54 protein-coding genes (2 of these 54 running past the window's edge) are annotated in these 57,671 nt (G+C 47.0%); 13 read left to right on the top strand and 41 right to left on the bottom strand.

The window, feature by feature from the left end; translation table 11 throughout:
* From C7R73_RS02710 to C7R73_RS02745, 8 genes are all read right to left on the bottom strand, one after another.
* Positions 1-203 carry the 5' portion of a rhodanese-like domain-containing protein gene (locus tag C7R73_RS02710; protein WP_106448995.1) on the bottom strand. Its footprint begins 94 nt before the window's first position, so the window shows 203 of its 297 coding nt (coding positions 1-203); the start codon lies at positions 201-203; its stop codon lies off the left edge, out of view.
* Between the two features lies 1 nt (position 204).
* On the bottom strand, positions 205-1,857 hold the full coding sequence (locus C7R73_RS02715; protein WP_106449093.1) for an FAD-dependent oxidoreductase: 1,653 nt from the start codon (positions 1,855-1,857) through the stop codon (positions 205-207).
* Entirely contained in the window at positions 1,857-2,171 is a 315-nt protein-coding gene (locus C7R73_RS02720; protein ID WP_106448996.1) for a rhodanese-like domain-containing protein, read from the bottom strand. Before C7R73_RS02720 ends, C7R73_RS02715 begins: the two co-directional genes overlap by 1 nt.
* 193 nt (positions 2,172-2,364) lie before the next feature.
* The gene (locus tag C7R73_RS02725) at positions 2,365-3,546 is read right to left on the bottom strand and encodes an aminotransferase class I/II-fold pyridoxal phosphate-dependent enzyme (protein ID WP_106448997.1); all 1,182 of its coding nucleotides are present in this window, start codon (positions 3,544-3,546) and stop codon (positions 2,365-2,367) included.
* Positions 3,543-4,037 (bottom strand): Lrp/AsnC family transcriptional regulator, encoded by a 495-nt coding sequence (locus C7R73_RS02730; RefSeq protein ID WP_086626843.1) that lies wholly within the window; start codon positions 4,035-4,037, stop codon positions 3,543-3,545. The genes C7R73_RS02725 and C7R73_RS02730 overlap by 4 nt, the downstream gene beginning before the upstream one ends.
* A gap of 221 nt (positions 4,038-4,258) precedes the next feature.
* The gene (locus C7R73_RS02735; RefSeq protein ID WP_106448998.1) at positions 4,259-6,022 is read right to left on the bottom strand and encodes a glycoside hydrolase family 3 protein; all 1,764 of its coding nucleotides are present in this window, start codon (positions 6,020-6,022) and stop codon (positions 4,259-4,261) included.
* Positions 6,023-6,393: 371 nt separating this feature from the next.
* Positions 6,394-6,630 carry a cytochrome b5 domain-containing protein gene (locus C7R73_RS02740; RefSeq protein WP_106449094.1) on the bottom strand — a complete coding sequence of 79 codons (237 nt, stop codon included), beginning with the start codon at positions 6,628-6,630 and terminating at the stop codon, positions 6,394-6,396.
* Positions 6,631-6,785: 155 nt separating this feature from the next.
* On the bottom strand, positions 6,786-8,120 hold the full coding sequence (locus C7R73_RS02745; RefSeq protein ID WP_161525848.1) for a ferredoxin reductase family protein: 1,335 nt from the start codon (positions 8,118-8,120) through the stop codon (positions 6,786-6,788).
* A gap of 217 nt (positions 8,121-8,337) precedes the next feature.
* Between C7R73_RS02745 and C7R73_RS02750 the strand changes: the two genes are divergently transcribed.
* Positions 8,338-8,865, top strand: coding sequence for an acyl-CoA thioesterase (locus tag C7R73_RS02750; RefSeq protein ID WP_161525849.1), 528 nt, complete (start codon positions 8,338-8,340; stop codon positions 8,863-8,865).
* Positions 8,866-8,915: 50 nt separating this feature from the next.
* Here C7R73_RS02750 and C7R73_RS02755 read toward each other — a convergent pair whose 3' ends face one another.
* From C7R73_RS02755 to C7R73_RS02800, 11 genes are all read right to left on the bottom strand, one after another.
* On the bottom strand, positions 8,916-9,740 hold the full coding sequence (locus C7R73_RS02755) for a histidinol-phosphatase HisJ family protein (RefSeq protein WP_106449001.1): 825 nt from the start codon (positions 9,738-9,740) through the stop codon (positions 8,916-8,918).
* A gap of 131 nt (positions 9,741-9,871) precedes the next feature.
* Positions 9,872-11,266, bottom strand: a complete 1,395-nt coding sequence (locus tag C7R73_RS02760) for an oxaloacetate decarboxylase subunit alpha (protein WP_086626839.1) — start codon at positions 11,264-11,266, stop codon at positions 9,872-9,874.
* Positions 11,259-11,816 (bottom strand): citrate lyase holo-[acyl-carrier protein] synthase, encoded by a 558-nt coding sequence (gene citX, locus C7R73_RS02765; protein ID WP_106449002.1) that lies wholly within the window; start codon positions 11,814-11,816, stop codon positions 11,259-11,261. The genes C7R73_RS02760 and citX overlap by 8 nt, the downstream gene beginning before the upstream one ends.
* The gene (gene citF, locus C7R73_RS02770) at positions 11,809-13,341 is read right to left on the bottom strand and encodes a citrate lyase subunit alpha (RefSeq protein WP_106449003.1); all 1,533 of its coding nucleotides are present in this window, start codon (positions 13,339-13,341) and stop codon (positions 11,809-11,811) included. Before citF ends, citX begins: the two co-directional genes overlap by 8 nt.
* Before the next feature lie 2 nt (positions 13,342-13,343).
* A complete protein-coding gene (gene citE / locus C7R73_RS02775) occupies positions 13,344-14,231 on the bottom strand; it encodes a citrate (pro-3S)-lyase subunit beta (RefSeq protein ID WP_106449004.1) in 888 nt (295 codons plus the stop codon).
* Positions 14,219-14,527 carry a citrate lyase acyl carrier protein gene (gene citD, locus C7R73_RS02780; protein ID WP_086987251.1) on the bottom strand — a complete coding sequence of 103 codons (309 nt, stop codon included), beginning with the start codon at positions 14,525-14,527 and terminating at the stop codon, positions 14,219-14,221. Before citD ends, citE begins: the two co-directional genes overlap by 13 nt.
* Positions 14,517-15,536, bottom strand: coding sequence for a [citrate (pro-3S)-lyase] ligase (gene citC, locus C7R73_RS02785; RefSeq protein WP_192875233.1), 1,020 nt, complete (start codon positions 15,534-15,536; stop codon positions 14,517-14,519). The genes citD and citC overlap by 11 nt, the downstream gene beginning before the upstream one ends.
* A 33-nt stretch (positions 15,537-15,569) precedes the next feature.
* The gene (locus tag C7R73_RS13870) at positions 15,570-15,698 is read right to left on the bottom strand and encodes an OadG-related small transporter subunit (RefSeq protein ID WP_086988847.1); all 129 of its coding nucleotides are present in this window, start codon (positions 15,696-15,698) and stop codon (positions 15,570-15,572) included.
* 26 nt (positions 15,699-15,724) lie between these two features.
* Positions 15,725-16,846 (bottom strand): sodium ion-translocating decarboxylase subunit beta, encoded by a 1,122-nt coding sequence (locus C7R73_RS02790; protein WP_106449006.1) that lies wholly within the window; start codon positions 16,844-16,846, stop codon positions 15,725-15,727.
* Between the two features lie 26 nt (positions 16,847-16,872).
* Positions 16,873-17,262 (bottom strand): acetyl-CoA carboxylase biotin carboxyl carrier protein subunit, encoded by a 390-nt coding sequence (locus tag C7R73_RS02795; protein WP_106449007.1) that lies wholly within the window; start codon positions 17,260-17,262, stop codon positions 16,873-16,875.
* A 16-nt stretch (positions 17,263-17,278) separates the two neighbouring features.
* Positions 17,279-17,605 carry a hypothetical protein gene (locus C7R73_RS02800; RefSeq protein WP_106449008.1) on the bottom strand — a complete coding sequence of 109 codons (327 nt, stop codon included), beginning with the start codon at positions 17,603-17,605 and terminating at the stop codon, positions 17,279-17,281.
* Positions 17,606-18,004: 399 nt separating this feature from the next.
* Here C7R73_RS02800 and C7R73_RS02805 point away from each other — a divergent pair, with 399 nt between their 5' ends.
* From C7R73_RS02805 to citG, 3 genes are all read left to right on the top strand, one after another.
* Positions 18,005-19,348, top strand: a complete 1,344-nt coding sequence (locus tag C7R73_RS02805; RefSeq protein ID WP_106449009.1) for a CitMHS family transporter — start codon at positions 18,005-18,007, stop codon at positions 19,346-19,348.
* A 130-nt stretch (positions 19,349-19,478) separates the two neighbouring features.
* Positions 19,479-20,189 carry a GntR family transcriptional regulator gene (locus C7R73_RS02810; RefSeq protein ID WP_086626828.1) on the top strand — a complete coding sequence of 237 codons (711 nt, stop codon included), beginning with the start codon at positions 19,479-19,481 and terminating at the stop codon, positions 20,187-20,189.
* Entirely contained in the window at positions 20,167-21,039 is an 873-nt protein-coding gene (citG, locus tag C7R73_RS02815) for a triphosphoribosyl-dephospho-CoA synthase CitG (RefSeq protein WP_338064711.1), read from the top strand. Before C7R73_RS02810 ends, citG begins: the two co-directional genes overlap by 23 nt.
* 2 nt (positions 21,040-21,041) lie before the next feature.
* Here the strand turns inward: citG and C7R73_RS02820 are convergent, their stop codons facing one another.
* Positions 21,042-21,752 (bottom strand): response regulator transcription factor, encoded by a 711-nt coding sequence (locus C7R73_RS02820; RefSeq protein WP_086626827.1) that lies wholly within the window; start codon positions 21,750-21,752, stop codon positions 21,042-21,044.
* A 95-nt stretch (positions 21,753-21,847) separates the two neighbouring features.
* Here C7R73_RS02820 and C7R73_RS02825 point away from each other — a divergent pair, with 95 nt between their 5' ends.
* Positions 21,848-23,662, top strand: coding sequence for a sensor histidine kinase (locus tag C7R73_RS02825; protein WP_106449010.1), 1,815 nt, complete (start codon positions 21,848-21,850; stop codon positions 23,660-23,662).
* 100 nt (positions 23,663-23,762) lie between these two features.
* On the opposite strand, the gene C7R73_RS02830 is transcribed toward C7R73_RS02825, so the two are convergent.
* Positions 23,763-25,406 carry a phosphoenolpyruvate carboxykinase (ATP) gene (locus C7R73_RS02830; RefSeq protein WP_106449011.1) on the bottom strand — a complete coding sequence of 548 codons (1,644 nt, stop codon included), beginning with the start codon at positions 25,404-25,406 and terminating at the stop codon, positions 23,763-23,765.
* 254 nt (positions 25,407-25,660) lie between these two features.
* Here C7R73_RS02830 and C7R73_RS02835 point away from each other — a divergent pair, with 254 nt between their 5' ends.
* Entirely contained in the window at positions 25,661-26,257 is a 597-nt protein-coding gene (locus C7R73_RS02835) for a helix-turn-helix domain-containing protein (protein WP_106449012.1), read from the top strand.
* A 244-nt stretch (positions 26,258-26,501) separates the two neighbouring features.
* On the opposite strand, the gene C7R73_RS02840 is transcribed toward C7R73_RS02835, so the two are convergent.
* The 3 genes from C7R73_RS02840 to C7R73_RS02850 form a co-directional block, all read right to left on the bottom strand.
* On the bottom strand, positions 26,502-26,999 hold the full coding sequence (locus C7R73_RS02840) for a hypothetical protein (RefSeq protein WP_106449013.1): 498 nt from the start codon (positions 26,997-26,999) through the stop codon (positions 26,502-26,504).
* Positions 27,000-27,277: 278 nt separating this feature from the next.
* On the bottom strand, positions 27,278-28,441 hold the full coding sequence (locus C7R73_RS02845) for a M20 family metallopeptidase (protein ID WP_161525850.1): 1,164 nt from the start codon (positions 28,439-28,441) through the stop codon (positions 27,278-27,280).
* 205 nt (positions 28,442-28,646) lie between these two features.
* Positions 28,647-31,508 carry a DEAD/DEAH box helicase gene (locus tag C7R73_RS02850; protein ID WP_106449015.1) on the bottom strand — a complete coding sequence of 954 codons (2,862 nt, stop codon included), beginning with the start codon at positions 31,506-31,508 and terminating at the stop codon, positions 28,647-28,649.
* Positions 31,509-31,707: 199 nt separating this feature from the next.
* Here C7R73_RS02850 and C7R73_RS02855 point away from each other — a divergent pair, with 199 nt between their 5' ends.
* A complete protein-coding gene (locus tag C7R73_RS02855; RefSeq protein WP_106449016.1) occupies positions 31,708-32,526 on the top strand; it encodes an aldo/keto reductase in 819 nt (272 codons plus the stop codon).
* 63 nt (positions 32,527-32,589) lie between these two features.
* Here the strand turns inward: C7R73_RS02855 and C7R73_RS02860 are convergent, their stop codons facing one another.
* On the bottom strand, positions 32,590-33,780 hold the full coding sequence (locus C7R73_RS02860; RefSeq protein ID WP_106449017.1) for an MFS transporter: 1,191 nt from the start codon (positions 33,778-33,780) through the stop codon (positions 32,590-32,592).
* A gap of 176 nt (positions 33,781-33,956) precedes the next feature.
* Between C7R73_RS02860 and C7R73_RS02865 the strand changes: the two genes are divergently transcribed.
* Positions 33,957-34,349, top strand: a complete 393-nt coding sequence (locus C7R73_RS02865) for a MerR family transcriptional regulator (RefSeq protein WP_106449018.1) — start codon at positions 33,957-33,959, stop codon at positions 34,347-34,349.
* A gap of 336 nt (positions 34,350-34,685) precedes the next feature.
* Here the strand turns inward: C7R73_RS02865 and C7R73_RS02870 are convergent, their stop codons facing one another.
* Positions 34,686-35,702, bottom strand: a complete 1,017-nt coding sequence (locus tag C7R73_RS02870) for a Gfo/Idh/MocA family oxidoreductase (RefSeq protein ID WP_106449019.1) — start codon at positions 35,700-35,702, stop codon at positions 34,686-34,688.
* Between the two features lie 358 nt (positions 35,703-36,060).
* Here C7R73_RS02870 and C7R73_RS02875 point away from each other — a divergent pair, with 358 nt between their 5' ends.
* On the top strand, positions 36,061-37,401 hold the full coding sequence (locus tag C7R73_RS02875) for a DUF1576 domain-containing protein (protein ID WP_106449020.1): 1,341 nt from the start codon (positions 36,061-36,063) through the stop codon (positions 37,399-37,401).
* 81 nt (positions 37,402-37,482) lie between these two features.
* On the opposite strand, the gene C7R73_RS02880 is transcribed toward C7R73_RS02875, so the two are convergent.
* The gene (locus C7R73_RS02880; protein ID WP_106449021.1) at positions 37,483-38,223 is read right to left on the bottom strand and encodes a sulfite exporter TauE/SafE family protein; all 741 of its coding nucleotides are present in this window, start codon (positions 38,221-38,223) and stop codon (positions 37,483-37,485) included.
* A gap of 439 nt (positions 38,224-38,662) precedes the next feature.
* Between C7R73_RS02880 and C7R73_RS02885 the strand changes: the two genes are divergently transcribed.
* Positions 38,663-39,820, top strand: a complete 1,158-nt coding sequence (locus tag C7R73_RS02885) for an ROK family transcriptional regulator (RefSeq protein WP_106449022.1) — start codon at positions 38,663-38,665, stop codon at positions 39,818-39,820.
* A gap of 247 nt (positions 39,821-40,067) precedes the next feature.
* Positions 40,068-41,306 carry an MFS transporter gene (locus tag C7R73_RS02890; protein WP_161525851.1) on the top strand — a complete coding sequence of 413 codons (1,239 nt, stop codon included), beginning with the start codon at positions 40,068-40,070 and terminating at the stop codon, positions 41,304-41,306.
* A gap of 52 nt (positions 41,307-41,358) precedes the next feature.
* Here C7R73_RS02890 and C7R73_RS02895 read toward each other — a convergent pair whose 3' ends face one another.
* The 12 genes from C7R73_RS02895 to C7R73_RS02950 form a co-directional block, all read right to left on the bottom strand.
* A complete protein-coding gene (locus tag C7R73_RS02895; protein WP_106449024.1) occupies positions 41,359-42,549 on the bottom strand; it encodes a YcjF family protein in 1,191 nt (396 codons plus the stop codon).
* Positions 42,550-42,597: 48 nt separating this feature from the next.
* Positions 42,598-43,203 carry a TetR/AcrR family transcriptional regulator gene (locus tag C7R73_RS02900; RefSeq protein WP_106449025.1) on the bottom strand — a complete coding sequence of 202 codons (606 nt, stop codon included), beginning with the start codon at positions 43,201-43,203 and terminating at the stop codon, positions 42,598-42,600.
* Positions 43,204-43,418: 215 nt separating this feature from the next.
* Positions 43,419-44,117 carry a zinc metallopeptidase gene (locus tag C7R73_RS02905; RefSeq protein WP_106449026.1) on the bottom strand — a complete coding sequence of 233 codons (699 nt, stop codon included), beginning with the start codon at positions 44,115-44,117 and terminating at the stop codon, positions 43,419-43,421.
* A 373-nt stretch (positions 44,118-44,490) separates the two neighbouring features.
* Positions 44,491-45,681: a MalY/PatB family protein gene (locus tag C7R73_RS02910; RefSeq protein ID WP_106449027.1), complete on the bottom strand. Its 1,191-nt coding sequence runs from the start codon at positions 45,679-45,681 to the stop codon at positions 44,491-44,493.
* Between the two features lie 148 nt (positions 45,682-45,829).
* Complete coding sequence (locus tag C7R73_RS02915; RefSeq protein ID WP_106449028.1) at positions 45,830-47,497, bottom strand: FAD-dependent oxidoreductase; 1,668 nt, start codon at positions 47,495-47,497, stop codon at positions 45,830-45,832.
* Between the two features lie 29 nt (positions 47,498-47,526).
* Positions 47,527-48,612: an ACR3 family arsenite efflux transporter gene (gene arsB, locus C7R73_RS02920; protein ID WP_106449029.1), complete on the bottom strand. Its 1,086-nt coding sequence runs from the start codon at positions 48,610-48,612 to the stop codon at positions 47,527-47,529.
* A gap of 53 nt (positions 48,613-48,665) precedes the next feature.
* Positions 48,666-49,010, bottom strand: a complete 345-nt coding sequence (locus tag C7R73_RS02925) for an ArsR/SmtB family transcription factor (protein WP_106449030.1) — start codon at positions 49,008-49,010, stop codon at positions 48,666-48,668.
* 99 nt (positions 49,011-49,109) lie between these two features.
* On the bottom strand, positions 49,110-49,697 hold the full coding sequence (locus C7R73_RS02930) for an arsenic metallochaperone ArsD family protein (protein WP_106449031.1): 588 nt from the start codon (positions 49,695-49,697) through the stop codon (positions 49,110-49,112).
* Between the two features lie 173 nt (positions 49,698-49,870).
* Entirely contained in the window at positions 49,871-50,104 is a 234-nt protein-coding gene (locus tag C7R73_RS02935) for a thioredoxin family protein (RefSeq protein ID WP_068559151.1), read from the bottom strand.
* A 30-nt stretch (positions 50,105-50,134) separates the two neighbouring features.
* Positions 50,135-51,139 (bottom strand): permease, encoded by a 1,005-nt coding sequence (locus C7R73_RS02940; RefSeq protein WP_106449032.1) that lies wholly within the window; start codon positions 51,137-51,139, stop codon positions 50,135-50,137.
* 198 nt (positions 51,140-51,337) lie between these two features.
* Positions 51,338-51,571: a thioredoxin family protein gene (locus C7R73_RS02945; RefSeq protein ID WP_106449033.1), complete on the bottom strand. Its 234-nt coding sequence runs from the start codon at positions 51,569-51,571 to the stop codon at positions 51,338-51,340.
* 24 nt (positions 51,572-51,595) lie between these two features.
* Entirely contained in the window at positions 51,596-51,886 is a 291-nt protein-coding gene (locus C7R73_RS02950; RefSeq protein ID WP_106449034.1) for an ArsR/SmtB family transcription factor, read from the bottom strand.
* A 564-nt stretch (positions 51,887-52,450) separates the two neighbouring features.
* On the opposite strand from C7R73_RS02950, the gene C7R73_RS02955 reads away from it, so the two are divergent.
* Complete coding sequence (locus C7R73_RS02955) at positions 52,451-53,569, top strand: 5-methyltetrahydropteroyltriglutamate--homocysteine S-methyltransferase (RefSeq protein WP_106449096.1); 1,119 nt, start codon at positions 52,451-52,453, stop codon at positions 53,567-53,569.
* A gap of 366 nt (positions 53,570-53,935) precedes the next feature.
* Here C7R73_RS02955 and C7R73_RS02960 read toward each other — a convergent pair whose 3' ends face one another.
* Positions 53,936-54,958, bottom strand: a complete 1,023-nt coding sequence (locus C7R73_RS02960; protein ID WP_106449035.1) for a serine hydrolase domain-containing protein — start codon at positions 54,956-54,958, stop codon at positions 53,936-53,938.
* A 214-nt stretch (positions 54,959-55,172) separates the two neighbouring features.
* On the opposite strand from C7R73_RS02960, the gene C7R73_RS02965 reads away from it, so the two are divergent.
* Positions 55,173-56,363 (top strand): MFS transporter, encoded by a 1,191-nt coding sequence (locus tag C7R73_RS02965; protein ID WP_106449036.1) that lies wholly within the window; start codon positions 55,173-55,175, stop codon positions 56,361-56,363.
* 70 nt (positions 56,364-56,433) lie between these two features.
* Here the strand turns inward: C7R73_RS02965 and C7R73_RS02970 are convergent, their stop codons facing one another.
* On the bottom strand, positions 56,434-57,671 hold the 3' portion of the coding sequence (locus C7R73_RS02970) for a cation-translocating P-type ATPase (protein ID WP_239992558.1). It continues 1,399 nt past the right edge of the window; 1,238 of the gene's 2,637 nt are visible here — the last part of the coding sequence; the start codon falls outside the window, past its right edge; the stop codon is at positions 56,434-56,436.

Consider the following 57,671-nt stretch of genomic DNA (forward strand, 5'->3'; position numbering starts at 1 on the left):
CGAGCACCGCTAAGGCACATAACATAGTAATTTTCATCCTTATCCAATTGATTAACAGTGTCTTCTAAACCGCTCAAAGGCATAGAGATGGCACCGTCTACGTGCGCATGTGCAAATTCGTCTGCTTCACGTACGTCCAAGAGTTTGACAGGAGTTTTTTTCCATAATTGTTCGAATTCCGGCATTGTAATTGATTGATACATTTTATTTTACCACCTTTTCTGGTCTGACGGTTGCATATAAGCTGAATGCACCATCTAAATTTTTGACTGTAAATCCATTTTGTTTCAATACACGTTCTGCTATATAGCTGCGTAAGCCGCTTTGGCAACTGACGATGATCGGTGTTTCTTTCGATAATTCTCCGATGCGTGCACGCAAGTCGTCAACTGGGATGTTGATGGCGCCATTCAAGGCTCCTAGTCTTGCGATTTCGCCCTCACCGCGGACGTCCAACAGTTGATAGCCAGCTTCCTGCATCTTTTCCAATTCATACCATTGGATGGATTCAGAAACGCCTTCGATGATGTTCATGGCTGCGTAGCCCGCCATGTTGACCGGATCTTTGGCTGATCCGAACGGCGGTGCGTAAGTGAATTCCAATTCCGGCAAATCATGGACCGTCAAATTCCCTTTGATTGCTGTAGCGATGATGTCGATGCGTTTATCTACGCCATCCGCCCCGATAGCTTGCGCTCCGTAAATTTCACCTGTTTTCGGATGGAAAACCAATTTCAGGACGATCGCTGATGCATTCGGATAGTAGCCGGCATGGTTCTTTCCTTGGATATGCACGACTGCATACTCTTTGCCTGACAGCTGCAATTGGCGTTCGTTCAGACCTGTGGAAGCGCCGGCCAAACCGAATACACGCACGATTGCGGTTCCGATGCTGCCTTTATTTTTTCTGTTCAAGCCGCTGATGACATCAGCTACTTGGCGCCCTTGACGGTTCGCTGGCGAAGCCAAAGCGATCATGGTGTCTTCACCAGTGATTTGCTGCTTCACGATGATTGCGTCACCGACTGCATAAATATCTTTTTTGCTTGTTTCATAGTTTTCATCCACCAGAATACCCCCGCGCATACCTGTTTCGATACCCGCAGCTATCGCTAGGCTGTTCTCAGGTTGGACGCCGACTGACATGATCGTCAAATCGCTTTCCAGTGTCACGCCGTTTTCAAGGACTATCGTTTTACCTTCATTTTGGAAAGCCGTAGCCGCAACTCCTGTATACAGCGTCACGCCGTTCGCTTTCAATTCATCCGCTAAGTAAGCAGCCATTTCTTCATCGAATGGAGGCAAGACATGCGGTGCTTTTTCGACGATTGTCACAGCCAAACCGCGGTGCGCTAAGCTTTCAGCCATTTCAAGACCGATGAAGCCTGCTCCGATGACGACCGCTTTTTTCGGTTTATGCTCAAGGATGAAACCTGTGACAGCATCCACATCCGGTACATTGCGCATTGTGAAGATATTTTTGGCTTCGGACAGACCTTCTGCTGGCGGTACGAATGGCTTCGCGCCTGGGGATAAAATGACTTTATCGTAAGCCAGTTGGTATTCGCCATCTTTAGAACGGACTGTCACTTCTTTTTTATCCGCATCGATTGCAATCGCTTCGCTGAAAGGACGGACATCCAAGTCAAAACGAGCGCGCAGTTGCTCGGGGGTTTGAACCAACAGATCGCTGCGTTCTTGGATATCACCTGAAACATAGTAAGGCAAGCCACAGTTCGCAAAGGAAACGAAGGGGCCTTTTTCCAGTACGATGATTTCTGCATCTTCATTCAATCTTCTCAAACGTGTTGCAGCGGACATACCGCCTGCCACTCCACCGATAATAACAATTTTCATCATAGCTTTCCTCCTCTTGTAGGTCCTGACCATGCGGACATGCCACCTTTGACATTGACTACATCGTAGCCTTTGGATTTTAAGATGGTCGCTGCACGTTTGCTGCGTCCGCCTGATTGGCAGACCACATACACTTTACCCTTAGGAGTATATGTTTCCGCTTTTCTCAACGGAACATTTTTTGCGCCCGGAATATGTCCGGCGATGAATTCATTCGGCTCACGGACATCGATTATTTGTGGTTTTTCAGTTAATTTTGCTTCCAGTTCCTTAGTGGAAACGGAAGGCATACTGTTGAATAAATTAAATAGCATACTTGGCTCCTTTTTCGTAAGTAGTATCAATCGCTTATGGACTTATAATACCCCATAGGGTATATTTTGTAAACCATTTTTATTCAAAAATTTTTAAAATGTTCAAAAACCCTGATACATAGCCATTTCCGCAGCAATCAATCAAAAAAGACCGCAAAAGTTGCGTAGGAACGCAACTCTGCAGTCTTGCTTCTTATTGATTGCTTTTATTCTCTGCACGTAGGCGTTCGATAAAGCTTTTTATGTGTTCGAAGGCTTCTTTCAGCTCTTCGATTGAATAAGCGTAGGAAATACGTATAAAGCCCTCTCCGCTCTCTCCGAAGGCTGTTCCCGGCACAACGGCCACTTTTTCCTCCATGACCAAACGGGTAGCGAACTCTTCCGAAGTCAAACCGAATTCGGTTATGTTCGGGAAGATATAAAAGGCGCCATAAGGTACAAAACAAGGCAATTCCAAATCTTTTAGGACTTTCATTAGATAACGGCGGCGTTGATTGTAGCTTTCACGCATCTCGGCAACATTGTCATCGCAGTTCCGCAACGCAACGATACCGGCGTACTGACTCGTTGTCGGTGCGGCCATGATGGCGAATTGATGGATTTTGATCATCTGCTCCATAATGATCGGGGGAGCAGTTGCATAGCCCAGACGCCAACCGGTCATCGCATACCCTTTCGAGAAGCCATTGATGTAAACGGTCCGTTCCTTCATTCCCGGCAAAGCGGCAATGCTGAAGTGATTTCCATTGTAGGAAAGTTCACTATAAATTTCATCAGTGATGACGAATAGATCGTTGGCGATGATGACTTCAGCGATCGCTTCCAGGTCCTCTTTGGACATGACGGCCCCAGTCGGATTGTTGGGATAAGAAAGAATCAGCACTTTTGTTTTCGGAGTGATCGCCGCTTCCAGCTCTTCTTTCGTCAAACGGAATTGGTTCTTCTCCTGCAACGGGATAGCGACGGGGACCCCGTCAGCCAATACGATGCACGGAAGATAGGAAACATAGCATGGCTCCGCGTAGACGACCTCATCACCCGGATCCAGCATGGCCCGCAACGCCAAATCGATGGCTTCACTTCCGCCTACCGTAACGACAGTTTCATCCTCGGGGGAATAGTGCAGATTGTAGCGACGTTCCAAGTATAAGCAGATTTCCTGACGCAGTTCCGCCAAACCGGCATTGGCTGTGTAGAAGGTGCGCCCTTTTTGGAGGGTATACATGCCTTCGTCACGCACAATCCAAGGGGTGTCAAAGTCGGGCTCGCCTACACCCAACGAAATCACTCCGGGTATCTCATTCGCAATATCAAAAAATCTCCGGATGCCGGAAGGTTTGATTTCGCGCACCTTAGCATTTATCGGATTTCTCATGGAGTCAGCACCATCCGTTTGTCGTCACCCTCATCCACGAACAACGTGCCGTGGTCTTTATAACGTTTCAATACGAAATGAGTGGTGGTTGATTGTACTTCGTCGATCACAGAAAGGCGTTTCGCAACAAACAGAGCAATCTCTTTCATCGGAGCTTTCTTCAGTTGCACCATAAAATCGAACCCGCCGGACATCAGGAATACGGTCTCCACTTCCGGGAATTGGTAGACTTTTTCCGCGATACGGTCAAATCCGGACCCTCTTTGCGGATTTACGCGCAACTCGATGATGGCAGAAACTTCGTCATCGCCGGTCTTGTCCCAATTGATCAAAGTATGGTAGCCGCAGATGATTTTGTCCGCTTCCAGTTCTTTCACGGCAACCGCCACTACTTCTGTGTCCACGCCCAACATCACCGCAACTTCTTCATCAGTCAGTTTGTTGTTCTTTTCGATAATCTTCAGAATCTTTTCCTTCAATTCGTTTTTCATCGTTTTGCCTCCTCTGGCTGTACGCATTCGGGCCATTTTCAGGCTCTATTATTCATTTTTTGATAAATGAAATTTCTTTCATTTTATCACCCCTGACAGGCACTTGCAAATATGTTTTCGGGAATGGAGACTGGCAGGACGGCCCATCAGCACTGAAAAAACCGCAAAAAAAACTCCACAGGCTCGCGGAGCGCGGACTTGTGAAGTTTTTTCCTTATCGATTAATAACGCGTATCCAAGAATCCGCAGAATGCATCTACTGGAGAAACGCCAGTGAATTCGGAACGGCCAACCATTTTGTTGACAAGAGCTTGCAGTGTGAAGTCTTTTGAATCGTATGTGTTGATGTACGTTTGTACTTGCGGCACGTCAGCCAAGTGGTTCGGTGCTTGCACAGATACAAAGATTGTAGGGATCTCATGGACATAGAATGGAATGTCCGGTGTCCCTTTTGAAGCTGGCCATTGGATGCGTTGATCCGTATTCGGTTGTACCGAAGCTACGTTGATGACCAAATCGTAAGCCGCAATCAAATCTTTGATCGGACGTTTCTGAGCGTAAACGTTAGCAACTGCAGCGGCTCTTTCTTCTTCCGGTAATTTGTTGATCCGCTCTTCCGTGGATTCCCAGATGGAGACTTCAAAGCCTTCAGCTTCCAGGATACCTTTCAATGTATCGACAGGACGGACCGCTTCGCCGCCGATCATTGCGCCGAAGCCGCCTTTGTGGCCCTCAACGTTGACCAACAGGACACGTTTCGTTTTATCCGGTGAGATCGGGAAGATGTTTTGGTTGTTTTTGACCAAAGTGATTGCTTTGTCGGCAACTTCAACTGCGATAGCTTTGTTTTCCGGCAAGCCGATTTTAGCCATCGCTTCTTCTTTGGATGGCAAGATTTCTGTTTTCGCTTTTTTGTGCAGACCTAAAGCAGCTTTTGTGCCCAAGATGCGCGTCAAAGCTTCTTCCAAACGCTCGTCCGTGATGACGCCGTTGTTGTATCCATCCAACATCCATTGGAAATCTTCGTCCGGATCATTGAAGAACAAGAACAAGTCGGAACCTGCAGCGATAGCTGTCGGCAGCATATCTTGACGTTTCATGGCGGAAGTCATCGCAACCATGTGGCTGGCATCGGTTACGACCAAGCCGTTGAAGCCCATCTTGTCGCGCAGTAAGTCCGTCAGGATGTATTTGTTCAAAGTAGCCGGCATAATCTGTTCTTGAACGGTAGCAGCCGGATTGAAGTATTTCACGTATTCAGGCAAGGAGATGTGCCCTGCCATGATGGAAGGCAAGCCGGCATCGAACAAAGTGCCGTACACTTTACCGAAAGTAGCATCCCATTCTTCAGTGGAATATGGGTTCACGCTGAACGACAAATGTTGGTCGCGCTCATCGATTCCGTCGCCAGGGAAGTGTTTTGCCGCAGGCGCAATGCCGCTTTCCTGGATACCCTTCATGTATGCCAATGACAACGCAATCGTTTTGTCCACATCGCCGCTCCATGTGCGCGTCGCAATGATCGGGTTACGCCAGTTGCGATTGATGTCCACGATAGGGGCGAAACTCCAGTTGCAGCCGATAGCAGCAGCTTCGACACCGGAAACGCGGCCCATTTCATATGCATACTTCGTGTCATTTGTAGCAGCGATTTTCACTTCAACACCGACATAGGTGCCGTCTTTACATGCGCCATTGCCGCCTGCTTCTGTGTTGGCAGCGATCAACAAAGGAATTTTGCTGTTTTCCTGCAAAATTTTATTTTGCTCATATACTTCTTCGGCCATACCCGGATTGTAGCGGACTCCGCCGATGTGATAGTTATTCAGTACGCCAGTCAAATATTCCTCCGTGCGCTCTGACCCCATGTTAATAAACAGTTGACCGATTTTTTCTTCGATCGTCATGTCTGCGATTGTATCTTTGACCCATTTGATTCCCTCGGTATCCAAGTTATAAGGTTTTGCTGTTAATTCGACTCTCATGATTTGACCCCTCTCAAAATAGTTCTGGAACAGACCTAAGCTACAGCGGGTTGGCGTTAGCACCGTCTTTCCTACAAGAACAAGTATAGGCATTTTATCTAAAAAAATGAAGGCACTTACACCCCCTTTTTGAAAGGTTCGGATTCTGTTCAAAATTGAAGCCTTGGACAAAAACGGTGAATACCAAGCCCTATACTGTATAGAAAACCGCTTTATGAAGCCATTTTAATCGATCAAAAGCGAATTTAAAAAATCCCAACCGACAAAAACAAATCCTGATTCGTTTGTCATTTTTTTGTCACAGTATCCCGCAAACAAAAAAATGGAGCGCTCCCAAGGAAGGCTCCATTTTCATTTTTTATGATTAAAACTCATTCGACAAGTTCGCCGACGATTGGCAGACCTTCAAGGACCTTTAGTCCGTGAGGCGACTGATTAGTGATTTCTTCCGTCAGTTCATTGCCAGCCGTCAAACCTAATTTGTGTTCTCCATCTTTCCATGCTTCCACGTTTGTGACGTCATAGACTACCCCATCGACAGCAACATAAGCCGGCTGGCCGTCCTTGCCGTTGTATTGGCTGAGTTCTTCGAGCGTGAAGGTTCGCATTTCTTCAGCTGAACTGCTGACCGAGACGACTTCGGAACTCGTCGTTGCGCTATCTTCGACAGAGGCAGGCGCACACGCGACCAATAACAGGCCTGCTACCCCTGCTTGCAGCATCAGGCTCAATTTTATTTTCGACATCTTCGGTTCCTCCTTCATCATAAACCAAATGTTTCATAATGGATGCGGTCTTTGGACACGCCTTTTTTAAGCAAAACTGCTTCGACGGCGTTCATGAATGGCGGTGGACCGCACAACAGATACTCAGCAGCCTCGTATCGGATTTCTTGATCCTGGAGAATCTTATCAATTTTCCCTTCATCGAGAAAGCCGCTCTCATTGGCATAGAATGGCACCAAACGGAAATCAGGGAGCCTGTCCTTCAATGATTGAAGCTTATCGACAAAAGCAAATTCATCCCGATTTTTCAGACTCCAGACCAGCACCATTCTGTTCGGGAACTGTAGGTGCGCACTGTTTTCCAATATCCCCAACATCGGTGTGATCCCGATGCCTCCCGCAAACATGACCATGCTCACAGCTTTATCGTGCATGCCTTCCTGGACATGCCACATACCGCCATGAGGGCCTTCAAGCGATGCTTTGACTCCCGGCTGCAATGTTTGGAACCGGTGCGTGTAATCCCCGGAATCCTTGATGGCCAGTGCGACTTCATCCCGATCCTGCGGGGCACTGATCAGCGAGAAAGGATGCTCTTCAGATGAATACTGTGGGTCATACAGGCGCAGAAAGACAAACTGCCCGGCTTGGTACGGGAATAGTTTGCCGTTGTCAGGCTTCAGATGGACTTCCAAGACATTGCCCTTTTCCGGTTTTGTGGCAGTGACTGTGTATAGATTTTTTTTTAGTCTGACCGGCTTAAGGAATTTGTGGTTGATGTACAAGCTAAACGCCAAAGCGAAATAGCCTCCGAAAATGGCGGCGGCGAGGTAGTCGCCCTGCACGATCACGGTCATGGTCAAGACATGGATAGCCAAAAAAGTGGCGGCTAGGATGTTGAAATTATGGACGAATTTCATCTTCTCGTAGTTGGCGATAGGATATTTTTTGAGGGTTGTTTTGGCTGTTTTGACGATTTTTTTTCGCCCAAACCAGTTCGTTAGGATGAGAGCGGAAAGGACAGCGATGGTCAAAAAGAAGATGATGGCCAAGTCCCCGAAGATGGTCGAGTAGCGGTATACCCAGCCCCAGAGAACCGTTACCCATAATTTATGGGTGACTCCGATCGACAAGGCGACGACGGCCATGATGGCATGGAATCGATTCAGCTTGTCCAAGCTGAAGTATTGTTCGATGAACCTCGGACGGGATGCGATGATGACTCCCGTCAAAAGCCAAGTATAGGACACAATCCCCAGAAAAGGCGGGCCTGCGGAAAGGAAGCTCCTGTTCCTGAGTGCGACTGCGGCGATAAGTACAGGGAGAAGGATATAAGCGGCAACAATCAGCATGCGCATCAGTTTTCTGTTCATTACTGAGACCTCTTTTCTTCTGCTGGTTTCGGATGACAGATGCAAGCAGCGTTTCCTTTGGGCAAGGAACGCATCTCTTGTGTCCATTTTATAACGTTACGCAAACGGATACAAACCAGAAGCCTCGAGCGATAAAATGCAAAAGCGATCAGAAGATACTTCTGAGGCCAAAAGCTGTGATACAATGAAAAAAATACTCCAAACAAGGAATGATGATATGGATCATACAAAAAAAGAACTGACCTGCAACCAGACACGGAACGTGCGCACTGCGTTCGTGTCTTACAGCGAATTGAACGATAAAGATACCCTGTTCGGCGGCGAAATCATGTCGCACTTCGACTCAGCCTGCGGCAGGGCCGTGTTCAATTTCGTCAAGCGGCCTTCCTTCACTGCGACTGTCGATTTGGTCGCTTTCATCCAACCCGTACGGATAAATGAGGCCATCTACGTGGAGGCTTATGTTTCCGGCTGCGGGAACACATCCGTGGAGGCTTTCGCCAAACTGACCGCCACGGATGTCCGCTCTGGCGAAAGCCGCATCTGTGCCTACGCCTTCCTGACTTTCGTCATCACCGACAGCTCTGACCCGGACTTTGCGATGCCGATTATCCAGCCCGAGTCGGAGGAAGAGAAGCTAATCTGCTCCGGGTACGAGGAGCGCAGAATCAACAATCTGGTCAAACGCAACCAGAACAGCAAACTCCTTTCCGGTCTTTCCACCAAACAGATTTGGGATGCCTGACAAAGAAGAGCCGTAATGCCTGCTGGCGTTTCGGCTCTTCTTTCATCGTTCTACAATTCGTGGAAAATCGGCTGCATCCCTTCGAAGGTGCAGTACTGCTCATATCCCAACGCCTTCAGTTCCAACTTGGTGTCTTTGATATACGCCCCAAGGTGATGCTTTTCATGGCTGTCGCTGCCGATCGTCACAATCCTGCCACCCAAGTCCTTGTAGAGCCTCAAAATGGCTCTTGATGGCGTCAGATCCTTCAGGCCATATCTGTGGGAGGACGTGTTCACTTCGATTCCTTTGCCGTCCTGGATGACCTTCTTGAGAATTTCGGTGATGATCTCCTCTACCGCTTCGAATGGGTAATCCCCTTTCATGTCATAGCGCTTGATCAGATCAAGATGACCCAGCACACTGTAGTCTTTGTAGCGGGAGATGACATCCAGGATTTCTTGATAGTAACTATCATTGTATTCTTTTTGGGTTTTCCCGTTCTGGAAGTCCTGAGTCCAAAACTCTTTGTCTCCGACCTGATGGCAGGAAAGGATCACAAAATCCAGTTCAAAGCGATCGTACAACTTTTGGAAAACTTCGATGGTATGGGTTTGCATCCCGAATTCCAAGCCTGTCCGGATGGCGATGTTTTCCGCATACTTTTCCTTCAAGCGGCCTAACTCTTCAAAATAAGCCGGATAATCGACGTTCAGGATCTTTCCGATTTTTTCCTCTTCCGACAAGTTTTCCGGATCGACCTTGATTCCGTAGTCGACGTGGTCCGTGAAGCAGATTTCCGCCATCCCCAATCTGATGGCATCCTTTACGACGTCTTCCATCGGGTAGACGGAATCGTCGCTGTAATACGTATGGACATGATAATCGCAGAACATTATAGCCCTCCTTTTTCCCGTCGATAAACTCGGTCTATCGACTGTGTATACATCCATTTTAACATCCGCCGCACAAAAAACTTCAAGCGAACCGATAAAGGTTTGCTTGAAGTTTTTTGATCACTCTAAGATTATTGTACGTCGATGGAAACATCGATTGTCTGTACTGGAACATCGTAGAATCTGTCTTCTCTGCGTCCAAGGAAGTCTTTTGCTTGTTGCGGGAACAAAGCGTACATCAAGACATCTTCTGTGGATTTAGCGTATTGGCTGATCTCTTTTTCAAATTTAGGCATTTGCGGCAAGATAAGATCGGCAGGTCTCACAGTTGTGATGCCTTCGTTGCCGATGATTTTTTTCGTGATTTCTGCAGAAATCGCTACTGGCGGTTTGCCGTATTGACCTCTTACATATTCCTTGATTTCGTTAGGCACAAGTTTGTAGCGCTCGCCTGAGATGACGTTCATCAAGGCTTGCGTACCGACCATTTGCGATAACGGTGTAACCAATGGAGGATAGCCTAAGTCCGCTCGCACTTTCGGAACTTCTGCCAATACATCGTCGTATTTGTCCTGCAGGCCTTGTTCAGTCAGTTGGCTCAACAAGTTGGAAAGCATGCCTCCTGGTACTTGATACAGCAATGTTTTCGGCTCGACGTCCTTCACTTTAGGGTTCAGGATGCCATCGTTGCGGAAACGATCCCGGATTGGTGCAAAGTGATCGGCGATTTCTGCCAGTTTATTCATATCAAGACCCGTGTTGTAACCCAGACCTTCCAACGCGATTGCGACGGATTCCGTAGCTGGTTGGCTTGTGCCGCCAGCAAACGGGGAGATGGCTGTGTCGATGATATCAGCACCGGCTTCAACAGCCTTCAGGTACGTCATTTCAGCGATGCCGCTTGTCGCATGTGTGTGGACTTCCAAAGGCAAATCAACTGCAGCTTTGATTTTGCTTACCAATTCAAAAGCGACGGCTGGCGTCAAAACGCCGGCCATGTCCTTGATGCAGATGGAATCTGCGCCCATTTTAGCCATTTCCTTCGTCAAGCCGACGAAATAGTCGACTGTGTGGAATTCGCTGGTTGTATAAGAGATGGCAGTCTGGCAATGGCCGCCAGCCTTTTTGGTGATATCGATGGCTGTCTTCAGGTTGCGCAGGTCATTCAATGCATCAAAGACACGCACAACATCGATTCCGTTTTCGATCGATTTTTCGACAAATGCGCTGACGACATCATCGGAATAGTGTTTGTATCCCAATAAGTTCTGGCCACGCAAAAGCATCTGCAATTTTGCATTTTTGACTTCTTTACGGATCGTGCGCAGACGTTCCCAAGGATCCTCGTTCAAATAACGGATACAAGAATCAAAAGTGGCGCCTCCCCACATTTCGATGGAGTGGTAGCCGGCTTCATCCATGGTTTTGATGATCGGCAACATATCTGATAGTGGCATACGTGTTGCAATCAAACTTTGTTGACCATCACGCAAGACCGTTTCCATAAAACGGATTTCTTTAGTCATGTAATTGGTCACTTCCTTCTTGTATTATTTTAGAAATGGCATCTTGCATTTCTTCAATGGTGTGGCGACGGCTACGTCCGCAATCTTTTGCATCACGATTGCAGATGAAACAGCGTCTCGTATTCAGGCCCAATTCGGTACGGCTGATGCTCTTCAGATCATTGCCTTCCATCCAAAGAACATCCAGGTCAAACAATCGGCCGAAAGGATGCGTTTCTTCGATCATCACCATTTTTTCTTTCAGTTGTGCTGGCGTCAATGGCGAAAGGAAATAATATTCCGCCCCTGTCTTCAGGTTCCGGTAGAGGGAAGCTTGCGGCAGGTGGTTGCCCAGCACTTCTTCTATGCGTTCCAGAACCTCAGTAAAGACAGCTTCCAACTGCTGATTGTTTTTTATAGGACCCGGAATATTCATGAGTGCCATCAAGAGGCTGTCCTCTTTCTGGCTGCTCAATAATTCCCGTTGGATGGCGACACGTTTTTCACGCACCGCCAACATTTCTGCTAAAGTAACGCGTTCTCCTTCAGTAAAAAGGGCTGTATTAGACATTTTTTACCACATCGATTATCGTGCCATCACGGTATTCGATTAAAGCAACTACTTTGTTTCCGTATTCAATAGGTTCTGGTGCTCCTACTACAGAATATGCAATGTCTTTTAATTGTTCAATTGTAAATTGAGGAACATCAAGATTACTGAAGTGTTCAATTAAATCTTTACGTTCAGGATTGATAGCAATACCAACTTCGGTAACAACTACATCTACACTAGCACCTGGTGTAACGACAGTATTTACTGTATCAACAATTGTTGGGATACGTCCACGAATAAGTGGTGAAATAACCAAACTCATTTTACATGCTGCACTTGTATCTGAGTGTCCGCCTGAAGCGCCACGAATAACACCATCAGAACCTGTTATAACATTCACGTTAAAGTCGGTATCGATTTCTAGCGCAGATAAAATAGCTGTATCCAATTGATTGATGACAGCGCCTTTGCTTAATGGAGAAGCATACATGTTTGCATCAATTTCATAATGGTTAACATTATTTCCTAAAGAAACAGCAGACGGATGGTCAAAATCTTGCACGTCGATGATTTTTCCAACAAGTCCTTCTTCAAGCAATTCTACCATTGCGTTAGTAATACCACCTAAAGCAAAGCTAGCTTTGATACCATCTTCAATCATAGAATCTTTCAAGAAGCGCGTTACAGCAAGAGATGCTCCACCGGTACCTGTTTGGAAAGAGAAACCTTGTTTATAATAAGGAGAATTAATGATTACTTTAGAAGCATATTCTGCAATCAATAGTTCTTTAGGGTTTTTAGTGAACCGTGTTGCCCCTTTAGCAATTCCTTCAGGATCGCCAATTGCATCAACGACAACAACATAATCAACATCTGTTTGAGGAATACTGATTGGTGTGTTTGGATAAGGCATCAATGAGTCAGTAATAGCGACAACTTTATCAGCATACTTTGCATCTACCATAGCGTAGCCTAAAGATCCGCACGTTGTTTTTCCTGATGTTCCATTCACATTACCATATTCATCAGAACTTGGAGCGCCTAAGAAAGCAACATCGATATGGATATCTCCACGGACGATTGCTCTGGCACGTCCACCATGAGAGCGAATCACAACAGGGTTTTCCATGATACCTTGGGAAATAGCTGCCCCAACTTTATCACGTAATCCGCTTGATGTAATGTTTGTCACAACACCTGATTTAATATGTCCAATTAATGGTTCATGAATATTTGCAATGGAGCTTGGTGCGATAGAAATGTTTTTGAAACCCATTTTAGCAATTTGATCCATAACCATGTTCATTACGAAGTCGCCTTCGCGGAAATGATGGTGAAAAGAAATTGTCATGCCGTCTTTAAGTCCTGTTTTTTCAATCGCTTCACGAATGCTGCCTAACATCTTTTTGTCGTTAGGCTTTACAGGATGAAGTTTACGAGTAGACTCTTCGTAATCAGCGATGTTTGCTAATTCCCCGTCATAAACACCGTATTGTTGAGCAAATACTTCAGGAATGTCTTTTCCAACTTTATTGATGGCCATTATTAAATTTCCTCCTCGTTAATCAGTTTAGCCGCTTTGGCCAATGCAATAACGCGTTGTGCACGTTCAACAATTGGTTTGTCAACCATCTTACCCTTCAATGAGATAACGCCTGAACCTTTTTCTTCTGCTTCTCTGATTGCCCAGATAACTTCTTTTGCATTTTGAATTTCTTTTTCTGTTGGTGCGTAAATCTTGTTCACGATTGGGATTTGACGAGGATTAATAACAGATTTACCATCAAAACCAAGTTGTTTAACAAGTTCAACTTCTCTGGAGAAGCCCTGTACATTTTCAACGTCAGAGTAAACTGTATCAATAGCAGCAATTCCAGCTGCACGAGCAGCATGAAGAATGTAGCTTCTTGCGAAGAATAATTCTTGTCCGTCAGGGTAGCGTTTTGTTTTCATGTTTGTTACGTAGTCTTCTGCGCCTAATGCAATCCCGATTAAACGAGTAGATGCTTTTGCGATTTCACGAGCATTCAATGTACCTTCAGCAGATTCGATGGCTGCCATCATTTTAGTTGTTCCGATTTCGATTCCATATTTTGTTTCGACTTCAGTGATTACTTCATCTACATCAATGATATCTTGAGCAGTTTCTGTTTTTGGGAGTCTGATAACATTTACGCCAGCCAAAACTACAGCTTCAATGTCTAGTTTTCCAACAGTGTCTAAACTATTGATACGTACAACTGTTTCTGATTTGCTGTAATCAAATGTTTTCAATGCAAAATGCACCAATGTGCGGGCTGAATCTTTTTCTTTCAGAGAAACAGCGTCCTCCAAGTCAAACATGATTGAATCAGCACCATACAGGGGTGCATCCCTAAGCATTGCAGCATTTGCGCCAGGGACAAACATCATCGTTCTTCTTAAACGTTCCATGTGTCCATCTCCTTCCAGTTGTAGTCGTCGTTTTCAGCAGCACGATGAATGGCTGTTACTGTACGCGCTTCGATCGTGCAATCCAATGCACCTTTGTCAACGGCGGATACTTTCGCGCTTGTGATGCCCAGATTTTTAAGTGTTGCGATGATGACTTCCTCGATACGATCGCCATATTGTTTTTCCACGCTTGAATCCAGTGTCACTGCAACTTCATTGTTATCACTAGGTTCAACGACGATCATGATGTCACTTGATTCAGTCGTTCCAGCTACTGCATATTTTTTAATTTCCACTTTTTTCACCCCTAAATTTGTCTTTTCCATAATTTTCTGCCAAATAAATATAAGTTGTTGGTGGTACAAGTTTTTTAATTGTTTGAAAATCATCTTCTTTCAATGCTTTTCGTACACGTGTAGCACTGATGACCTGTCCATCCAGTTCGATCCGGGGAACGACTGTCAGGGCAAGCGTATCAGAAAAAATCTCACGCATACTCTCGTTATATACCTCTGTAACGGGGGATAATGGTTCTTCCCCTACAAAGCGCGTTTTGATCTGGAGAGCAGGCGCGATCCTCTCCTTGAACAAGGTTGCATCCAGCGTTGCCTGTACGCGGGCTATGCTTTCTACTGCCTGATCCTTCAGAAAATAGGATGGGAAAGTAGCGGATGACACTTGATAATCCCTTGTCGGGAGAATGACCACATTGGGAAGGTGCTGTGTGCCCGCCTTGACAAGCTTTGATCGCTCTTCCGTCGAAAATTCGGAGCGATCGTCGGACAGGACAAAAAGATAGAGAACATCAACTTGAGCAGCAGCCGTTTCGACTAAGTACAAATGACCTTTAGTGAACGGATTCGCATTCATTACGATGGCTCCCGCATGATCGGCATCCCTCTTGTGGCTCTCTAGCAAGGCCAAGTAGTCCGAAAAATCGGGAGAGCCTTGTTCCATAAAGAGAATCGTGTTTGTGCGGATGATCTCTTTAAAGCCAAGGGACGCAAAGGAAATCGCCACGCAGGGTTTCGTGTACAAAAAGAAGTGGATAATGCCCTCATCGTGAAGCTTGGAAGATAAAGCCATCACGATTTTTGTCAATAAATTTTCGCTTTGATACTCAGGATCGACAGCGACCAGTTTGATGATGTTTTGATAAGTCGATCCGGTAGCGACTAATTTGTTTCGGTCATAGAGGCCTACTGTATAGTCGACTTGCTCGTCCGGGACAAGTCCGCCTAAGAACAATAAGTCCTCCCAAGCTTTTTTGTCCGCTGGAACACGCGTTATCCAGATTCTTTTCAGTTCATACATAGGTGTGCCTTCTTTGTTTTATTTTTAGGCTGGAAAACGTTTGATCAGTACAATCGATACAACATACAGGAGGAATAGCACCAGGAAGATGCCGCCCATACCGAAAATCATCAATTCAAATGCAATTTTTAAAGCTTCTGGATCATATACCATAATAATTCTCCTTTCAATGAACCTTCTTAACTAAAGAAGGCAAGTACTAAACCACCAGCGATAACAGATGCAATTTGTCCGGATACGTTAGCACCGACAGCATACATTAAAATAAAGTTTTGAGGATCTTCATCCGTAGCCATTTTTTGGATTACACGGCTTGACATCGGGAATGCGGAAATACCGGCTCCACCGATCATTGGATTGATTTTTTCGGTTCTGAACAAGTTCAGCAGTTTTGCGAACAATACGCCGCCGATTGTGTCCATGATGAAGGCAACCAAACCGAAAGCGATGATCATCAATGTTTGGAAATTCAAGAACAACTCAGCCTGCATTTTGACGGAAATCGTAAGTCCCAACAGGATACTGATGATGTTTACCAATTCGTTTTGGGCAGTCAAGGAAAGTCTGTCCAATACGCCACATTCGCGCAACAAGTTACCGAACATCAGGAAACCTACCAACGGAAGGGAAATTGGTGCGATAAAACCGGCAACGATCGTGATGATGATCGGGAAAAGAATTTTTGTCAATTTGGATACGCCTTCCGCTTTGTAAGTCATGCGGATGCGACGTTCTGCTTTAGTAGTGACAGCTTTGATCGCGATCGGTTGGATGATCGGAACAAGCGCCATGTAGGAATAAGCGGCAACCGTGATCGGTCCTAGTAGATTAGGCGCCAATTGGTTGGATACGAAGATGGCTGTCGGGCCATCAGCGGCACCGATGATACCGATTGAAGCGGCTTCTCTGATATCGAATCCGAAGAAGATAGCGACTACGATTGTAAAGAAGATACCGAATTGAGCGGCAGCTCCGAATAATAACATGAATGGGTTTTGCAACAGCGGACCGAAATCGATCATGGCACCGATACCGATGAAAATCAGCAACGGGAACAGCTCTGTGCTGATACCTGCTTCGAAGAGAACATCCAAAACGCCCTCTGATTCAGATCCGTTGACCATTTGGGTCAGAACGCCAGTGCCTGGGAAGTTGACCAAGATGGTACCAAGTCCCATAGGCACTAATAATGTAGGTTCGTACTCTTTCTTTATTCCTAAATAAATCAGGGTAGCCCCGATAAGCATCATCACGATTTGGCCCATCGTAATGGATGTAATTCCTGCTAATAATGTCTCCATTTATTCACTTCCTCCTAATAAAATAATTATGCGATGGTGATTAATGCATCGCCGGCATTTACGACTTGACCTTGGTTCACATGGATTCCAGCTACTTTACCAGCATGGTTTGCCACAACTTCATTTTCCATCTTCATTGCTTCAAGGATCATCAATGGTTGGTTTTCTTTTACTTCATCGCCGATGTTCACTAACAGTCTAAGGATAGTTCCTGGCATTGGGGATGTCATTGCATCTCCTGAAGCTGCTGAAACTGGCGCTGCAGCTGGTGCTGGTGCTGCTTGTTCTGCTGGTGCTGCTACTGGAGCTGCTGGTGCTGCTACTGGTGCTTGAACCGGTTGTTGTACGCCGCCGATTTCTTCCATTTCTACTAAGTATTCCTTACCATCGATTGCAATCTTGAATTTTCTTAACATTTATAATTCCTCCTTATTATTTAACCTGACTTATTTTTTTTACGACAAATTTACTTTCAGGCATAGTGCCTGCCGCAATACTTGCGGAAATCAGCGAAACAAGATGAGCCTCGGGATTACGCTTCATAATATTCTTTACCACAAACTGCGATTTAGGATGATCTCCTGCAGCGATTGCTGTCGCGATGACACTGACTAATTCATATTCATTCGGATCAGTGGGTATAAAAGCTGGAATTTCAATCAGGTCATTCACGGGTGCACTTGCAGAAACAGTTGCTGGCGGTACTGGCTTAGGCGCTATTGTGTCCTTTTTCCCAAAGAAACCTTTGAAAAAAATCATTTTCTCACGTCCTTTCTATGGATTTAATCCCATTATAGAAATTTCTCTCATTAAAAACAGGTCATTAAGCCTCTTTTATTGTTTTTTTTATGTTCTCAAAAACGGCCAAACACTAAAAACGTTGTCATATCAACGTTTTTGAACATTTAAGACTTTTTTAATATTTGGTTAAGCCGCATTTAAGAAAGCGTTTCAATTAGCATGTGTTTTTTGTGTTTTTTTTAAGTAACGGCTTTCAATTAACTTGCAAAGTAACTATTATTGCTCTTAGAGAGACAGCCCAATCAACTTTGGGATTTTTAAATTAGAAGAAATGTGAATCTATTCACTTCCTAGTTTGACTATCAAAGGAATCGGGCACTCTCAAAAAACTTTTTTATAGTCGGAAGGAGAAAAAAAATGTTACTTACAGTATTGTCTTATGGAATGATCGCGATCTTCATGTACGTGATCATGAAAAAGAAATTATCACCGTTCACCGCATTAGTAATCATCCCACTTGTTTTTACGCTTATCGCTTTGGCAACGGGTGTTACCTCTGGAAATATCGGGGAATTTGTTTTGGAAGGGGTAACCACAACTTCTAAAACTGGTATCATGTTATTGTTCGCTATTCTTTACTTCTCTATCATGTTGGATACTGGTCTATTCGACCCTATCACCAAAAAAATGATCCACTTCGCTAAAGGCGATCCGATGAAAGTCTTGATGGCAACTGCTGTCGTTGCTGCCACTGTTTCCTTGAATGGTGACGGTACTACAACAACTTTGATCTGCTGTTCAGCTTTTATTCCTATCTATAAGAAATTAAATATGAACCTGATGAACCTTGCTGTCTTGGTTATCCTGCAAAACACAATCATGAACTTGCTTCCATGGGGCGGTCCTACTGCTCGTGCGATGGCTGTTCTGGAAGTTGATGCAAGCATCCTTTCTTACCTTGCTCCTGGTATGGTATTGGCTTTACTTTATGTCACTTTCTGGGTTGCTCCACACATGGGCCGCAAAGAACGCGCTCGTCTAGGCGTTAAAGTCCTGACTGATGAAGAAATCGAAGAAATGACTACTGTTACTGACCCTGAAACACAAGAAATCCGTCGCCCACAAAACTTCGTATTCAACGCAATCCTTACAGTGGGCTTGATTGGTTGGTTGGTTGCTGGGTCATTCATCGAAGCTATCTCAATGCCACCTTTGATGTTGTTCTTGGTTGGTACGTGTATCGCTTTGATGGTTAACTACCCTGCTCTTAAAGATCAATCTTCCCGTATCGGTGCAAACGGCGGCGACGCTGTTCAAGTAGTAATCTTAGTATTCGCAGCTGGCGTATTCATGGGCTTGTTCCAAGGTTCCGGAATGGCTACTGCTTTGGCAGAAAGCTTCGCAACAATCATTCCTAAACAATTGGCAGGTTTCTGGGGAATCATCATCGCCCTTATCTCTGCACCAGGTACTTTCTTCATCTCCAATGATGGCTTCTACTTCGGTGTTTTGCCTGTATTGGCTGAAGCTGGTCGTTCTTACGGATTCACAAACATGCAAATGGCTTTGGCTTCCCTTATGGGTCAAGCGTTCCACTTACTTAGCCCATTGGTAGCATTCATCTACCTGTTGCTTCGTTTGACTGGTTTGGACATGGGCGCTTGGCAGAAAGAATCTGCGAAATATGCGCTAGGAATTTTCGTAATCTTCCTAGTGACAATCGTATTGTTCGGCCAAATGCCGCTTTACATCCCACAATAAAAAAACGTATAATCCTTATAAGGAATGGAAAGCCGGGCGACTCTGCTCGGCTTTTTAGTATAAAAGAAATCGCTCTCATTTAGAACTAACCAACAGTTAACCAAAAAATAATAGGATGAAGGGGAAAAAGATGAGCACTATAATCAAAGCAGTCAGCAAAAATTTGGACCTTAGCCAAAACAAGCCACTTAAAGACCTGATTTACGAGGCTTTCCGCAAGACCGTCATTTTAGGCGAAATCCCAGCTGGAGAACGCATCAACGAAAAAGAGTTCTCCGAAAACATGAACATCAGCCGCACACCCATCCGCTACGCTCTGAAAAAGTTGACCGAAGAAGATTTAGTGAAACACGTCCCTGGAGTCGGCGTCGTCGTAAAAGGCATCAGCATCAAAGATGCGTACGAAATTTACGATATCCGCAAAGCGCTGGATACCCTCGCTACAACAACAGCCATGAAGCTGATGACAGCCGAGGATTTCAAAGTGATGCGACTGCATTTGGAATACTGCGAAATGCTGAATCAGGAAGATAAAGTTGATGAATTGCAGCAGAAATTTTTTGAATTCAATGATTTCATATACGAAAAAAGCCAGATGCAACGCTTGAAGTCCATCGTTTTGAAGCTATCGGAATACTTGATGTACTTCAGGGACATTTCGATCAGTTCGAAGGAACGGCGTGATTTTGCATTGGCGGAACACTGGTTGATCTACCGCGGGATGAAGACACAGGATGCTCTCCAGATCCAACTCATCACCCACGAACATTTGGATCGTTCGCTGAATTTTATCGTCAAAGAAATGGAGAAACGTAAAATTGACTTTGAAACCAATGAATGAGCTACTTGTCGAAATTGCCGGGCAAGCCGAGAAAGCTCTCCTTTATGAGGTAGCATTGACACCAAAACCCGGTCTGGTGGACCGCAACAACAGCGGTGCCCACTCCGACATGGATTTCTTTACTTTCTTGGACAGCATCGTCAGCCTGAGCCCTTACCTTTATCAATATGTAAAATTAGGGATGGAACATGAAGGAACCGCAAAAGAGCTATTCCATAAAGTCCGCTCAATGGGCGTCCATGCCGAAAAAGCGATGCTGGCTGCCACCAAAAACATCAATACGCACAAAGGCGCGAACTTCTCTTTCGCTGTACTGTTGGGAGCGACCGGTGCTTGCATCGGTCGGGGTCTGCAGCCTCCTTTCACACAAAATGATACGCAAGAAGTACTCTCCTATGCCCAAGAAATGAGCCATGGATTGGTGACGGATGATTTTGCTGATCTCGCTGCCAAAACCTCCTTGACGTATGGAGAAAAATTATACCTCGGCTATGGCATCACCGGTATCCGCGGCGAAGCCGAAGCCGGCTACCCTGCCTTGAGCGAACTGATTTTGCCGTTTTTAAGAGCAAATCAAAGTCAGCCCATTGAATCACTATTATTAAAGGCGCTGCTCCTGTTGATGAGCCAAGTTGAAGATGGCAACATCATACACCGCGGAGGCATCGACGCCTGGCAGACAATCAAAATGGAAGCAAAACAACTCCTGCAAGATTCACATGAAGGAAACCTGAAAGAGTTGATGTACAGCTATGACCTGGTCTTGATAGAAAGACACTTGAGCCCAGGCGGAGCTGCCGATCTTTTATCCTTAGGTATCTTTTTTGCAAAATTGGAAAATTTGTTCTGATCTTACTCGCCGTCTGGGCTGAACGTATAGCCGATTCCCCAGACGGTCTTCAAATAACGCGGCTTTTTCGAGTCATCCTCAATCTTGTTGCGCAGATAGCTGATGTAAACCATAATCAGGTTATTGTCCATCTCTCCATCATTCCATACATTCGCATAGATCTGCTCCTTCGAAAAAACTTGATTCGGATTTTCCAGGAAAAACAGCATCAATTGGATTTCTTTGGATGACAGGGCGATATCCTGCCCCCGCTTCTGCAGTTGGTACAGGTTTTTATCGAAAGTAAAATCGCCCACTTTGAGGACACGGCTGGTTGGATTTGATTGTTGTGACTGGATGGTCTTCATTCTTTGCAACGTGCTCAAAATTTGAGCACGCAAAAGATTTGGCGAAAAAGGCTTCGTAATATAATAGTCCGCCCCTGTTTCGAGACCATTGATGATATCGGTCTCGCTTTTTTTGCCGCTTATAAATATAATAGGGGTCAACGGGTAGTCAGCGCGGATCAGCTGCGCTAGATGGTAACCGTCATTCTCATATTCCAGACTGATATCCAACAGAAAAAGATCAAAAGTCACACGGGTCATGATATCCAGTGTTTTTTCGATGGAATCACTTTGGTAAATAAGAACGCCCGTTGATTGCAGCGACTTCCAAATCAGCCGCCGAATTGCGATATCGTCATCAACGACGAGTATTTTTTGATTGTTCATATTTTTCCTCCTCAATGTTCTATAGTTTCGCAAGTGGAACATCGTTTTGTCAACTGATAATTTACATACTGTGTATTTTTTAAGAAAGGGTTCTTATGATGGAAAATAAACCAACGACACGTATCATCAACATCATCATGGCAGGATTATTCATCATCATCGCAATTACCTTGGTCACGATCGCCGGCAGCTTCTACACCGTCGAACAGAATGCCAAGAAAAGCGGCCAGGAACAACTGATGCGCACCTTGAATTATGTGACGAACAACCTGAAGCTTGTCATCGAAAACCGGTCCTTATCGCTTCAGCAATTTTCCCAGAAACTTACTTCCGAAGACCTTCCCGAAGAGACCCTCACTGCTTATCTCGGCTCCCATGAAGATCAAATAAATCTGTTGATCCAACTTGATGCTGAAGGTAGTTTTTCGGAGGCTTGGCAGTTCAACAATGGATCCGTTCAGGAACTTTCCGAAGATCGAGTCGAAACTTATCTGATTGCGGACCCGAGTCTAAAATCGTTGATCGGAAGTGGCTCGCTCGTCCAAAACAGCAGCGATTATTTTCTGGAAAACCAATCTTTCGTGAATCTTTATGCCCCCATCGTTGCCGCCGATGGACAAATCACCGGATATTTTATCGCACCGTTGAACCTTGAAAATATGTTCAAGGAGGAAATATTCAGCGACACCAGCGTCTACAGCGGCTATCCTTTGGTGAAGAATGCCGATATGGAAGTCGTAATCCATCCGGTCGAGAGCCAAGTCGGACTTGATATCATCTCCGATCGTCAAGAGCAGTTCCCAGATCTGGATCTTTCCGATCTGAAGCGCTTGGAGGAAGCCCAGCTTACTCAAGAAGAAGGGACGCTCAGTTATTATTCCTATTGGTGGAACGAAGAAAACCCGACCAAAGTCCTGAAATTGGGTGCCTTTGAATGGATAGATATCGGTGCAGCCCACTGGGTAATCGCCCTCAACTCGGATTTCTACGAGCACAACCGCGTACCTATACAAAACAATTATATCCTATTAAGTCTGTTATTGCTGATTTCTGCTATAATTCTCATCTTCATCCTTTTGATCAGGGGTTACAACAAAAAGAACCAGGCTTACGAAGAAAGCCAACGCCTCATCGAAAAACAAAAATTCGAAAATGAGCGCCATCAACTGGAAAAACGGATCCTGAAAGAAAGCAAACTGGAAGCAATCGGACTTTTGACCACGACCATCGTTCACGACATGAACAATTTCCTGACGCCTATCCTGGGGAATGCCCAGTTGTTGATGGAAGACTACGCCGAGAACGAGGACTTGGTCAGCGAGCTGAAGGAAATCTACCTTGCTGCGGAAAAAGGCAAGGATCTCTCAACGAACGTATTGCGTTTTTCAAAAGTCAGTGAAGGACAACAAGATACCGTGCATGACCTTTCGCAAGTGCTCAAGGACACCATTTCCGAAATCACAATCCTGACGCCGAAGAGCATCAAAGTCGATAGTGACATCGCTCCGAACATCCTGGTTGAAGGCTTCGACAAGCAGGACTTGCAGGTGGTCCTGTATAACCTTCTGACAAACGCCTTCCAAGCGATCGACAAACGTCCCGGAAATGTCAGGATCAGGCTGAAAAAAGCTGATGCTGAATGCAATGCCGATTTGCAGAAGCGCTCGATTGTGACGAAGGACAAAGAATATGCGGTCCTGTCCATCACAGACGATGGCCCCGGAATCGCGGAAGGATTAGAGAGCAATGACCTGTTCGATCCTTTCTTCACCACCAAAGGCATCAACGGGTCAGGATTGGGATTGTTTGTGGTTTCTTCCATCGCTGACAAATATGATTGGCAAATCAGACTGGATAGAGCCCAAAAAGGCTTGACTGTCTGCATCAATATTCCACTCCAAAAAAGCTGATACGACAACAAATGAAAACCAACAGCATTATTCCTGACTTACGGGGACAATGCTGTTGGTTTTTTATTTTCAGATCAGCGCTCTACCGATCTGCTGGTATTCACAGAGATTGGACAATCTGGTCAAATGCATGGATAGCCTCATCCGGAAGCGGGAAGTCCGGATGTTCTTGGTTGAACGTCTGCAAGAAATCAATCCGCATCGTCATCCGTTCCTTCACCAGCTTTTTATAGCTCTCGTCTTCCAGAGGTGGTTCATAGCCAGGCACATCCAAGTACGCCAAGCCGGTGCCGTCCCCGAAAGGTTTGAATGTGGCTGTCTCTTCGACGATGCTTTCGATCACGCCGAGGGTGACATCCTTGGTGATGTCCTTGTCCAGGAAAGCGCCGGTGTTGATGATATAGCAGTCCACTGCCTCTTTGCTCAGCAAGGCTTTAAAATCTTCGTAATCTTCGATCAGCGGATAGACGCGGAACGGATTGGCATAAGGCTCGATAACCAATCGGTCTCTGTCCTCGCCCTTTCTGGCGGTTTCCGCAGTCGACCGTTTCGTCGCCAAGGTAGCTCCAAAAGTGGCAGCCAGGATCGGATCCTCGATTTTGACGAGCGGCGGCAAGGCGTCATCTTTCATGATCCAGTAGATGCCTTCGATTGCCGAATGGAACTTGTCCACTCGGTCAGGCGTCACGTATCGCGACTTGACGGTACGGCCATTGCCGTTGCGGATATCTTCCGTCACCAAGACACGTTTCCCGTCCACGTCCTTCGTCACGCCTACGTTCTGTGCCGTCAGGAAATATTCCTGCTCAGGATGATCTGCCGGATAGTCCTGAGTCTTGTCGAAGTAAGCCGGTTCCAATGCAATCGAGGAGCCGTCGAGCAGATCGATGATGAAGGCATCATCATGCAATACTTTCACTTTGTACTTTCCGTTGTGCTTCGAATGCGTCAGCGTCGACTTGCCCGAACCGGACAGGCCGAAGAACGCAAAGACGCGCTTCTTGTCTTTCAACACAAATTTCTTCAGACCGCCGTGGCAGGAAGCGTAGCCGTTGCGATGCGCAGTACCCCAGGCAAGGGATAGCGTGCCTTTCTTGAATTCCCCAAAATACTGCATGCCCAAAATGCAGGCGACGTTATGATCAGGTTCAAAGTAAGCCAGCCCCAGTGGATAATCGGGATGACGCCAGTCAGGATCCGTATAGATGTAGATATCCCCTTCATCATATTTTTTTGAATGCGCGTACAATTCGTTGTACATGTCATTGGTCCACTGGAAGTTCAACAACCAGGAATAAAGGTTATTTTCGTTGCCTTCCGGAAAGGCGATGTGCGCTTTGATGATGAACTCTTCATCCAATCCGACATAGCCGGTTGTCTGGTGGTATTTCTTCGTGCGGTTCTGGTAGATGACTTCACGGACCAGCGCTATCAATTGTTCGTCTTCCGTTTTGTCCTCGCCAACGATCCTTCTTGCTTTAGCCGTCCGTCCGACTATCTTGCCACCGTTTTCGACCAACACTTTGGCATCTTCAGGCAGGCCCAACTTATCCGTCTCTTTGATGGGAAGGTCGGTCACGATGACCCCTGGGGATGTTTTCGCCAATTCATAGGCTTCGGCAAGTGTCGTCACTTCATGCATATTGCTGCCGTAGAAAGCAGTTTCGACTGTCGTGCGTAATTTGGTTAACAATGGATTGGATTTCTTCAATGCGGATCTTTGGTACGTTTCAATTGTTGCCATATGCGACCTCCGTAGTTTTAATGCCTTCATTATAGTATGCTTTTCTGTATTTGTGCCGATAATGAGGTGTACTTATGATGTGCTTGATATTTTGAACAGAAAAAAAACACTTGCTTGGTATATGAGACTTTTTTGCATCCGCGAAGTGTTTTTTCACTGTACTATGTTTAGGAGTACACAAAAGAAACACCACATCCTGAAAGCTTAATGCTACTATAGAGTCAACTAAACAAGTAATAACGGAGGAATGAATAGTGCTTACCGTAGCCGAAGCAGTCAAAATACTCAGCAAAAAAAATATTACCCATTCAGAAGAAATGGTGCGCAGATGGATCCGTAAAGGGAAAATCAAGGATGCCGTGAAATTCAGCAACAAAGAAGGCTGGTTGATTCCTGAAGATTCATTGGAAGAAGTCATCGCAGCCAAAACCTACATGAACAGCGGCATCAAATCCACTAAGGAATACCGCAAAGGATACCAGGATGCCTTGGCTTACATAAAGGAACGGGATTACGAGCTCATTAAGCAATCCCCTCCTGTATATGAGAAAGAATTCACGATTTATCGGGATGATGCCTTGGACTTGGCAGAGGACATGCTGCCGGAAACGCAACTGGCCAATCCTTTCAAAAAATTTGTGGATGATACGCTTTTCAAGTGCAGCAATGCAGAGCCGTTGTCCTCCATCGTCGTGAAGGTATTGAACAATTGGGTGCTCGTGGAAGATACAAACGACATCTACAATATCGCAAAACTGCCGAATCTGAACGTGACTTTTGAAGACCATCTGACGCGCGCCCTGTTGCGCGACCAGTTCAACACATTCAAAAGAACGAGTTTGGCGATCTGATTTCAATTCCATAAAATGGTGTCAGTTAACCCGTCAAAAGCGGTTTGGCGGGGAGAAACGTCCGCGGACACCACGAGATTCCCCTTCTAAACCCTTTTGGAGGGGAATTCCGCCACGAACTTGAACCCCAGAACAAACAATCATAGCACCGAACCACAAAAAACATGGAGTTGCCTCGTTTCGAGGCAACTCCATGTTTTTTTTTGCTATTAAGTATCACGACTCCGCGGAACCGACTGCATGATTACATTTCCGACAGTCTGTCCTTCACGCTCTCGTATTCTTCCTGCGAGATGAGGCCTTCCGCCAATATTTCTTTTAAGCAGTTGATCTCCGCATCTAGATAATCCGGCAAAACGGGTTGCGGATTATCTATGGAAGTTTCTATTTCCTCAGGACGCAAGCCTTGGATTTTGTCCAACACGACATGGAAATGAGGCTCTTTTTTTGCGGCGGAGTGGGTGGACATTTCCACAAACCAGCCATCAAACTTCATCCGTAATTCCTCTTTCCGCATCTGCGTGTACTGGATGCTGAACACATCCTCTTTATGCTTGTCCTCAGCCGTCGCTTTGGATTTGATCAGGTATATTTTTTCGTCGGTGACCAACACATATTTTTTCGGATTCTCTTTCATCCCGAAATGAAGGTACTCCCCTTCAGAACAATATTGCTCAGCTAATTGCAGAATAACATCTTGGCACGTTACGGACACAACTGTCTTTTCACCAATCTTCACCATGTTACCACCCCTTCTGCTTAATCCCCCGGAACCATACAATCCAATCATTCATTTGCTAGACCTGCAGGCTACGCGAATCAGTATTTACGGCTGAAATGCTATACCCCTATTATCGCATCCGGAGCGGCAAAAGTGCTGTTCTTCCGGTGTGCTTCGGCAAGTATTTACGCCGCGGGACACTGCGCTTTCCATCAAAAAAAACAGCAGCGCCGAGGACCGGAAAGGGACCTTCGCGCTGCTGTTCTATATATAGTTTTTCATGTCTGAATCGTTGCGGTTCACATTATGGAAAGATGATCTGCGCTTTCGCAGAACATCTTCCGCCGGCTCATTTCTGCTATGACCGCCGTCAAAAGATCCAAGCGCTGCAGGATGGAACCCAGCTCCACATATTCATGGTCGGTATGGAAAGCGCCGCCGATCAGACCGATGCTACAGACCGTCGGAACCCCGACACTGGTAGTGAAGTTGGCATCGGATACGCCTCCCGATTTCTTGAACGAAACGACCGTGTCCATTTGCTTGCCGACATCCTCGAAGACGCTCCGTAACTCTTTCGCTCCGGGAACATCGACCATAGGCGGCCGCTTGCCGATGACTTCGATGTCGATGCCGATTTCCATTTTGGCTGCATGGGCCTGCAGTTCCTTCAGCATATCAAAGAAGGCTGTGACGTCCGCGGGATTTGAATATCGGTAGTCCAATTCCATCTGGGCATGCTCGGGGACAACATTCGGCACGCTGCCGCCCTGGATCGTGCCCGCATTGACTGACACACCGGCAGCGTAATCGATCAAAGTATTCATGCGAACGATCCAATGAGCCAGTTCGTTGATGGCGCTGCGCCCTTCCTGGGGAGCGTCGCCGGCGTGGGAGGGCCGGCCCTTGAAATGGATCTTCAGTTTTTCGATGCCTTTCCTTTCCTTGATCATCGAACCGTCCGCTGAACTCGGCTCCATGACGAAGGCGAACTTGGCCGTTTTCGCTTTCTCGATGATCACTTCGCGGGAATAAAAGGAACTGATCTCCTCATCCGGATTGTGGATCACACAGATGTTGAGCCCTTGCTTCAGTTCTCCAGGTAAGTTTTCCAGCAAATAGGCCGTCAACAGGCTGCAGCCTTTCATGTCATAGACGCCAGGCCCATAGAGCCGCTCTCCCTCTATCTTGAAAGGCCGTCTGCTCGCTTCGCCATCCAGGAACACAGTATCAGTGTGGCCGATGAAGAGCAGATCGATGGGTTCGTCCGGAGCATTCGTTGCCACCAGTACCGGCCCCACCTCCGGACCGACCGAAACCAGCTCGGTCAGAAAACCTTGCTGCCTATATTTCTCTTCCAAAAACGCCGCCACTTCTCGTGTGCCCACAGGATTTCTGCTGCCACTGTCGATATTGACGATCGTCTCCAATTCACGTAAATACTGATTCCTATCGAAGCCCATAGCCATTCCCCCTTGGCAAAATTATAGCATCCACCCTAGCTTAAAATATACTGTTATTTTCAAGCGCTATCAAATTAACCCTGACATTGGTTGTATCCTTACCTGACTAAGCCAGACTAATTAGCTTGTTTGCAAACAAATACCGGAAGCTGTTGCTCGCCTATAATCGCGGCTGCAGCGCCCGGTAATCTTTCAATAAAAGGATTTACTTGATGGAAAGTTCCGGTTCAAACTCCTGATACAATTCCCAAGGCACTTCCTTTTCCAATTTGTATTGGATTTCGATCGGTTTTTCGTTCCGATGGGATATTGGTGTGATTTCACCGAGATAGATGAACTTAGAAGTGACATTGTCTATCTGTTTGAATTTGCGGGCAAACAGATGCAACGTCACGCCTCGGTTTTCGGGATTGACGAAATCCTGCCCGCGATCCGTAGCAACTTTTGTGTTGTTTGGCGATTCCCATTGGAATTGCTTGGTGCTGATGAATTTATCTTTATAGTTGACTCGTTCCTCTACATCCTCACCTTTATGAAGGTCGACAAAATAGAAGTAATGATTGATTTCATCATTCTTCAGGACGCCTTGTCCCCGGAAAGAAGAGTGTATTTTTTTATAGTTTGACACAATAGCGATATCCTTCATTGTATACTCTTCGTACAGTTTTAAATGCGGAATACCATAGTTTAGTGAGCCAAATGTTTTTAAATAGCGCATTCTGCCGTAATGCAGGACATCTTCGATAAAAGGACGATACTGTTCATCCGCCAAGATGATTGAAAATTCTTCCGTCCGATGCAACACATTCCTATCATCCAAAGTCACCAATGGTCTGGCAGATTTCAATTCCCCTTTATCAGAAAATTCCATATTCAAGGTACGGAAAGCATGCAGAATGGTCTCGTCATCGACTGTATCCAAATACTCCAGTAATTCTGCTCTTGCTGTCTCCAAACTACATGTTTCATTTGTCAGCAAATAGTTTAAGATCATATTTTCATGCAGCCGAACTAGAGGTAATTTTTGAGACAAATCAGTCAACATAGCCATGAATAAAGGATTACCTTGCAATTCCATCACTAGTTCATTATTCGGCTCGACTTTATCCAAAAATTCGATGTAGTTCTTCGCTTTAAATTTACCCGATCTGGAGAAGAATTTAACCGGGTCTGGTGCGGCATCGACTTTTAAATAATCCTGCAATAGCCAAGGAATTCTTCCGCTATTCAAGTTTTTGAATTCATTGTACGTATTCTTTAAATAGGCCAGTGTAGAGAAGTTCTCAAAATCAATTTGCTCTAGAATCTGTTGTTTGCTGATTTCGTCCAACTGGATATGGGTCGCTCCCGGCAAATCCGAGAAATTGCGCTTCACTGACGTTTTGACGCTGTCCTTGTCGTAAAAGCGGCGCCCGTTCAGAGCAATCGCGATCAGGAAGCTTTTGCTGTAGTTGCCGATGAAGTCCAAGACCGTCAGGAATTCCTTGTTGTCTTTTTTGCGCAAGCCACGGCCCAATTGCTGGGTGAAGATGATAGAAGATTGGGTCGGCCGCAGCATCATAACCAGATTGACGCCGGGAATGTCGATGCCTTCATTGAAGATGTCAACGGTGAAGATTACTTCCAGATCTGACTCTTCCGCTTCCAGTAATTTCGTGTAGGATTCTCTTTTTGACACCTTATCGCCTCCGGATAAAGCGATGCTCGGGATACCCCGTTTATTGAATTCCGCCGCCATAAATTCAGCATGGGCAATCGTCATGCAGAAACCTAACCCTTTGCGTTTCAAGCCATCATGCCCATAGTAGTTCATTTTTTCGATGATGAAGTCTACCCGCCGATGAACGCTGAGGCGTTGAGCAATTTGATCAGGCGTCAGATTTTCTGCATCCCGTAAGTCGACACCAGATTCATCTGTGATGCCAAAATAATGGAATGGCACCAGCAAATCGTATTCCAATGCCTCCCGCAGACGGATTTCAACCGGCACATTGTTATCGAATAAGTCAAAGATATTGCCGCCATCCGTCCGCTCCGGCGTCGCAGTCATCCCTAATAGGAATTTGGGATTAAAATGCTCGAGAACCTCCATATATCTCGGACTGGTCGCATGATGCGCCTCATCCACGATGATATAGTCGAAATGTCCCGGGTCATATTCTGCATAAATATTCTTCATGCTCTGGATCGTCGCAAATAAATAATCAGACTGATGCTCTTTGGAAGTTCCGGATAAAATACCGGTCGATTTATCCTTCAGATTGATGATTTTTTTGAACGATGACATCGCACTGTGCAGAATGTCTTCCCGATGCACCAAGAACAGCAGCCGTTCTGGTTTTGTTTGTTTCACATCAAAAGCGGCCATGTAGGTTTTACCGCTGCCCGTCGCAGCGATCACTAACGCCTTCTCCTGGTGCTTTTCACGCAGCCGCATCAGTTTTTCCATCGCCAATTCCTGCATCATGTTTGGTTTAATCGAGGGTCCGCGCGTGAACTGAAAAACCATGGGATATGACTCTTGGACAACGAGATCTTTTTTGCGGTCCTTCAAGAAGCTTGCGTAATCGTCGATGAAGGCGTCATCCAATATTTCGCTGCTCTCCCAAATCATTGAATAGGCTTCCATAATTTCCGAAATGAATTCCTCGTCCTCATTGCCGTCCTTGGTGATGATCTGAAGATTCCATTCAATGTTGCTCTTTAAGGCGTTTTGAGTGATATTGGAAGAGCCGACGATGATTTTATAATAATTGGTGTATTCAAAAATATAGGCTTTAGGGTGAAATCCGGTTTGTTTAGTGGCAACAAAAATGCGCGTATCAATATGCTGAAATGCTTTTAAGCGGGTCAACGCATAGGGTTCCGTAAAATTCAGGTAGGTCCCGGTCAGTATTTTTCCTGACGCACCATTCTCCGCCGCTTTTTGGATCGGATCCAACAATAATTGCAGGCCGGAAAAGTTGATGAAGGCCACGTTCAGGTAAAAGCGTTGGCACGTTTCCAAAGATTGAACTAATTCATCCAACAAGGTCCCTTTTTTACTGTTGGTTATTAATGAATACATGGCTCCACCTCGCTTTTTATCTCTACTCATGAGTTTATCATACTGGTAATATATTACTAGATCATATAGAGATAATTATTCTATATACGCATATTTGATTTGTGTCTCTTTTGGCCTTTCGAGTTATATTCTTTTACATCCGATCCCAATTGTTCTAAACTGAATAATAGTAAACGTTATCATATCAGGAGGTTATTTAATGACAGATAAAAATGTATTCACTTTTTACAATGGTGTAACAATTCCCTCAATCGGTTTCGGAACTTGGCAAATCCCAAATGAAGAAGCCTACGAAGCGGTGACGATGGCTTTGAAGAATGGCTATACGCACATCGATACGGCGCATGCCTATCACAACGAAGAAAATGTCGGGAAAGCGATCCGCGATTTCGGCATAGCCCGCGAAGAAGTCTTCGTGACCAGCAAGCTGCCTGCGCAAATAAAAGATTTCGACGGTGCGCTGCAGCACTTCGAGGAAACCATGAGCAATCTCGGTTTGGATTATTTGGACCTTTACTTAATCCATGCGCCATGGCCATGGGATGAAATCGGCAAGGACTGCACCGAAGGCAATATCCAAGTTTGGAAAGCCATGGAACAGCTCTATGACGAAGGCCGGATCCGCGCAATCGGGGTTTCGAACTTCTCCATCAAAGACCTGCAAGCGATCCTGGACAACTGCGACATCGTACCGATGGCGAACCAGATTCCTTTCTACATCGGCCGTGACCAAAAAGACCTGCTGACTTTCTGCAAGACGCACAAAATCGTTGTCGAAGCCTATTCACCTTTAGCTACAGGTGCTATTCTGGATAGCCCGGAAATCAAGCAAATGGCTGAAAAATACGGCGTGACGCCGGCGCAATTATCCATCCGTTACTGCCTGGAGAAGGATACGTTGCCTTTGCCGAAGTCCACGCACGAAGCACGCATCATCGAAAATGCACAGCTTGACTTCACCATTTCGCCGGAAGATGTGGCCATTTTGGATGCGATGAAAGATGTCCGCGAAAACTAAATAACCAACAAAAAAAATCCTTAAAATGGGTACGTAACGCCCATTTTAAGGATTTTTCTATTTTTACAAATGATAATTTTTACGGGCCGGCATAAGGCCGAAGGAGACAAGCCCCACGACGACAGCAACTGCTAACGATGCAGCCCCTGTCCACATGATTGCCATGATCGACGCGCTGCCCACGACAATCCCACCGATGGCAGCGCCAGCAGCAAATCCGAATTGGATGAAAGTACTGTTCAGACTCAGCATGATTCCGGACGCTTCGGGAGCGATGGAAACCAAATTAAAGTTCAGCGTCGGTCCGCAAGCCCAGGCGGCGATGGACCAGATCATCAGCATGGAAACGATGAGAACCACCGATCCGGAAAAGATCGGGATCAGCAGCAAGGCCACAGCTTGGGCTATGATGCCGCCCACCAATGTGTGGGCGGCACCAAAACGATCCGCCAAAAAGCCTCCCAGTTTGGACCCTATCAGACTGGCGATTCCTAAGAAAAGGAGAATCATACTGATGCGGGATTCCATCGACGGCATGACCTCAAGTAAGAAAGGCGTTGTGTACGAATTGACCACCGAATAAGCGAAAAACATGAAGAACGACACGCTGAGTGCCATAAATATTTTCGGGTTCTTCAGCAGCGCCAGTTGTGCGCTGAGCGGAATCGGCGCTTCTCCTGCCGCAGCCGGAATCATCCGAATGACGGCGAGTATGGAAAGCAGCAGCAGGACACCGATAACTATAAATATTATCCTCCAGTCATATGCAGCAACCACAACACGGGCAATCGGAACACCAATAACCAGAGCGGCGCTGGCTCCCATCGCCAAGTTCGACAAAGCCATCGCTTGTCGTCCCGGAGGAGTCATCTTGGCAATGATAGCATAAGCGCTTATGTTGTAAATCCCGGTCCCAACACCTAGCAGGATCCGGGAACCCATCAGGAATCCAAACCCGGGCAGAGCTACCGTGGAAATCGTGCTGATCAGCACTGCAGCAAGGCCGATCAGCAGTTGCTTGCGTCTGTCCATCTTCGCGGTCGCCATCATGAAAATCGGCGTGCCGATGGCGGCGGCCAGTGAAAAGGCTGTAATGACCTGCCCCACTGTCGATACCGAAACGCCTACCGACAAGGCCACTTTATCCAAGATACCCCCGATGACGAACTGCAATGTGCCGACCAGGAAACTGATGAACGTCAGCAAATAGATTTTGCCTCTAATATCCGTTGTATTTTCAATTGTTTTTTCCATCGTATTTTTGATCACTCCTTTGGTTGTATTGGTATTAGTGCAATTATGGAAATGAGTCTACCAAAAAAGCGTTATCAAAATTTCGCATTGACAGTATCGCTTTGATATAATGACTTTACCACCTTCGAGTAACACGAAGTCAAGGCGTTTTAAATATTTTTGCAGGAGGCGTAAAAATGTATACCGTCAAAGAAGTTTCCGAAATACTCGATATGACTGAACATACGGTCAGATTCTATACGGACAAAGGGCTCGTACCAAGTCTGAAGCGCGACAAAAACAACAACCGGATTTTTGACGAGAGATCGATCCATTGGCTGAAAGGCGCACAAAACCTCAGGGGCTGCGGAATGACGATAGAAGCGATCAAGGAATACGTCGACCTGTGTCTTCAAGGAGATTCTACCATAATTGAGCGCTACGAGATAATTTTGAAGCAGAAAGAAATCATGGACGCCAAGCGGATTGACATCACCCAAAAAGCCGAGTACCTCAGAACCAAAGCGAACAATTACGAAGATATCATCAACCATCTTGTTCCCGATACCAGCAATCCGAACAAATGGTGAGGGAGATACTGAAAACATGGATAATTCACGCGCATCCATATTTCCGGGTCTGTTTCCATCGAAAAAAGCAATACGCGTGCGCAGCTCCGGTGAGGCGTACGTCCACCGAAGAACTTCGGTAACTTTCCAGCCGCAACTCCGGCTAGGCTGCGCTCGTCGGAGGACGCAAACGGAATGTTGGCCGAACTCCTGTGAACAGTGCCTTCGCAGGAGCTGGGGCCCCCGCTGACCTCAAAACCTTCGAAAAGACGATTACCGGACAATCGAAAAAAAACAAAGAACCCAGTATCCGCCTCCCTATGAGGCCGACACTGGGTTCTTTCACTATCATACTCTTTAGACCATACCCGCTATCCCTGTTTCGATGATTTCCATCTGCAGCAGGGTCTGCTCGTCCTTGGTGACTTTTTCCGCACCGTTCACGATTGCGTTGTATAGATCATCATAGACTCTGGCGTAATCGCCTTTCTCGGAGACAACCTTTTCTTCGTGGTAGACGCCTTCATCATCCATGTACGTCAGAACCCCGTAATGTTCCGGCAGGTCGACACCGAAATCGGAATTGTTCGGCATGTGGAACAGTTTTAGATGCTCTTCTTGACGGTCTCGGGTCTGTTTCACGAACATGCCCTTTTTGCCGTAAGCGACAAAGCTCGGACGCTCCTTCAGCCTGAAGAAGCTGGATTTGATGGAAACCTTCAGATTCTGATAGTGGAAATCCAAATCGAAGTAATCATTCATCCGGCCCGGCCCCAACAATTGCCGTACGTCATAATGGATTTTGTCCGGCTTGCCGAAATAGGAAAGGACCTGATCGATGGTATGGCTGCCGATACCGTACAGGTAGCTGGTATCCTTGGTGAAGCTGTCGATCGCTAAAGGAATTTCCGGGCGATAGTAATCGATGGCTATCTCGACTTCCAACAGATCGCCTAATTTGCCACTTTCGATGACTTTCTGCGTCGTCAGGAAGTCCGAATCGTAGCGTCTGTTCTGGTAGCATTGGACCAGCAAGCCCTTTTCTTTTGCATAGGCAAAAATGGCGGCCGCTTCTTCGGAAGTTGGCATGAACGGTTTTTCGACCAGCACATTTTTGCCGTGATCCAAAGCTTGTTTGGCGAACTCATAGTGGGAATTCGTATGCGTGCAGACGACCACCAACTGGATTTCATCATCCTCCAGCACATCTTCAATATTTCCGGTGTAGTGGATGCCCTCGATTTTTTCCCAATCGCTTGTCTCCGGATTCCGGCTATAGATTGTTTTGACTTTGATGTTGCTTCTTGATAAAGAAAACGGCAGATGATAACGGTTGGTGCTTTTCCCGTTTCCGATGTATCCGATTGTCAGCATATTTTCTCCCCCTAAATGATTGTATCTTCCTCTCTATATTGTAGCGGTATATATCGGAATGTAAACAAATCCGAGCTGAATCGGTACAAAAGTGCGGTCTTTTTTGGATCGGGTGCTGCCTTTTGGACCAAATGTTCAGCGCAGATTGTTCCGTTTGTGTATTTCCTGTTGCAATATTAGTGGATTTTAGTAAAGTTGAAAATAAATATTGTGAGAGTCGCTCCCGCCCTGTATAATTAAATGTAAGTTACCGTTTACATGAGTTTGTCAGATTGGGTTCTTTCCGTAGCGACAAACAGCAATTTCCATACTCCATTTTCATTTACTTTTTTCAACACTATAAGATTGGGGGAAACTTATGATACAGAAAAGACAGCCTACTATGAGTGGCGCAGAGGAACTCTACGAGCGATTAAAATTTGGGTTATTAGCCGGCTTCGCCTTATTGATGGGCGGTGTGGCTTTCCTGTTCAACAGCCCACGCGAAATTTATGAAGGCAACCTCACCATCCTGGCCTCTCCGGCTAATCTCTTTACGGATTACATGGCGTTGACGAACGTCGGCGCGGCGTTGTTCAACGTTGCCTTGATGACTTTGCAGGCTCTTTGGATCGTCCGGATGGCGGATGCCAAGATTAACGGTCCGGTCATAGCCGGCATTTTGACGATTGCTGGATTCGCTTTTTTTGGCAAGAACTTATTCAATTCCATGCCGATCAGCATCGGTGCCTTCACATATGCAAAAGTCACAAAAGTACCGATGCACAAATCTTTGCTGGCCGCCCTTTTCGGGACAGCCTTGGCACCGCTGGTCAGTGAACTCTCCTTCAGCCTCGGCATCGGTCAACCCTATGGTGTACTTCTGGGGCTGGGCGCCGGTTTCATTTCTGGCTTCCTGATTCCCCCACTGGCGCATCATTTCGTTACCTTCACAAGAGGATTCAGCCTCTATAACGTCGGCTTCACCTGCGGCATCATCGGAACGGTTTTCATCTCTTTGATGCGCAATTTCGGTTTCGAGATAAAAACAGCAAATATCCTTGCCAGCGGCTACAACGGCCCATTTTCAGTGATGCTCTATTCACTTTTCAGCGGCATGTTCCTGATTGGCTTGTGGCTCAACGGATGGAGCTTCAAGGGGTTAAAGCGGATCATGCGCCATTCGGGCCAATTGTCCACTGATTACCTGGAACTTGGCGGTTTGGGTGCGACACTCATCAACATGTCTTTGCTTGGATTCCTGTCTACGACTTACATTCTTTTGATGGGTGGAGAGATCAACGGTCCCGTTTTGGGTGGAATCTTCACAGTCATAGGCTTCGGAGCCTTCGGGAAAAACGTCAAGAATGTCTTGCCGATTCTGATTGGGGTCACGCTGATGGGCCGACTCAATTATCAGGACAATCAATCCACCATCGTTTTGATTTCGGCACTGTTCGGAACAACCCTGGCGCCGTTGGCCGGTCGCTACGGGAACATAGCGGGCATCATCGCCGGAGCCATGCATCTGACATTGGTCATGAATATCGGCTATCTCCATGGTGGCGTCAACCTCTACAATAATGGCTTTTCAGGCGGGCTTGTCGCTTCGATATTGGTTCCGATCCTGGAAGCATTCCACCTTCACCGGGCCAACCAACGCGCTTTGCGTGGGCCAGTCGATCCGGCTGATGAAGTTGAAATCGAACACACCAAGTAACAGAAATATTTAACCTGATTTTTCAGAAAACAAAAGCGATGCCTGATGAACGGAGTAAACTCGTTCATCAGGTATCGCTTTTTAGATGAATAGACGGATCGCCGCAATCGCGGTCATGATCATGATGATGCGCTTGTACCAGACTTCGTTTATCTTTCTGACGAAAGTGATTCCCATCCAACTGCCGATTGCGATGAACGGAATCATCAGCAGCATGTACCGGAGTGTTCCCCAAGTGATGGTCCCCCACATGAAGATATGAAAAGGCAATTTCACAATATTCATCACCAGAAAGAACCAGGCCGTCGTTCCGATCATTTTGTTCTTGGTTAGATCCTGCGACAGCACATAAACATTGAAAATAGGCCCAGCGGCATTCCCTACCATCGAAGAAAAGCCGCTGACAGCCCCGACCATCCAGTGGAAAATCGGATTTTTCGGAAGCGGCAACACTCTTTTGGCCACCTCCCGGTAGACCAACAACCCCAGACAAACCAATACGACGACACCCAACAAGGATTTGAACTGCTTGTCATCGAGATAATTACCCATGATGGCTCCACTGATGATGCCGATTACGGCTGCAGGCAACAGTTTCAGGACATCACTGAATTTGCCCTGTTTGCTGTATTGAAAGATGGCGATCAAATCCCCCAACATCAGCATCGGCAACATAATTCCGGCTGAAGCCTTCCCGCCGAACAGTACCGCAAGGAGTGCCACTGCCGGTATTGTCGCGCCTTGTATGCCTGTTTTTGAAAAACCGATGATGACGGCCGCGACAATCAGCATCATCCATTCAATTCCGTTCAAACCCAACATTCTGATATATGCCCCCTCCCGTGATTCCTTTCATTTTACCGATTATCACAAAAAATGACAATGACTCAGGGACCACAATCCAGAAAACGCTTAATCTCTTTACCCAATTGAAAAAAAGTGCTCGTTAATTGGGTTTGGCGGGCATCCAAACCTCGCAATTACCCTCAAAAAGTGTTAAAATGTAACCAAAGACGAATGCCCGCAGTGACTGTTTCCCCCACCCATCGCTCTTCAACGAGCCCACTTTTGTCTTTACCACCTATGTAACCGCCTTCAAAACAAGACTTCTGACTACTATACAAGGTATTTCCACCTCTGAGAGACTTTCTGGAACACGTTCGACTGTGCATCAAGATGGCCTTTCTTTGTATATTTTTCAGATCCATCACCTTTCTTGCGCCCAAAACTCAAAAAAAATTTGTAAAGGGTGTGACACACCATGATCGTCAACCGTAACACAATCAGGGAACAAAACGAGACCATCGTTTTGACAGCAATCATCAATCATCCCAATACTTCACGAGCGGCCATCTCTCATGATTCCGGACTCAATAAGGCAACCGTATCCGAAATTGTCAAAAAACTGCTTAAGGAAAAACTTGTCGTCGAACTCGGTACAGGTCAAAGTTCCGTCGTTGGCGGGAGAAAACCGGTGTTGTTGAAGGTGAATGCGAATGGCGGATACGCGATGAGTTTGACCATTACACAAACAAAGATTTCTTCTCTCGTCTGCAATCTTCAAGGCAGGATCGTTGCGCAGTACGATTTGGTCAGAAAAGTGGAAGCCAGCAATATCATAGACAGCATCGAGGAAGTGGTTCTTTACCATAGGAAGAGCCTCAATAAGACGCCGTTCCGCTTCGTAGGTATTGTTGTGTCCATCGACGGCTTTGTGCATGAGGATGAGATAGTATCATCAACTAACAAAATGTTAGAGCATCTGACTGCCAAACATCTGGAGAGCGACGCCATCGACTGCCCGATCTTTCTGGAGAACCAGAATAATCTGGCGGTTATCGCCGAAGCTGTATTCGCCCACTCTCCGGGGAACATCATCAGCATCGATCTGGATGAAGGCATCGGTTCCGGAATCCTGTTGCAGAACCGGTTGTTCCGCAGCAAAAACAGCTTGGCCGGTAATCTGGGGCACACAATCCTCTATCCATTCGGGAAAGACTGCGACTGCGGCAAACAAGGTTGCCTGAACCAATATTGTTCAACGGGTGCTTTGGTTGCAGAAATCAGGGACCTGAAGAAGGATTCCGCACTTCAGTTGGCCGATCTCATTGCCTTGTACAAAACAGGCGATGAAGATGCCAAAAATGTAGTGGACCATCTCGTGCTGCATATGAGCATCGCAATCAGCAACGTCGTCAGCCTGTTCGATCCGGAAAAAGTCTATCTGAATGGCGATCTCTTCCGTACATTGCCGGAATGTGTGACAGCAATCCAAACAGAATTGAACCGAAAATCCGGGCAAAACGTTCCAGTGAGTTTGTCCTCACTGGGTAAAAACGGAGCTCTTCTGGGTGGGATCGCATTGGCACTCCAGCATTTCTTCCAGGTCCCGCAATTGCAGCTGCATTTTGAAGATTAAATTTTCTTATGCATGGCGCGTAATCCAAAAAAATTGATCAGCCTCTTTCTGTCGTCACATCCTCACGGGTGTGACGTTTTTTTTGACACACTATTGCTTTTTGTTGATTATTAATATAATATTTTATATGCAGAGACATGTATTCGATTTCATGAAACGACATTCCATATTGTGGGATGCCTTTTTGTTATACAGAAATCTGACAAGAATCATATTTGACCTATTTGATGTAGAGAGGAATTATCATATGACCTTACGCCACTATCTATCCTTTTTTTCTGCGGCCTTCTTGATCATGGCCATGTACATTGCCGGGAATGCGGTCGGTTTCTTCGTCGAGCCCATCACCGCGGAATTAGGCTTCACGCGCAGTGCCTTTTCGCTTTACATCAGCCTGTCGACTTTGACCGGCGTTTTCGTACTTCCCCTGATTGGACAATTTCTCCCTAAATTTGGCGCAAAGCGCTTGCTGATCGGAGGAGGACTCTGGGTTTCGCTTGGATTTGTTTGGCTGGCATTCGCCACTCGTTTATGGCAATTTTATCTGGGAGGCATCTTCCTCGGTTTGTTCATGATGCCGATCACCATGTTTCTGGCGATTTTATTGATCAACAATTGGTTCACCGCCAAAAAAGGATTGATGATGGGCTTGTTGAATGCCTCCGGAGGACTTGCGGGAGCCATCGTTTCGATGATCATGCCGACATTTCTGGATAACTTCGGTTGGCGCATGGGTTACTTTTTGATTGCAGGACTTTTCGCGCTCCTGACTGTCCCGAACGGCCTCTTTTTGTTGGTGGAAAATCCGGGTACTATCGGCCTGAACGCTTATGGAGACGAACTGTCCGCTCGAAACCAAAGCGATCAACCTATACATGATCTGTCCATCACTTATGAAGATGCCAAAAAGATGAAACCGTTTTATATTTTGTTCATAGGCATTTTCCTTTCCGCTTTCGGAGGCGGGATGATGCAACATTTGCCAGCGCACTTCAGCGGGATGAACTTCACATCCGGACAGGTCGGCACATTGTTTTCGCTCGTCATGGCCGGCATGATCATCGCCAACATTTCGGTGGGAGCCATCAATGACAAAATCGATTCGACCATCACCCTTACAGTTGTTGTTGTCTGCATGGTGATCGCTTTGTTCTTCCTTGCGACCACCCGCTCTTTCCTGGCCTTGTCGATCGTGATGTTCATCCTCGCTTTCGGCCTAGGCGGACCAGCGGTATTGACCCCATTGGTCGTGAGCGAAGTCTTCGGTATCGGGGATTACCCGCGCATCTGGTCCATTCTCGGCATGGCGCCTTCCATCGGAATGTCCATCTCCGGCCCGCTATGGGGAGCGGTTTATGACGTGACCGGCTCATATGCAATCGGCATGTATGCAATGATGGGCTTGGCCATCATCTACGGCATCTGTTACCTTTTCGCACTGAAAAGAGGACCGTTAAAACGTCCGCTGAACGTAACCAGCATCTAAAATCAGATATGTTGAAAAAACGCACAGTCGGCTGACTGTGCGTTTTTGTGTTCTATTTTTTCAGCCATTTTTTCAATGGACTGCTCTTCTTCAGATTATCCAGGATTTCTTTGACATCCTGATCCTTGGTCCCCATTTTGAGGCGCTCCTGCATTTTTTCGCGCATCAGCTTCTCGATGTTGCTGAGGTCCGGATACTTGCCGTCCTTTTCACCTTTTGCCACGACCGTCAGCACCTCGATGTAGCTCATCGCCAACGCGGTCGTCAGCACGGCAGCCGTCGCGCCGCTGATGACCCCGCCGACGATCGTCCCCGCACCTGGAATCAGCTTCAGCAAGTTGGATACGATGTACCGCCCTAAATAAGTGGCTCCCCCTGTCCCGCCGACAGCACCGATCACACTGGTGATTGTGGCTTTATCCATTGAAATGCCGAATATCGCAGTGATGTGGGCCAGCATGCCGATCTGCATCGGCACCAGGACAGTCGCATCGGAAAAAGGGATCGGTGTGAACCCGACACCGAATGTCGTCACGATGTATTTGGTCGCCCAACTTCGGGATGCTTTCGCTTTACGCGCGATATCCACCTGTTGGGCGTTGTTAAAAGCCTCTTTCGTCTCCTCCGGCAGCAGCGCAAACGTCCGCTCGATCAATTCCTTCAATCCGCTCTGCGGAAGCACCAGCTCATCCGTGATGGCATACGGTTCCGCCATCACGCTCAGCACCCCGGCGATCGGCAAGTTCAGGTTTTCAATGTATTTCTTCAGCTCGGTAGCAGGCTGTCCGACCGATTGCGTCAGGACGACCAACACCGGCAGCAAGCCGGCAAGTTCTTCCATGAAGGCGATCTCGGATTCCTCGATGCGGGAAGAATGCGCATTGATGCAATAATAGACCAAATGGATCGCCTGATCGGACCCTTCCTTTTGGCTCTGCTTGATGGCCTCGATGATTTCCCGCTTGACTTCGGTTTGGATCGGATGGCCCAATTCCAGCCCGCGCGTATCGTACAGCACGATCGGCATGCCTTCCTTCGCGATCCGCCGCAGATGTTTCGTCACAGGTTTCCCGATGCCGGTCTCAGCCATCCGCTCCCGGAAGACGTTGTTGATCAGCGTACTTTTCCCGACACCCGTCTTCCCCGCCAACAGGATATTGACGGGATGCATGTTCTCCACTTCTTCTTTTGTCTTGTTCAGTATCTCCTGGACCACATTCAAATCAAGGTTTCCTCTTCCCATGACGCTTCCTCCTGTCGCTTGACCGCAAGCACACTTTTTATGGAACGATCACGTCCCTCTGGTTATTTCCACCACGCTTTGGGAAATGAAATAATACCCATACTCCCCCATCCGTTCCGGCGAGTCTTTCATACCGTTCGTCACCCAGGAGTAGATCATCCCTTGATAGGCGAAGGAAACGGCGGTGATCCAGTGTTCATTAGGTATTACGGTTTTTTTCGACCGGAGCTGTTCCTCCAACCGCCCCCTCAGATAGGTATTGAATTTGAGCGGAAAGGAGTAGCTGCTTCGCCCGTTGAAAAGAACACTGAAGAAGCGCTCATTTTCTTTGATGTAGCTGAATATATCCGTGAACGCCTCAACCGTTATTTGCCTGAATTCTATTTCTGCTGCATCGGATAAAACCGTTGTCGTGATGGCTTTTCCTCTGTCCTGGAGTTCCAGAATCAGCGCATCGATATTTTTCTCCAACAGATCATGTTTATCTACGTAATGCAGGTAAAAAGTTCCCCGATTCACTTTTGCCCGTCCGGTTAGTTCCCTCACCGTCACCTCTTCGATGGATTTCTCTTCCAGCAAGGTTATCAACGCATGCAAAAGATTTTTCTTTGTGGCTATAACGCGCTTGTCTTGCGATTGTTTATTAGGATTCATTGTTAGCTCCCGCTTCCAGAGTCTTATTTGGAATTCTTTTCTGATATAGACTTCCAAAATGCTAATATGATTATAGTATAGCCACCCCGAGATAACAAGTTTAATGGCCGCCTTTCAGGGGATCCAGCACAACAAAAAAAAGCTGCTCTGGTCCGTTGGAATGGACCGAAGCAGCTTTTTCGGATGGAAGGCGGACTAATCCTCGCTCCTGTTGGTTAATCGTCGTTGCTTCCGCCGCCGAAAAGCATCAGCAGACGGAGCAGTTGCAGGAAGCTCATGAAGGCCGCTGCGACATATGTCATGGCGGCTGCGACAAGAACTTTGCGGGCTTTCGGTACTTCTTGCGCATTCAGGATGCCGCCGTTAGACAGGATCTTCAGGGCGCGGCCGGATGCATTGAATTCGACAGGCAAGGTGACCACCTGGAACAGGAAGCTGAACGAGAAAAAGAGGATCCCCAAATTGAGGAACGTCTGGTTCATGCCTGCGAACACACCAATCATGATCATCGGCATGGAAACCATCTGACCAAAATTGGCGGCGGGGACCAAACCGGCACGCATGCGCAACGGAATGTAATTTTTTTGATCCTGGATCGCGTGACCGACTTCATGGGCAGCGACGCCGATAGCCGCAACCGAAGTCGAGTTGGCTGTCGTGTCGGAAAGACGCAGCACTTTGGCGCGCGAGTCGTAGTGGTCCGTCAGATCCCCGCGGACGCGCTCGATCTGCACATCATGGATGCCCGATTGCTCCAGGATGAAGCGTGCTGCATCCGTAGCGGTGTAACCGTTCTGGCTTTTCACTTTGTTATAGGTAATGAAGGTACGTTTGACGAATCCCGAAGCGATCATGGAAACCACGATACCGAGGATGATCAATATATAGGTGCTATCGAAGAATGGATACAACATGTCTCATCAACCTTTCTTTTATTTACTCTACAGTATAGCATCCGATTGTGAAGAAAGGATGAAGGATGCTTACGGTTGTGTAATTTTATCAAATTCTTTAGATATTCGTTATTTTCGAAATTGGACTCCGGTTGGCCGGAGGAAAACAGCTCTAGATGGCCCCTGCTCCGGCGAGGGTCCGCCCACCGGAGGACGCCAGTGACTTCCGGGCGCAGCTCCGGGGAAGTTGTCCTCATCGGAGAACAAAAAAAAATGTTGGCTGAACTCCGGCCAAGCCTGCGTTCACCGGAGCAGCACAAGTTGCTGCTGCAATCTACGTTTACTCCAAATCAAAGGCTGCCTCAACGAGACAGCCCCAGTTGCTCTATTGATTTTATTTCCGGTATTTTTTCATGACTGTGACTAGGCGTTCCATCGCTTCCATCAGCGTTTTCGTAGGGGCACCTAGGCTGATTCTCTCATATCCGCGACCCTCGTCCCCGAATATGTAGCCTTCATCCAGGAACACTTGCGCTTCTTGCTCTGTGATGGTTTCCAATTGCTTGTGCGACAAACCGAAGGCACTGAAGTCCATCCATTGCAGATAGGTCCCTTCCAGATCGAAGACGGTCACTTCAGGCAGTTCCTTCGCCAAGAAATCCTTTAACGTCTCGTGGTTGTGCCAAATCAAAGCTTTGAATTCTTCCAACCAGTCCTCGGCTGCCGTATAGGCGATTTCTGTCGCCTTCAAGCCAATCACGTTGGTTCCTCCGCCGATGCCGGTCATTTCCATATCCATCTTGAATGCCGTGTGGAGCTCCGGATTCGAAATGATGACATTGGAATTGCGCAGGCCCGCGATATTGAAGGACTTGCTGGCGGCAGTTGCCGTGATGCAGATGTCCGCTGCAGCTTCGGATATGGCTGCCATCGGGGTGAACACATGGCCGGGCATGATCAGATCGTGGTGGATTTCATCCGCCAAAATCACGATATCGTTAGCGGCGCAGATGTCGACGACCCGCTCCAATTCCGCTCTCGTCCAGACGCGGCCGACCGGATTATGCGGGTTGCTGAACAGCATCAGTTTGATGTTCGGATCTTTGGCTTTTTCGGCCAAGCCATCGAAATCGATTTCGTAGCGATCGCCGTTTCGGATCAATGAATTGTTGATCAACGTCCGTTTCGTGTTCTTGATCGACTTCATGAACGGATAATAGACCGGCCCCATGTAAAGAACGCCGTCGCCCGGCTCGGTGTATGCCCGGATAGCGGAATAGAACGCTGCAATGATGCCCGGTGTGCAGATGATCCATTCCTTCTTGATTTCCCAAGAATGGCGGTTCCCCATCCAATTGATGATTGCCCGGTAATAGTCTTCGGTCGGCAGATCATAGCCCATCACGGCTGTTTCGATATATTCCTGCAGTCCTTTGACGATCTCAGGTGCTGTCTTTATGTCCAAATCCGCTACAGAAAACGGAAAAACATCTTTTCCCACCTGCGGATTGCTTCTGTACATTGCTGCCCATTTTTCGGACCCGGTGTTGCTCCGGTTGACGGGCGTTTCAAAATCATAATTCATTTATGCATCCTCCCAAACATTTGACTTACTTTTCATTCTATCACTCGTTCTTATAATTGCCACCCTTAATCAGATTTTAATGAAAAAAAAAGAAGAATCCATTTCGGATTCTCCATTTTTTCGCATGCATACAGCAGCGACTCATCTTTTAGCTTTTTCTCTTCAGCATTTTGAGGTAATTTTGATAATTTTTATTGCCGCCCGAAAGGTTGTAGACTTCCTGGAAGCCTAAATTGATCAAGACATTCTGTCCTGCATTTCCGGTGACCCCTTTGTTGCAATAGGTAACTGTCGGGATATCTTTCGAAAGCTCACCGGCACGGGTCCGCAGTTCCCCTAACGGGATGTGGATCGCGTCTTGGACGTGGCCCTTCTCGAAGTCCTTGGCGGAACGCGTATCGACCACCTGGATCGATTCGCCTTTTTGCTGCGTTTCGACCAACTGGGTCGGGGTCATCAAAGGATTTTTGTGCAAGGCGTTATCCAATGCCATGCCTGTATATAATATAGGATCTTTTGTCGTTGCGAACGGCGGTGCATAGGCCAGATCCAAGTGAAATAGATCTTCAGCTTTTGCCTTGAAGGTGATGGCCGTGGCGAGGACATCGATTCGTTTGTCCACTCCTTGGAATCCCACGATTTGAGCGCCCAAGACTCGTCCAGTGGCTTTATCGGCCAATGCCTTGATGATCAGTTCTTTCCCGCCAAGGTATTCAGCGTGGTCAGGCTTGATATTAAAGATGATTTCCACAAAATAACCTGCTGCCTTCGCTTCTTTTTCGGTCAAACCTGTCTGGCCGACATGGAGATTGAACAAGCGGAAAATACTGGTACCCAATACCCCGCGGTGTTCCAGATTTCCACCTGTAATCACATCGCCGGCAATCCGTCCCATCTTGTTGGCCGTAGAGCCCAATGGACGGTAAATCGGTTTGCCTGTGATGACGGAGAAGCTTTCGGCCACATCACCGACTGCATAAACATCCGGAAGGTTCGTCTGCATTTTACTGTTAACGGCAATAGCACCTGTCGCTCCGATCGTGACGCCGATTTCCTTCGCCAATTGGGTATTCGGACTTACTCCGGCAGCGAGGATAACAATATCCGTTTCGATGGTGGCGCCTTTTGTAGTCACCACTTTTTTGATGGCTCCATCCCCTTCGATGGTTTTGACCGTATCCCCCAGGTGCAAATGCACCCCATTGGCCATCAGCACTTCTTCCACCCGGAAAGCCATATCTGCATCCATCGGCGGCATCACTTGATTTTCCAACTGAACGATGGTGACATCCCAGCCTTTATGCACAAGCTGTTCAGCCATTTCCAGACCGATAAACCCGGCACCGATGAGGAGCGCTTTTTTCGGCTGGTTCGCTTCTGAATAACTTTCTATGTCACGAAGGTCCTGGATGTTGCGGACATGAAAGACATTCTTATATTCTGCCTGATCGAACGGTGGAGGCGTAATCGAAACCGCACCTGTCGCGAAAACCAAAACATCATAAGGGTCCTCTTTGATTTCACCGGTCTTTAGATCCTTTACTTGAAGCTTCTTGGCTTCATGATTCACCTTTGTCACTTTGTGTTCAGTATAGATGGAGACATCATATCTCTTTTTGAACCATTTTGCATCCCGCGGCGTCAGGCGATCCACTGAATCGACTTCCCCACCGATTTTATAAGGGATACCGCAGCCAGAATAGGAGATATCCTTCCCTTGGTCATAGATGACGATTTCTGCTTCCTCTGAGTTTCTGCGCGCTTTGGCTGCAACAGAGGTGCCCGCTGCTACCGAACCGATTACGATGATTTTCATAATAAATTCTCCTTTTCAGTTAAGGTGGCTTATTTTACCATTTTTACAGGATTCACTACACTATTGTCTTTTCCGGGAAACCAGTGTCTCGTCGAATTGGCGATCTTCACCAAAATCAACATCACCGGCACTTCCGTCAGGACGCCTACCACCGTAGCCAATGCTGCTGGAGAATCCATTCCGAACAACGCGATGGCAACCGCGACAGATAATTCAAAAAAGTTCGATGCGCCGATCATTCCGGCTGGTGCGGAGATTGCATGCGGAAGCTTCAGCGCTTTGCTTGCAAAATAGGCAATGAAGAAAATCAGGAATGTCTGCAGGATCAAAGGTACGGCGATCATCAAAATGTGCAGCGGATTCTCCAGAATGACCTCTCCTTGGAAAGAGAACAACAAGATCAGCATCAACAACAGCCCCGCGGTAGTCGCGCCATCAAATTTCGAAAGAAAATCCTTCTCGAAATAAGTGACTCCTTTTTTCTTTGTGACGAAGATCCGCGTCAAAACGCCACCCACCAACGGAATCACCACGAACAACACGACGGACAGGATCAAGGTGTCCCAAGGAACCGTAACATTGCTGACGCCCAATAAAAATTTGACGATGGGAATGAACGCAACCAAGATGATCAGATCATTGGTCGCAACCTGAACGACAGTGTACGCCGGATTGCCTTTTGTCAATTGGCTCCAGACAAAAACCATCGCTGTACAAGGTGCAGCTCCCAAGAGAATAGCACCGGCCAAATATTCCGTCGCCAACTCCTGCGTAATGAAATTCTTGAAGACGACAAAGAAGAAGAAAGCGGAAATCGCGTACATGGTAAAAGGTTTGATCAGCCAGTTCACTGCCCAGGTGACATAAAGTCCTTTCGGATTTTTCCTGACGTCCCGGACGCTTTGGAAATCCACCTTCATCATCATCGGGTAGATCATGACCCAGATCAATACAGCCGTCGGGATCGAGACGTTCGCATATTCGAATTTCCCAAAGAAATCAGGTATGGCCGGCAAATATTTACCGATCAAAACCCCCACCACCATACAGATTGCTACCCAGACACTCAGGTATTTATTGAAGAACGAGATGCTTGTTTGCTCTTTTCCACTCATTTTTATTATACCCCCATTTATTGTTTTGCGCTCTTTACAGCACTATTATTGCGTCATTTGACCTTTTCTTTTCCTTCCGTTCCGCACACAACTTTTGACCGTACCGGTTCGCAGATGCATGCCGGTGTATTGGCCATCAATTCCGCTGTATCCACCTTGAATTTTTCGAAGGCATCTTTATTCAGGTCGTAATAATGCCACGTGCCGGATTTTTCCGTCGTCACCAGTCCTGCCTTCACCAACAGATTAATGTGATGGGATAAAGTTGGCTGGGTAAAATCGAAATGTTCCAGTATGTCGCAAGCACACATGGCCCCGCAGGAAAGCATATCGACAATTTTGACGCGCTTAGGGTCGGCCAAAGCCTTTGCGATTTTTGCATAATTTTCATAATCCATGATTGCTGATGCCCCTTTTTATATAGACGTTTTTCTATCTATGCCAGAAAAAGAAACTCGAGCCGGAGTATCCCGAGACACGAGTCTTTTTTATGGGTGCTAGCAACAGCCGCCCTGCCCACAACCGCATGAGCCCTTACCTGCTGTAGCAGCTTCCTCATGCTTGTGGTGATGGTGTCCATGACCGCCGCAACAAGATTCTTTTGCTTGAGTTGTTTCTTCCTGATGATGATGGCCCTGGCCACCGCAGCCACAGCCGCCTTTTTCGCCATTGCCGCCGCAGCAGCCGGATTCTTCTTTTTCTTCTTTTTCTACTTTATTTTCTTCGGAAAATTCCTCCGAACCGCCACAACCACAGCCGCCGCAGCCACAAGAGCCTTCGGTGTCTTCTATGAAGCGGACGCCGATGTAGCTTGTGATTTCATCGTTGGTCGGATAGCTTCCACTTTTGACGATTTCTCCGTCCACAATAGTGATTGGCAACACGCTATTCCCTTCCGCCTCGATTTTTTCATTAACGGCCTTGTTGAGCGTGAATTGATCCGCATCATCGGTCAAATTAAAAAGCAATGCCTCGTAGTTCTCCAAATCCGCCAAGGCCTCCATTACTGCTGCAATGCGCAGGGCATCCTGGCTGCTGAACAAGCTGCTGCTTGTTTCCGGTTCAAAAATAGTGATGTTCGTCATGATTCATTTCCCCTTAGCTTGTTTGTATTTTGAATAGCTTTTGATAGCTTAAAATTTTTTTGTTACCTTTACAATATAGGACTTCTTCGATCTACAGTCAAACACAAAATAGAATTTGTGCAAAGAAAGTGCCGGACAGAGAATAATTCCCCACCCGGCACTTTCGAAAATTTTTATTTTTTCAACAATTCTGTGATTTCTTCCGTACTGGCGACTTTACCGTAGGAAACGACTTTCTCATCGATGACCAATCCCGGAGTGCGCATGATGCCGTATTTGGCTATGTCCTTCATGTCGGTCACTTTTGTGATGGTCGCTTCCATTCCCAGTTCCTTCAATGCCTCTTCCGTATTCTTAGCCAAATTCACACAATTTTTGCAGCCTATACCCAAAATTTTGATTTCCATGATAATATTCCTCCTGCTTATTATTTTTGATCACATAAATATTGGTCCCAAGAAATTGAACAGATAGCCGATGATGATGATGCCGACTGCCACGATTCCGAAGAAGAGGCCCAACAATTTCGGTTTAACGACCTGCTTCAGCATGACCATCGATGGCAAGGACAATGCTGTTACGCCCATCATGAAGGAAAGCACAGTTCCCAATCCGACACCCTTTGCGACAAGCGCTTCGGAAATGGGCAGTGTCCCAAAAATATCCGCGTACATTGGAATGCCGACGAACGTCGCCACCAATACCGAATACCATTTATCCTGGCCCAACAGAGCCGTGATGACCGATTCGGGGATCCAGTTGTGGATGGCAGCCCCGATGCCGACCCCAAGAAGTACGTACAGCCATACTTTCTGGACGACTTCCTTCACCTGATCGACCGCATAATCGACACGGTCTTTCCTTGTCAACTCGGCTTCCTCCAGTTCAATTGTAGGGCTGCCGAACACAAACGATTCGACCTGGTCCTCCAGATGCGCTTTCCCGATGAAGGTTCCGCCGACAACCGCAAGGATCAGTCCCACAACGACATAGGCGATGGCGATTTTCCAGTTGAAGATGCTGGCCAAGAGGATGATGGATGCCAGATCAACCAACGGCGAGGAGATCAGGAACGAAAACGTCACGCCCAACGGCAATCCTGATCCGGTGAAGCCGATGAAAAGCGGAATCGAAGAGCACGAACAGAACGGTGTGATCGTCCCAAGCAACGCCGCCAGGATATTGGCGGTAATTCCATCAAATCGGCCCAGGATTTTCTTCGTCCGCTCAGGCGGGAAGAAACTTTGCACATAAGAAATACCGAAAATCAACACCGACAACAGGATGAAGATTTTGATGACGTCGTAGATGAAGAAATGGATGCTGCCCCCCACCCTGCTGGCGAGGTCCAATCCGAAGACATCCCGGACAAGCATGCCGACCAAATCGCTTAGCCACTGCATTTTTAATAACTGATCATTTAACCATTGAAAAATTCCCATGATGAACTGCACCTTCTAGTTTGTATTTTTCCACCTATCACATAGATGTTTATCTATGTGATAGTATACGCTCACACATAGATGAATGTCAATGTGTGGTTTTCGGGTAGTGAAAGGCTTAAAAAAGCTGCAATCATGCCGGAGCAGCACCCCGGTTTTCGCAGCTTGTTCATTCAAGGATAGGCTTTACTCTTTTTATCACTTTTGCAGCAGTTCTGCAATGTGTTTGGGCGTCAGAATCCGCCCATATGAGACGACCTTTTCGTTGATGACCAGCCCCGGAGTCTGCATGATGCCGTACTTTGCGATTTCTTTCGGGTCTTCCACTTTGATGATTGTTGCATCCATGCCGATCTTCTTGAGCGCCTCGGCTGTATTTGCTTGCAATTTCTCGCAGTTCCGGCAGCCCGGTCCCAAAATTTTGATTTCCATTTCCATCCCCTGCTTTCGAATGAATTATACAGTGGTGTTTTGTTTGGCCATAGTCTGGAAAAAGTCCTTCAACTCATCCAACTTTTCGTGATTCACGGAGTATTTGACCCAAATGCCGTCTTTTCTACTGTCCACAAGGCCGCAGTCCTTCATCATCTTCATGTGGTAGGACAAAGTCGGTTGTGTGATCGAAAACTGATCCAACAGCGCACAGGCGCACATTTCGCCTTCCGACAATAAATCCATGATTTCCAATCTGGTTTCGTCCGACAACACTTTCAGACATTTTGCATAGGTTTTGTATTCGATCGCCATATTCAGTTCCTCTTTTCCTGATGTCTATTGAGGCACTTCAGCCCGCTCTGGCGCTATTGTCGCTTTCACATAGACATCTATCTATATGAAGTATATACCCTCACAGGATGAATTGCAATTCCGTTCTTGTACAGAAAAAAATGCGTGTCAAAATGAAACAAGATGAAAAATTAATGAAAAAAGGTTTGACTCATTCTTATCCGCTTGTTATTATGTATATAAATTTCAAAATAAATTCACATTGAAAAGATAAGTACGGATGGACGAAATGCACAGAGAGCCTCGGCAGTTGAGAAGAGGACAGGGATGCTATCCGGAAAATGGTCTTCGAGTGAGTGGACGGCGAACGCTCTGCAAGGAACCTTAGCCCTCCACGGGAATGCCCGTTACAGCATCACAGTATCCCGGAACAGCGATTTGCTGCGGCGTACTGGTTAAGGGGAAAATCGAGAGGTTTTTCTGAACCAAGGTGGTAACACGATGAATCTTTCATACGTCCTTGCGCAGCACAATGCGCAAGGACGTATTTTTTTACAAAAAAACAAACGAGAGAAGGAAACTATCATGACAACCCAAACAACTTTAAGCAGAACGAAAGCGCCCTTCCGCGCAGACCACGTGGGAAGCTTCTTGCGTCCCGAAAGCATCAAAAAAGCCCGCAAAGAGCTGGCTGAAGGCACAATCACGAAGGAAGCCCTGCGCGAAATCGAAAATGTTGAGATCACACGCATCGTCGACAAACAGATTGAACTTGGCTACAAAGGCATCACGGACGGAGAATTCAGACGCTCTTATTGGCATTTCGATTTTCTTGAAAACCTCTTGGGATTTGAAGGTTACCTTGCGGCGCAAGGCAAACAATTCCACAATGTTGTGACGAGTGCCCATAGCGTGCGCAACATCGGCAAGATCGCTTTTAATCCGGAACATCCTTTCTTTGCTGACTATGCCTTTTTGGCTGAAGCTGTGGGCGACAGGGCTGTTGCGAAAGTATCGATTCCAAGCCCGAACCAATTGATCCGCCTTGGTTTCCGCAATGAAGAAATCTATCCTACCTTGGAAGGGTACGCTGCCGACCTGCAGCAGGCATACCGCGACACGATCCTGCACTTCTACTCGTTGGGTAACCGTTACATCCAGATCGATGACACCTTCTGGGGCGACCTTTGTTCGGATAAAGCGCTGGAAATTTTCGGTTCTCAGGAAACTTACGATGAATTGAAGCGAGTCGCTACTGAAAACGTCAAAAACATCCAAATCGGGCTGCCTGAAGATTTGGTCGTCACGACGCATATCTGCCGCGGTAACTTTCGCTCGTCCTACTCGCAGGAAGGCGCTTATGAGCCTGTTGCGAAAGAACTGTTCGGCGAAACCGGCTTTGACGGCTTCTTCCTGGAATATGATACTGACCGTGCTGGTGGGTTCGAACCATTGCGCCACTACAAAGGCGACGGCCAAATCATCCTTGGTCTGATCACTTCAAAAACACCGGAATTGGAAGATATCGCCGAAGTCAAAGCGCGAATCGCCGAAGCCGCTAAATTCGTGCCTTTGGAACAATTATGCCTGAGCCCGCAATGCGGTTTCGCTTCGACTGAAGAAGGCAACAATCTGACGGAAGAACAACAATGGGCAAAATTAACTTTGGTCAAGCAGATCGCTGACGAATTCTGGGGCGACTGATAATTAGTTGGATTGTTGGGTCGGAGCACCCAACAATCCCGACAACAAAAAAACGCATCACCACTCAATTTATGAGTAGCGATGCGTTTTTTTGCATGACATTTAGCGGGCGTTGACTGTTCACGAGAGTATCATTGTTAAGTTTCATGTGAAATTTTTCATTTACTACTTTCCAAAATTTTAATAAGCTGTCATACTATATTCAGAGTATCACTGTATACTCTGAAGTTACTGAGAGAATTTACTCTTTTTCTTTAGACCTCCGAACCGGATCGGTGAAGCTGCAACTTCGCCGTCCACTTTCTAAAGGATATGGTCCATCAAAGGACAGCAAAAAAACGCCACCCAAAAAGTGGCATTTTTTTGTTATTTCATTTTCCCCTCATTGGCTTCCTTCAGATAAATTGCAATCAGCTCATCGCGGACCGCTATCCATTCGGGCCTGCGGTCTTCGAGGTGGACCCGGTTCGAAAGCAGCAGGAATGCTTTTTGCCGGTTCGGATCCAGTATCATGAAGGTGCCGGTGTAGCCGGTATGCCACAAAACAAAGTCTTTCCCCTCCTGAAACAGGTTCCACCCCAAGGAACGCGGCTGGCCCGGAACGATTCCCCAATCCCGCAGCAAGGCTTGGACAGTCTCATTGCGCAAAATCCGTCGGCCTTCCCACTCCCCGAAATGCAGCAGCATCTGCGAGAACCGGATCAGATCATTCATCGGTGCAAACAACCCAGCGCTCCCACAATGTCCACCCAAAACAAGCGCTTTGGGATCATGCACGCGACCGCGGATCACTCCTCTGGTCGGATGGTTTTGCGTCGGAACGCAACGCATCGGATCAATTGGCTGATAGCTGCTCTCCGTCATGGCAAGCGGACGCTTGGTGCGTTCCTCAAAGTTTTCCTCTACCGATTTCCCGGTCATCTTCTCGATGATGAAGCCTGCCAAAATCAATCCGGTGTCGGTATAGACCACTTTTTTGCCGAGATTTTCTCCCGGCTCAAGAGCGATCAAGGCAGCCGTGAGTTCTTCGGCCGACAACGCATCGCGGTTTTTGATGTAGCCTTTCAGGTCTGATGTGTGCGTCAGCAGGTGCCGGATCGTTACCGCAGCGGAAGGGAATGCCGGCAGATACGCCTGCACCGGATCTTCGAAGCTGAATTTCCCTTCCTCATGGAGCTGGAGTAGCAGTGTCGTCGTGACGATCACCTTCGTCAAAGACGCCACATCATAGAGCATGCCCTCCCGCAAGGCTTCCCGCTCGGGCAAGATCGCCGCCGATCCGATCAGACGGGTTTCCGTTTTTTCCTTATCGATAAAGGTATAAGTCGCCCCTGGAAAAACAGCATCTTTCAGCATCTCGGCGATTTTCTTTTGGGTTTCTGGATACATCAGCAAGCGCCTTCTTTCCATCATTGTAGTTGTCTATCATTATAACGCATCCAAAGCCTGATGCGCGGCACCTTTCGAACGCTTTTTACAATTTCGGAGAAGAATGGCGTGAGATTTGCGAAGCACTTTTCAATTTAAGAAAGAAACAGCTTTATCAGCGGATCATGTGTTAGAATATTGTATACTAGTGAACTTATTGGGGGAATGTAATTCGATGGGGTATTTTAAGGAGCGTCTGTATCAGCAATACGTGATATTATTCATCTTCTACTTTATGTCCATGGCGGCTTTATCATCGTTGATCACCGTCTACATGCGCGACCTGGGGAAAAGCGGGTCGGAAATTTCATTCATCCTTATCCTTTCAAACATAATCGCACTCATCATCCAAGGACTTATCGGATATTCAAATGAAAAGTGGGGAACCCGCAAAACGGTCACCATCTATGTGTTGATTTCAGCTGTCATCAGCAGTGGGCTTTTTTTCTTCACAGGCAACTGGCTCTTCGGGCTCGTTTATGGTTTGGCGAACGCCATCACCTTGGGACTAGCACCGCTGTTCGATGTGCTTGCGGCCAACAGCCCTTACAGATTCGGCCAAATTCGTCTCTGGGGAACAATCGGCTATGCGGCCGGGCAACAGATTTCCGGGATTATTTACGATTTTGTATCGCCGAAATCGATTTTCGTGTTCTATCTCGCCTGTTATTTTGCAAGCATCGTGTTCCTTTATCTCTTGCCTAAACCGGAGCAAGCGGCTTCCGCTCCAGAGCATGCATCCGAGAAGCAGGAGGATACTTCCGGAGGCAATACACTCAAGAACATCTTCCAGAACAAACTTTTCATCACCTATCTGCTTTTGGCGTTCATCATTTTCGGCACGAACACGGTCAACACCAGTTATCTGCCGTTGCTTTTGACAGATACGGGCGCTCCAGTCGCACTTGTCAGCACGACCCTGACAGTGGCGCTGTTTGCGGAAGTCATCGCGATGGCTTTGTCGCACCGCTTCATGGACCATTTCACGAACAAGCAGCTGCTTCTGGCCATTCTGTTCCTGTCGGGGACAGAATATCTGATCAATTTCCTTTCGAGCGACTTTCTGGTGCTTTCCATTGCGACAGTCCTGACCAAGTTTTTCGCTTCCGGTACTTTCATCATGCTGAACCTCAAGATGGTCTCCACCTTGTTGAACCGGAAACTGATCGCCACTGGAACAGCTGTGGTCGCCATGCTCTCCAGGAACATCGGCACCATCTTCTTCCAATTGATGGCCGGCCCCATCATCGACACAATCGGGCTGAATTACCTTTACCTGCTCCTTTTGGTCTTTACGGTCATCGCTGCGGTGATCGCCTTGCTGTTCAAAGTGCCGGCACAGCCGAAAGAACGACTTTTTTCTTGATGACAGCTTTAATCGCAAAACGGCCAGGGAATCCAATTTCCCCGGCCGTTTTTTTATTTTTATACGCTAATCAGTTCCTGACTCGTTTAATGATCAGCTTCGTCGCTTCCATCAATGCGACCGAGGCCAAGGCCAATCCTGCCGCCATCCCGAAATGCACCAAACCGAAGTCGGCCGGTATCGAGAAGATGCCGCGCACCGCCGGCAGCAAAGTCGTTGCGTAGAGTGTGCTGCAGAATGCTACGGCATAGAGGACATATTTGTTCGCAAAGAAGCCTGCTCCGATGGCCGTCTGGGAATTCGAACGGGCCGGGAATGTCTGCAAAGTGCGCGCGATGATCAAGGTAGAGAAAGCCATGGCTACGCTCATCTCAGCCGAGTAGCCGCGTCCGATGTATTGCGAAAGGATGACGGCTGCCCCGATCAGCACTCCGCGGTAGATGACCGAAACGAGAGTATCGCCAGAGAAGATTCCCTCGTTCGGATCCCTTGGTTTGCGGGACATTACGTCAGGCTCGCCCTTCTCCATCCCTAAAGCAATCGCGGGAATGGAATCATTGACCAAGTTGATGAACAGCAGCTGCAGGGCGGTGAATGGATTCACCCAATCCATCAAGAGCGCCGCGACGATTGCGATGATCGCCCCTAGATTACCCGAGAAGAGATAGGCGATGGCTTTTTTGATGTTGTCGTAGACGTTGCGGCCGACACCGACTGCGCTGACGATGGAAACGAAATTGTCGTCGGTCAACACCATCGCTGCCGCCTCTTTCGCTACATCCGTCCCACTGCCCATGGCGATGCCGATGTCCGCCTGCTTCAAAGCCGGCGCGTCATTCACCCCGTCGCCCGTCATCGCAGTGACATGGCCTTTGTTCTGCCATGCGCGGACAATCCGGATTTTATTCTCGGGGGATACCCGGGCATAAACGGATACCCGCTCTAGGATGCCGTCCAATTCCCGATCACTGAGGTTGTCCAGCTCCTGGCCAGTCAAAGCGAGGTCCTCCTCATCCGCAATGCCGATGTCGCGGGCAATTGCGCGCGCCGTTGTTTTGTGGTCGCCGGTGATCATCACAGTCTTGATGCCGGCCTTCTTCGCTTCCTCAACCGCGGCGTATACCGCTTCGCGTGGCGGATCGATCATCGCCATAAGTCCGACCAGGATCAGATCGTGCTCCACGTTGAAATCGAGCGCCTCTTTTTCCTCCAGCGGCCTGTAGGCGAAAGCCAACACTCGCAGGGCGCGGCTTGAAAAATGTTCGTTCTGTTCCTTGATTCTTCCCAGCAGTTCCTTCGTCAACGGCG

It is taken from the genome of Trichococcus alkaliphilus, assembly GCF_003008695.1.
GTDB lineage: Bacteria > Bacillota > Bacilli > Lactobacillales > Aerococcaceae > Trichococcus > Trichococcus alkaliphilus.

What these genes read in the sequence shown, in the direction of transcription:
- C7R73_RS02715 (WP_106449093.1), bottom strand. Translation starts at nt 1,857, where the DNA reads ATGAAAATTGTTATTATCGGTGGAGTGGCAGGCGGTATGTCCGCTGCA.
- C7R73_RS02720 (WP_106448996.1), bottom strand. Translation starts at nt 2,171, where the DNA reads ATGCTATTTAATTTATTCAACAGTATGCCTTCCGTTTCCACTAAGGAA.
- C7R73_RS02725 (WP_106448997.1), bottom strand. Translation starts at nt 3,546, where the DNA reads ATGAGAAATCCGATAAATGCTAAGGTGCGCGAAATCAAACCTTCCGGC.
- C7R73_RS02730 (WP_086626843.1), bottom strand. Translation starts at nt 4,037, where the DNA reads ATGAAAAACGAATTGAAGGAAAAGATTCTGAAGATTATCGAAAAGAAC.
- C7R73_RS02735 (WP_106448998.1), bottom strand. Translation starts at nt 6,022, where the DNA reads ATGAGAGTCGAATTAACAGCAAAACCTTATAACTTGGATACCGAGGGA.
- C7R73_RS02740 (WP_106449094.1), bottom strand. Translation starts at nt 6,630, where the DNA reads ATGCGAACCTTCACGCTCGAAGAACTCAGCCAATACAACGGCAAGGAC.
- C7R73_RS02745 (WP_161525848.1), bottom strand. Translation starts at nt 8,120, where the DNA reads ATGAACAGAAAACTGATGCGCATGCTGATTGTTGCCGCTTATATCCTT.
- C7R73_RS02750 (WP_161525849.1), top strand. Translation starts at nt 8,338, where the DNA reads ATGGATCATACAAAAAAAGAACTGACCTGCAACCAGACACGGAACGTG.
- C7R73_RS02755 (WP_106449001.1), bottom strand. Translation starts at nt 9,740, where the DNA reads ATGTTCTGCGATTATCATGTCCATACGTATTACAGCGACGATTCCGTC.
- C7R73_RS02760 (WP_086626839.1), bottom strand. Translation starts at nt 11,266, where the DNA reads ATGACTAAAGAAATCCGTTTTATGGAAACGGTCTTGCGTGATGGTCAA.
- citX (WP_106449002.1), bottom strand. Translation starts at nt 11,816, where the DNA reads ATGTCTAATACAGCCCTTTTTACTGAAGGAGAACGCGTTACTTTAGCA.
- citF (WP_106449003.1), bottom strand. Translation starts at nt 13,341, where the DNA reads ATGGCCATCAATAAAGTTGGAAAAGACATTCCTGAAGTATTTGCTCAA.
- citE (WP_106449004.1), bottom strand. Translation starts at nt 14,231, where the DNA reads ATGGAACGTTTAAGAAGAACGATGATGTTTGTCCCTGGCGCAAATGCT.
- C7R73_RS13870 (WP_086988847.1), bottom strand. Translation starts at nt 15,698, where the DNA reads ATGGTATATGATCCAGAAGCTTTAAAAATTGCATTTGAATTGATGATT.
- C7R73_RS02790 (WP_106449006.1), bottom strand. Translation starts at nt 16,846, where the DNA reads ATGGAGACATTATTAGCAGGAATTACATCCATTACGATGGGCCAAATC.
- C7R73_RS02795 (WP_106449007.1), bottom strand. Translation starts at nt 17,262, where the DNA reads ATGTTAAGAAAATTCAAGATTGCAATCGATGGTAAGGAATACTTAGTA.
- C7R73_RS02800 (WP_106449008.1), bottom strand. Translation starts at nt 17,605, where the DNA reads ATGATTTTTTTCAAAGGTTTCTTTGGGAAAAAGGACACAATAGCGCCT.
- C7R73_RS02805 (WP_106449009.1), top strand. Translation starts at nt 18,005, where the DNA reads ATGTTACTTACAGTATTGTCTTATGGAATGATCGCGATCTTCATGTAC.
- C7R73_RS02810 (WP_086626828.1), top strand. Translation starts at nt 19,479, where the DNA reads ATGAGCACTATAATCAAAGCAGTCAGCAAAAATTTGGACCTTAGCCAA.
- C7R73_RS02820 (WP_086626827.1), bottom strand. Translation starts at nt 21,752, where the DNA reads ATGAACAATCAAAAAATACTCGTCGTTGATGACGATATCGCAATTCGG.
- C7R73_RS02825 (WP_106449010.1), top strand. Translation starts at nt 21,848, where the DNA reads ATGATGGAAAATAAACCAACGACACGTATCATCAACATCATCATGGCA.
- C7R73_RS02830 (WP_106449011.1), bottom strand. Translation starts at nt 25,406, where the DNA reads ATGGCAACAATTGAAACGTACCAAAGATCCGCATTGAAGAAATCCAAT.
- C7R73_RS02840 (WP_106449013.1), bottom strand. Translation starts at nt 26,999, where the DNA reads ATGGTGAAGATTGGTGAAAAGACAGTTGTGTCCGTAACGTGCCAAGAT.
- C7R73_RS02845 (WP_161525850.1), bottom strand. Translation starts at nt 28,441, where the DNA reads ATGGGCTTCGATAGGAATCAGTATTTACGTGAATTGGAGACGATCGTC.
- C7R73_RS02850 (WP_106449015.1), bottom strand. Translation starts at nt 31,508, where the DNA reads ATGTATTCATTAATAACCAACAGTAAAAAAGGGACCTTGTTGGATGAA.
- C7R73_RS02855 (WP_106449016.1), top strand. Translation starts at nt 31,708, where the DNA reads ATGACAGATAAAAATGTATTCACTTTTTACAATGGTGTAACAATTCCC.
- C7R73_RS02860 (WP_106449017.1), bottom strand. Translation starts at nt 33,780, where the DNA reads ATGGAAAAAACAATTGAAAATACAACGGATATTAGAGGCAAAATCTAT.
- C7R73_RS02865 (WP_106449018.1), top strand. Translation starts at nt 33,957, where the DNA reads ATGTATACCGTCAAAGAAGTTTCCGAAATACTCGATATGACTGAACAT.
- C7R73_RS02870 (WP_106449019.1), bottom strand. Translation starts at nt 35,702, where the DNA reads ATGCTGACAATCGGATACATCGGAAACGGGAAAAGCACCAACCGTTAT.
- C7R73_RS02875 (WP_106449020.1), top strand. Translation starts at nt 36,061, where the DNA reads ATGATACAGAAAAGACAGCCTACTATGAGTGGCGCAGAGGAACTCTAC.
- C7R73_RS02880 (WP_106449021.1), bottom strand. Translation starts at nt 38,223, where the DNA reads ATGTTGGGTTTGAACGGAATTGAATGGATGATGCTGATTGTCGCGGCC.
- C7R73_RS02885 (WP_106449022.1), top strand. Translation starts at nt 38,663, where the DNA reads ATGATCGTCAACCGTAACACAATCAGGGAACAAAACGAGACCATCGTT.
- C7R73_RS02890 (WP_161525851.1), top strand. Translation starts at nt 40,068, where the DNA reads ATGACCTTACGCCACTATCTATCCTTTTTTTCTGCGGCCTTCTTGATC.
- C7R73_RS02895 (WP_106449024.1), bottom strand. Translation starts at nt 42,549, where the DNA reads ATGGGAAGAGGAAACCTTGATTTGAATGTGGTCCAGGAGATACTGAAC.
- C7R73_RS02900 (WP_106449025.1), bottom strand. Translation starts at nt 43,203, where the DNA reads ATGAATCCTAATAAACAATCGCAAGACAAGCGCGTTATAGCCACAAAG.
- C7R73_RS02905 (WP_106449026.1), bottom strand. Translation starts at nt 44,117, where the DNA reads ATGTTGTATCCATTCTTCGATAGCACCTATATATTGATCATCCTCGGT.
- C7R73_RS02910 (WP_106449027.1), bottom strand. Translation starts at nt 45,681, where the DNA reads ATGAATTATGATTTTGAAACGCCCGTCAACCGGAGCAACACCGGGTCC.
- C7R73_RS02915 (WP_106449028.1), bottom strand. Translation starts at nt 47,497, where the DNA reads ATGAAAATCATCGTAATCGGTTCGGTAGCAGCGGGCACCTCTGTTGCA.
- arsB (WP_106449029.1), bottom strand. Translation starts at nt 48,612, where the DNA reads ATGAGTGGAAAAGAGCAAACAAGCATCTCGTTCTTCAATAAATACCTG.
- C7R73_RS02925 (WP_106449030.1), bottom strand. Translation starts at nt 49,010, where the DNA reads ATGGATTATGAAAATTATGCAAAAATCGCAAAGGCTTTGGCCGACCCT.
- C7R73_RS02930 (WP_106449031.1), bottom strand. Translation starts at nt 49,697, where the DNA reads ATGACGAACATCACTATTTTTGAACCGGAAACAAGCAGCAGCTTGTTC.
- C7R73_RS02935 (WP_068559151.1), bottom strand. Translation starts at nt 50,104, where the DNA reads ATGGAAATCAAAATTTTGGGTATAGGCTGCAAAAATTGTGTGAATTTG.
- C7R73_RS02940 (WP_106449032.1), bottom strand. Translation starts at nt 51,139, where the DNA reads ATGGGAATTTTTCAATGGTTAAATGATCAGTTATTAAAAATGCAGTGG.
- C7R73_RS02945 (WP_106449033.1), bottom strand. Translation starts at nt 51,571, where the DNA reads ATGGAAATCAAAATTTTGGGACCGGGCTGCCGGAACTGCGAGAAATTG.
- C7R73_RS02950 (WP_106449034.1), bottom strand. Translation starts at nt 51,886, where the DNA reads ATGGCGATCGAATACAAAACCTATGCAAAATGTCTGAAAGTGTTGTCG.
- C7R73_RS02955 (WP_106449096.1), top strand. Translation starts at nt 52,451, where the DNA reads ATGACAACCCAAACAACTTTAAGCAGAACGAAAGCGCCCTTCCGCGCA.
- C7R73_RS02960 (WP_106449035.1), bottom strand. Translation starts at nt 54,958, where the DNA reads ATGTATCCAGAAACCCAAAAGAAAATCGCCGAGATGCTGAAAGATGCT.
- C7R73_RS02965 (WP_106449036.1), top strand. Translation starts at nt 55,173, where the DNA reads ATGGGGTATTTTAAGGAGCGTCTGTATCAGCAATACGTGATATTATTC.